Here is a 57,671-nt window from a genome sequence, read left to right as displayed (position 1 = left end):
GTAATAAGCGATTTGTTAAAAGCAGGAAATAAAGTTATTACAATAGTAGGTGCAAGAAACAAAGATTTGTTGTTATTGCAGGACGAGCTTAAAGCAAACTCAACGGAACTTTTAACCGCAACCGATGACGGTTCTTACGGAATAAAAGGTTTTGTTACCAACGTTTTGGCGGATGTAATAAAAAGAGAAAAAGTTAATATCGTTTATGCAATAGGACCTGTTCCCATGATGAAAGCGGTATCCAATATGACAAAAGAATATAATTTAAAAACTCTTGTGTCGTTAAACCCTATAATGGTGGACGGAACGGGAATGTGCGGTGCATGCAGAGTAAGTGTAGACAAAAAAATAAGATTTGCATGTGTTGACGGTCCTGAATTCGACGGACATTTAGTAGATTGGGACGAACTTACAAGTCGTTTAAAAGCATTTAAAGAAAACGAAAAAGCAGCTTTAGAAAAATATAAAGAAATTCTTAACATGGAGTGCAAATGCCACAAAGAATAAAGATGGTCGAAAGAGACCCAAATGTAAGAAATAAAGATTTTCAAGAAGTAAATTTAGGATATAGCGACGATCAAGCATTAACTGAAGCAAAAAGATGTTTGCATTGCAAAAATCCTATGTGTGTAACAGGTTGCCCTGTTGAAGTTAACATTCCCGAATTTATACACGAATTAGCAAACAATAATCCTGCCGGTGCAATAAAAGTTATTAAATCAAAAAGTAACTTGCCCGCCGTTTGCGGCAGAGTTTGTCCTCAGGAAAAACAATGTGAAAGCAAATGTATATTGGGAATAAAACAAGAACCTATTGCAATAGGTAATCTTGAAAGATATGCAGCGGATTGGGCAGCAAAAAATATCAAAGAAGAAAATTTTGATATAAAACCTAACGGAATTAAAGTTGCCGTTATAGGTTCCGGACCTGCAGGTCTTACTTGTGCCGGAGATTTAGCCAAGTTAGGCTACGATGTTACCATATTTGAATCTTTGCACGACAGCGGCGGAGTTTTAAGATACGGTATTCCCGAATTCAGATTACCCGTTGCGGTTTTGGATAAAGAAGTAGATTCATTAAAAAAGCTCGGAATAAAATTCGTATTTAATTATTTAATAGGCAGAACAAAAACCGTAGAAGATTTGTTTAACGAAGGTTTTAAAGCAATATTTGTGGGAACAGGTGCGGGATTGCCGACATTTCCGGGAGTTGAAGGCGAAAATCTTAACAACATTTATTCCGCTAACGAGTTTTTAGTCAGAATAAATTTAATGAACGCATTTCAGTTCCCTGAATATGATACTCCGGTACATAAAGGTAAAAATGTTGTTGTTATCGGCGGCGGAAACACCGCAATGGATTCGGTAAGAACGGCAAAAAGAATCGGCGCTCAATCGGTAAAATTGTTGTACAGAAGAACACAAAACGAAATGCCTGCAAGACTTGAAGAAAGAAAACATGCTTTGGAAGAAGGCATTGAGTTTATAGAATTAACGGCTCCTAAAAAATTCATTTCCGATGATAAAGGTTTTGTAAAAGCCGTAGAATGTGTAAAAATGCAATTAACGGAACCTGATGCTTCCGGAAGAAGAAAACCCGTAGAAATAGAAGGTTCTAATTTTGTAATAGAAACAGATTTGGTTATACTTGCATTGGGATTAAATCCCAACCCGATATTACCTTCATTAACAAAAGGTTTACAAACAGATAAAAAAGGTCATCTTATAGTTGATGATAAATTTATGACAACAAGAGAAGGCATTTTTGCAGGCGGTGATATAGCAGGCGGCAGCACGGTTATTCAAGCTATGGGAATGGGTAAACAAGCCGCAAAAAATATTCACGCTTATTTAACAAAATAAAAACAGTTAAAATAATAAAAAAGCAGGGAGAAAAATTTTTCTTTCCTGCTTTTTTATTTATATAAAATTTTTATTCTTTTCTTAAATGCCAATCTTCAATATCGCATTGATCGTAATAATTATTACCGCAAGTAAAAAATTTTCCATCTTTCGTTAAGCCGATAGTAAAATTCAAACCTGCGGCAATTTCTGTTACATCTTTCCACCAATTAACATCACATTGTCCGTATTCATTACTTCCGGTAGCAACAACAGTACCGTCTTCTCTTAATCCCACACTATGGTCTTCGGCAGCAGAAATTGCAACTATATTTTCTCTTCTTGCTATATTGCATTGCCAATTATCGTTATTACCTACAGCAACAATTGTTTTATTTCTCATTAAACCCAAAGTATGATACTCTCCGGCAGATATTGCAGAAATACCTCTCCACTCTCTAACATTACATTGCATATTTTTATTATAACCTGCAGCAACTACCGTTCCGTCTTTTTTCAAACCTACGGTATGATTTCCTCCGGCAGATATTGCAACAATATCTCTCCACTTACCAACATCACACTGACCAAATACATTATTTCCTATGGCAACAACCGTTCCATCCTCTTTCAATCCTACCGTGTGGTCTTTCCCGGCAGATATTGCAATAATATTTTCCCATTTCATTACATTACATTGTCCGTAATAATTATTACCGCAAGCAACAACCTTCCCGTCATTTTTTAATCCTATTGTATGACAATTACCGGCAGATATTGATACTATATCTTTCCAGTGTTCCACATTACATTGACCGTTATCGTTATTGCCAACAGCAAGAACAGTCCCATCTTCTTTTAATCCTATTGTATGATATCCCCCTGCGGAAATTGAACCATATCTTGTATTAATTATTTTATATACACATCTATACTTAGAAAGCTTGTTTATTCCTCTAAATTCGGATATTCCGGAAACATCCGCTATTTTTTCATTTTTCATTCCGTTATGTTTGATTTTAAATGCCGTTAATTCTTTCGTTAAGTTATTATTTAACGAAAATAAAGGTTCAATATCAAATTGATATTGAGTTTGATACATCAGTTCCACATTTGCCTTTCCAATGCCGGAAAAATCATACTCAACTAAATATTTTTTTTGTTTATATTCTATATTTAACAAAAAATCGCTTACATTGAATTCTTTTATTGATATAAGTGTTGCTTTATCATTGTCCTTATCGGAAAACTTTTCGGTATTAAAATACTTTAATATATCCATAAACGGATCCGTAAATTTTACTATGGTTTGCAGTATTTCATCTTCATTTATAAACAAATCTCTTTTTCTGTTCTCTTCCAAAATTTCTTTATTTCTTTGCACTCTTTTGTTATATTCATCTTCGGTTTCCCATTGCGTTTTTTTTATGCTGTTATAAGACATTTTTATTTGTTCGTTGTAAAAAGACATTATTCTATGTTTGTTTTTATTCAACAACTTTTCAAGTTCATCAACCAAAAATATTACATCTTGTTTTATTTTTGGAGCATCCGACATTACCTTTTGAATTGATACGTTACTATTATAATTATCAAAATTTTTTGTCTTTTCAAGAACAACTTCTTCCAATTTTTTTATTTCTATTTGTGTTTCCAAATCTATTTTTGTTATAGCATCTCTTTCTTGTGAAAGCTGTTCCTCTAACTTCAATATTTCCTGTTTATTGATTCCGGCAAAAAGATCTTGCTCAAAAGATATCAAACCAAACAACAACGCTGCAACCATTATAAAATTTATTTTTTTCATATATATTCCTAATACAATATCAAGATGTTTTATCTATATATTTACAATATAAACAGCATATTAAACAAACCATTAACATACCTAATGTATTATATAATAAACATTAAGCATATTTAAATCTTTTTATCGGAATTTTAACTATACATTTTTTAACTGTTTTATCGCAACACAAAGGTGCATGAGTATCTTCCGAAAAAAATATTGCAAATTCACCTTTTTTCAAATCTATAAAAGTCTCTGGAAGATTTGAATAAAAAGCTATATCCTTTTTTGGATTATATCTTTTTAATGTTTTAAAATCCTTATCAAAAAACTTCCACCCTATTTTTTCTTTACCGGAAATAACATACTGCAAATCTATATATTTTTTATGTCTTTCCAATACCTGTTCTTTTTTAGGTTTCGGTTGACAAGTTTGAACTATAGCATATATGTCTTTTGTTATATTATATTTTCCATCCAAAGTTTTATTATTGATATTTTTAACTATATAATCAAAAACTATATCTAACTGCGGAAAAAAGTTCAATATACTTTTATAACTCTTTATTGATGACACTAACAATTTTTCTCTCCTATATTTCTACTTTATAGTTTAGTCCAAAAACTACTGAAAAATATCTCTTTTCAAGTAAAAAACATTTTAATTTATAATTTATAATGTACAATGTATAATGTTGGTAAAATTTGCATAGCAAATTTTATTATTTTTTAGTTTTTTGACAAAACACAAACATATTTAATTATAAATTATACATTGTAAATTGTACATTGCCCTTAAAAGGCTTCCATCAAAGTAAAATATGTTCCTTGTGATTCATTTGAAAAAGCAAAATCTATTCTGAAATTCATTCTCGGATTGTCTTTTATCTTTATTCTTGCTCCGAACCCCGTGGCAGTCTTTATCTCTTTCAAATCCACATCTTCCAAATTATTATAAACATTACCCACACCGGTAAATAATGCCAACCAAATACTATTTGTTATTTTTATTTTAAGTTCCGGCTGAAAAGATAATAAAATATTGTCCGCAAATCTGTTGGCATAAAAGCCTCTTAACAAATTTGAACCGCCTAATGCAGGCAAAACTTGTATCGGTGCTTTTCCGTTTATAAATTCACCGTAGAACTGATAAGAAAACAGTAATTTTTTGCTATAAACATAAAAATAATTTCTAAAGTCAAAATTTGTTTTTGAATAATTATATTTACTGCCTAATTTGCTATTGTAAAGCATATAATCGGCTCTTATCCAAACACCTTTTGTAGGATATATATTATTATCTCTTGTATCAAAGTTTGCTTTAAAACCCGCTCCCGAAATGACGCCGTTTGTTTTACAATATTGAAGCTGACCGTCGTCATCGGTATTTTGTATGGTCATATCAGATAAATCATATTGCACGCCAAACATCAAATTATCTATTATTTTTCTTGAAAAGCCTACTCCGAAACCATGGGCTCTATTAACAAATTCTTCTTCATCGTCTTTTGAAGTATTATTTCCGGCACCATAAAATTTTCTTAAAAAATTTGTATAAATAAGTTTACCTTCCAACAAATAATTTTGATTATCAAAATAAATTGCGGGAGCAACTCCGAAAGTACACTGATTTTTTAATGTGTACAAGGCAAATAAATTTAATGCCGAAAAATGTTTTTGAGTGTCGGATTTAAAATGTAATATATCGGTAAAAACCAAACCTAAACTCGTTTCCGGAGCATAAAAAGGAAACAGAAAAAAAATATTTTTAGACTGGCTGTACGCTTGAGATACGGATAAAAATAAAATAAGTGATATTAATATAAAATTTTTTTTCATTTATTTTGTTTACTCTCTATTTCATTAAACGGCTCCAAATGAACCAATACATCTAAAATATCTTTGTTCGATTTCATAAGATTTAATTTTACTTCTTCGGATATATCATGACCTTCTTGAACAGAGATATTACCGTCAACCAATATATGCATATCAACAAAAAAAGTTTCACCGGCTTTTCTTGTTCTTATATCATGAACTTCTTTAACATCTTTTGTTTGCAATGCAATTTGCTCTATCTTTGATAAAGTTTCACTGTCAACACTTTCATCCAAAATACTCAATATAGATTTTTTAAATATTGTATATGCAGGATAAATAATAAACACCGATACCACAATTGCACCTATGGCATCAAGCCATATTAATTTAGGAAATATTGCCGCTATTACAATTACTATTGCTACAGGCAAAGAACTTATTGCATCGGATCTGTGATGCCAGGCATTTGCTTTTACCGCAGGAGATTTCAACATATTTGCTTTTTTTGCCGTATATCTGTAAAGCCACTCTTTTGATATTATAGACAACATCGCACCGATAAATGCCACCAAACTCGGCGACTGAATATTGTTTTGTTTCAATGCCAATATTGCTTTAGCAAAAATAGATATACCTACAAAAGCTAAAGCTATGGCAATAAAAATTGTAACCAATAACTCTATTTTTCTGTGTCCGTATTGATGCTCTTCATCTGCCGGAGCCAACCAATATTTTACACCGAAAATTATAGATAAATCCGTTGCCAAATCGGAAAAACTGTGAACACCGTCGGCTATTAAAGCCTGACTGTTTCCCAAATATCCTATAATAAGTTTTGTTATCGACAGGAATAAGTTTACTATTACTCCAACAACAGTAACATTCTTTATTTCTTTCTCTTTATTTTCCATTTAATTGTTTTGAAACCTCATATACGGCAATAGAACATGCAACCGCAGCATTTAAAGATTGAGATTTACCCCACATATCTATTTTTATTTTGTCATCAACAATATTCAAAACATCTTTGTTTATACCGTTGGATTCATTACCTATTATTATTGCAGTACTGTTTTTAAATTTAAACCTTGATAAAACATTGTCGGTATCCAACGAGAAAGCACAAGTGTTTATTTGTTTTTGTTTCATTTGCAACATCAAAGAAACTATATCACATTCTTGAACTATAGGTATATTAAATATTGCACCCATTGTCGAACGGACTACTTTATCGCCATAAACATCTGCGGAATTTTTCGATATAAATATTCCTTTACAACCGAAAGCTTCGGCTGTTCTGATAATTGTTCCGATATTTCCGGGATCCTGTAATGTATCTATTACAACAAAAATACCTTTGTTCGATAATACTGTTTCTTTATCGAACTTCTTCTTTTCAACAACAGCCAAAATTTCCTGAGGTGTTTTTGTATCGGAAATTTTCTTAAATATCTTTCCCGTCGTTATATATTTTTTATCTGAAACAAAATCTTTATATTTGTCCGTACATAAAACAAATTCGATTTTCCAATCTTTGGGAATTTCGGATACCTGTTTAAATCCTTCAACAACAAACAAAGATTTCTCATCTCTGTTTTTCTTTTCTTTTAAAGAAACAACCAATTTAATAATATCGTTATGAACACTTTCTATAAACATTTTGACCTTATATAAACTTTAATTCCTGCTTATCTTTTGCGGATTCTAATCTATCTATAATTTTGCTATAATCCGACTCAACTATAATATTACTCACATGTATTTGTTTCATAAAACCTTCGTCTACGGATTTCTGTAATAAATTTATGTAATTATCATAAAAATTATTTATATTCAAAATAGCAATCGGTTTATTATGAATATTAAGTTGCTTCCAAGTTATAATTTCGGTTATCTCTTCAAATGTACCTATTCCGCCTGGCAATGCAACAAAATAATCGGATATTTCATACATCGTTTTTTTTCTTACATGCATATCCGAAACAACTTTCATTTCGGTTAAATTTTTGTTTCCTAAATTCATATTATTTAAAAATTCAGGTATTACCCCTATAACCTCACCGCCGTTATCCATAATTTCTTTTGAAATTATTCCCATAATACCGACTTTGCCGCCGCCGTAAACAAGCGTCATATTATTTTTAACTATTTCTCTTGCAAATTGTTTGGCAACATTAGCATATATTTCATTATATCCGCTGTTCGAACCGCAAAACACACATATTTTTTTAGACATTATTTCTTTCCCCAAAAAAAGAAACTATCTTGTTTCCGTAATAAGATAGTTTCCTTTTCAAAATATCACAAATTTTTTACTTAACGTATTTTCTGTAAAGCATCACTTGCTATTTTTTTAATATCTTTATCCTGAGTCGTTTCTACTATTTTTTTCAACGGTGCTACTGCACCTGAAGCCGCTTTACCTAAATCACCGAGTTCATAAATAGCTCTTGAAACTATCTCATTATTATTATCCTGCAACAAATCAATAAGTGCGGGTATTGTTTCCGGAGCTGCTTTACCCACTTTGGTTAAAACGGCTCTTGTTTTTTGTTTAACATTTAAATCATCGTACTTCAAAAACATTAATATATACGGGACATATTCTTTTGCAGTATTATCATCTTTCGATGCCAAATCTTCAAACATATCTAAAAATTTTATTTTTATTTCATTCGGCTTATCTTTTAAGAAAGAATACATATTGGCAGCATTTTCTTTAGAAGGGACGCCAATTTGTCCGATAGCATTTAATGCTTGTTCTTTATTTAATTTATCGTTAACAGCTATACCTACAAGAACAGGTAAAGCTTTCTTTGCATATTTTTGCATATTTCCTAAACATTCTATTGCGGATGTTTTCAATATTTCATTATTTTGATTTAAATAACCCATTATTTTGTTAAAACATTCTTCATCATTGCAAGCATCTTCGGCTACTTTCGGTAAAATAAGCAAAGTTTTTTGTTTTATTACAATATTTTTACTATCTAATAAAGCCATTAAATTCGGTGCTATAGGAGAAAGATCTCTTTCAAATTGCAACATCATTTCAAGAGCATCTATAATTTTATTTTCATCATTTGAATTTAACACTTCCACCAATTTTTTAAATATAATATTTTGTGCTTTTTTATTCTTAATATTGGAAAGAGTCCGTGCAGCCAATTTTCTTACGGAGGCATCACCGAAAGAACCAAGTTTTATTGTCGTATCCATTGCTTCGGGAGAAACTGCTTCCATTGCTCTTTCATAACACGAAAAAGCATATTCAAATTGATCATGTAAAAAATAAATATCTCCGACATTTTTTTCGGAATCGGCTACGTGATCATTTTCATCAATTGCTCTATTATAAAAATCTATTGCTTTTTCATACTCACCGTCATTTTGATACGATACTGCTTTATCAAAATAATCTCCTTTGCATGAAATAACAATAGGCATACATGCCATCAAAAATAAAACTACAAATTTTTGTATCTTCATACCAAACTCCCAATATATTTGTAAAGGATAGTTTATAATTTTATCACAAAATTTACAACACACTATCAATTTATATAATTGATTTTTTTCAGAAACAAACCGACAGAAGGTTGAGGGACATATGTTTTGATATAACTTTCCACATAATTCCACATAATTTTATCGTCACTATTTTCAAATTCCTGCATTATATCCAACGAATCGCCGGAACAATTTGCAATTTTTTTTAAGTATAAAATATCTTCTTTTTTTATATTTGAATAATTTCTTTTCAAATAATCTACCATACTGTAACCTGATATTTTTAACAATCTCAAAGAAAAAGCCGTTAACACTCTTAAAGGAGCTTTTGAAGTTGCAAGCAAATCCCATGTCCTTGTTATAAGTTCGTATTTTTTTTTGCTCGGCAAATGCACAGGTGCAAATTTGTCACTTATCTCACAAACATAAAATGCCAACAAATTCCTGTGAAAGTCCTGTTTAACCAATGTGTTGTTATTTAAAATTCTTGCTCCCGTAACAGTAGGTCTTGAATATTGTGAAGTCTGATAAATTATTAACTCGCTTTCGGTAACAGGTTCCGTGGCAGCATTAAGTTTTGCAACTATTTTTTTTGCACTGGGAACAATAGCATAAATTTTACCCCACTTATCCGTATAAGCGGTAATAATTTTGTCTGCTTCCGAAGCGACTTTCGTATTTAATATTAATGCTTTTATGTTGTAATACATTTTTATTTTATCTTTAAAATAATTCTCTTAACTTTTTTTGGTTCTACACTTTCTATTTCAACTTCTAAATTATTCCATGTAAACTTTTCGTATCTTTTCGGAATATATCCGAAATGTTCCAATACCCAACCGTTTATAGTAGAAAAATGAGTTTCGGGTATATTTAATTTCAATTCATCGTTTACATCCGATATCGATTCATATCCGTTTATTAAATATTTGCCATCGGTTAACATCTTTATATTCCCGTCTTTTTCATCATACTCGTCCCACACTTCGCCCACGATTTCTTCAAGCAAATCTTCCATCGTCACAAGCCCTATCGTAGAACCGAACTCATCTACAACTATTGCCATATGATCCTTACCTTTTTTAAATTCCGTTAAAATCTGTTTTACATATGCGGTTTCGGGAACATAATATACAGGTCTTATTAAATCCTCTATTGCCAACACTTCTCCGTTTCTCCATGCCATAGCAATATCTTTTGCCGTTACTATTCCTATAATGTTATCTATCGAATCCCTGTATACAGGAATTCTGGAAAACTGCGTCGCTATAATTTCATTCATCAATTTCTCTCTCGGTTGTTCAATATTTACAGCAAAAATTTCAGATTTGGATATCATAACTTGTGTAATTTTAGTTTTTCTGAATTCTATAATTCTATTGATGATACTTCTTGATGTTTTTGATAACGGTGAAACCTTTTCATTGGACAACAAAAATTCCACTTCATCGGGTTGTATCAATTTCGGTTCTTGAGTTTTCCTTCCGACAACTTTAAGTATATCGTTGGAAATTGAAACCAAGAATATGTTTAAACCTCTTGTTATCGTTGTAAATTTTATTACTATCGGTAATGCCTTTATTGCAAATTTATCCGCTTTATATCTGCCGAAAGATTTGGGTATAAGATTCGTAAAGATTAATGTTATAACTATAGCTATTACCGGAATTATACTTATCCATAAAGCTTTATCCAATTGATATTTTTCTATAATATCAAGCCCCATTGAAGTTGTAGATACTCCTATAGCAACAACAGAAAGGTTCATCCACACTATCATTGTAGTAATAACATCATCGGGATACTGTTCCCAATAAGCTATATATCTGTACAATTTATTATATCTTTCTTTTATTCTTCTTATATTGGAACTTGTAAGACTGGTTATCGCCGTTTCAGCAGCGGAAAAAAATGCCGCCGAAAACATAAACACTAAAAAGATTAAAAATTTTATAATTATCTGTATCATTTTTTACCTAAACTTCATCATATTCGTCGAGTATTTCCCCGACAATTTCTTCAACTATATCTTCCAATGTTACCATGCCTATTATTTTATCTTTCTTATTTTTCACAAAAGCTATATGAGTCGTTCCTTCTTGTAACTCTTTTAACAATTCACTTATTTTTTTGTCGGGATTAATAAAGTATGCCGGTTTAATAGATTTTTTTATAAGATTTTCTTTCTTTTCTTTCCATAACCACAAAATATCATTAATATGAACATAACCTATAATATTTTCTTTCGTCCCTTTATAAACCGGTACTCTGCTTCTGGCCGTTTCAACAATCATGTCTATAAATTTTTCGTTATCGTCATCAATATTTACTGCTTCTATATCTTTAAACGGTGTCATTATTTTTACGGCAATCGTTTCGGTAAATCCTACCGATCTTTCGAGCATTGTACTTATGTTTTTATCAAAGATACCTTGCTTATCGGCTTCCGAAATCAAAGTCTCAACTTCCTCTCTTGTAAGAGCAGGGTATTCATCTTTTTCATCATCTTTACTGAACATTAAATCCAATATTTTCATTATCGGATAAAGAAAAGGTTTAGTAACATGTTCTATTTGCGAAAGTAACGGTACAGTAAGCAATGCCACTTTTTGAGAATTTGCCCTGCTGTAAATTTTCGGTGTAATTTCTCCGACAATTAAAACCGTAAATGTTGCAACTATCCATGTAATAACATCCAACACATTTCTGTTTACCATATAAAAAATTGTAACCGCTAAAGAACTAAACAAAAAGCTCACCATCATATCGGATAAAACATTTCCGGTCAAAATAACGGTAAGTAAATAATACGGACTGTTCAACCATCTTAATAACGGCTCTGCTATTGATTTCTTTAAGACTATAAGTTTTTTTACTCTGTATCTGGATAGACTGTTCAATGATATTTCGGATGCCGACCAAAAAGCAGACAGCATTAAGAAAAATATTAATAGAAGTATTTCTAAGAAAATATACATTTGAATATTTTATCCTGTTTTGAAAACATCTTCTTTTTGTTTTCAGGGGTATAATCCGTATATCCTTCCAAATGTAAGATTGAATGTATTACAAGATAACATAACTCTTGTTCATAAGTAAAGCCGTATTTCTTTGCATTTTTTTTAGGCCTGTTATCAGAGATATATATGTCACCCATGAAAAGGTCTTTATCTACGAGAAAAGAAATAACATCCGTTATTCTGTTAACTTTCCTGTATTTCCTGTTCATCTTTTTTATAGCAATATCACTTACCATTGTAAAACTGATATTGTATTGTTTTATCTTTTCATATTTTAAAGCAAACTCAGCCGTTTTTTTCATCAACGGAATTATTTTTTTATCAAATCCGGTAAATATCAATTCCTTATTTTTCATCTTTTTCCTTCTATTCTTCTAATCTTCACAAAAGTCGCTTAGCGGCTTTTGTATTCTATTCTGGCATGATATATTGAGCACAATGTATTTGTTACACTTTCGGATATTTCAAATAAATCTTTTAATGTTATAGGACAATCCGAAAATTGTCCGTCGGCAAATTTATTATTTATAACTTTTTCCACCATTTCTTTCAGTTTTCCGGCAGAAGTTTCTTTCAATGTTCTTGATATTGCTTCTACGGAATCGGATATCATAAGTATTGCCGCAATTTTTGTTGTAGGTTTCTGACCGGGATATCTGAAATCTTGTTCATTAACACTGCTGTCTTTTTCCAATGCTTTATAATAAAAATATTGTATTAACGATGTACCATGATGCTGATTTATTGCATCTACTATAATTTTATCTATTTTGTATTGTTTTGCTAAAGCAACACCGTCTTTAACATGAGAAACCAATACCAAACCGGACATTGAAGGTGAAATTTCATCGTGCGGATTCTTGGCACCGTTTTGATTTTCTATAAAATATTCCGGATTTTTTAGTTTACCTATATCGTGATAATATGCACAAACTCGTGCAAGTAATGCATTTTCCCCTATTGCTTCGGCAGCATTTCCGGCAATAGATGCCGTCATTAAACTGTGATGATATGTACCGGGAGCCTCTTCCATAAGTCTTTTTAATAACGGGCTGTTAAAGTCGGAAAGTTCTATAAGTTTTATATTCGTCGTTCTGGAAAATAAAGATTCAAAAATAGGAAGCAATGCCAATATCATCAAAACAGATAAAGCGGCATTCATTGCAACATAAGCAATATTTTCTATCGTTTCATCGAGACTTAAAATATTAAAAAAATAGAAAACTATTAACGGAACAAGCATTGCAAAAAATATATTTATTCCTACTCTGGTAAAACCTGTTCTGCTTCTTATTTTTCTTACATTTATTACCGATACCAACCCGCCGGCAATATGAAATAAAGGAACTATTATTGAAAAATCATTTATTAAAATAAAAAATATTACCATTGTAAAAGTGTACACAACACTTACTCTAACGGATACAAGTAATGCCATTAAAACGGTAAATGCCGATAAAGGGAAAGAAATTTGTGACATTAAACTCGTATAAATTTGAAAAGATAACAAAGAAACAACGGTGATAAAAGATATTATTAAAACCTTAACATTATCTAAATTTATTTTATTTGCTTCATATTTAAAATAAAAAATTTCAAAAGCAAATATAGATAAAAGGGCAACAAATACACCGACCATTTCCAAATAGTTTACCGTAGTTTGCATTATCAACATAAAATAAATACAAATAAAAGAAACTATCACGGTTAAGGGTATCGGAACACTTATATCTTTTTTTAATATATTATCGCTTGATAATCTTATTTTAGGAACAATAGGAACTTCATTATCCAATTGTTTTATTAGAAACAACAGGAATTTTTTTACTTTTGATTTTAACCAACTTCTTAAAGTCTTCACTATTTTTCTTCTGTGTTAACCTGTTTTTTTTGGTTTATTTTTATTCCCAACTCTCTTAATTGTTTTTCAGCAACTTCCGACGGAGCATTTGATAACGGGCATATAGCTTTTTGTGTTTTAGGAAATGCTATAACTTCTCTTATGGACTCTTCCCCTATTAACAATGCACATAACCTGTCAAAACCGATTGCAAGTCCGCCGTGCGGAGGAGCTCCGTAAGTTAATGCATCAAGTAAAAATCCGAACTTTTCTTTTGCGGATTCTTCGGTAATATTTAAAAGATTAAATACTTTTGATTGCATATCGGATTTATGTATTCTTATCGAACCTCCGCCGAGCTCGACTCCGTTTAAAATAACATCGTAAGCTCTTGCTTTGGCCTCGCCTGCTTTTTCCTGAGTAAGTTTATCAACATCTTCATCTTTTACTGCCGTAAACGGATGATGGTTTGCCACCCATCTTTTTTCTTCTTTATCCCAAGCAAATAACGGAAAATCCACTACCCATAAGAAATTAAATTTATCTTTATCTATAAGGCCTAACTGTTTACCCATCTTTAATCTCAATGCACCAAGACCTTGAGCAACAATATCAACTTCATCTGCCAAGAAAACCACCAAATCACCGTCTTTAGCTTCAAGTTTGTTTATTATTGTGTCTATTTCTTCTTTTGTGAAAAATTTAACAATATTGGATTCTGCACCGTTAGCGGTTATCTTCATCCAAGCAAGACCTTTTGCACCGAACTCACCTACAAATTTTGTAAGTCCGTCAATTTCGGATCTTGAAAATTTTGCACCGCCTGTTATACAAAGTCCTCTGACAACATTACCTTTTGCTATAACATTTTTGAATACTCCGAAACCGCAATTTGCAAGTTCTTTTGTAAAATCTTTTATTTCCATTGCAAATCTTGTATCGGGTTTATCGGAACCGAACCTTAACATTGCTTCATCGTAAGGCATTCTTAAGAACGGTGTTTGTATTTCTTTACCTAAAACATCTTTAAATATTTTGGCAAGCATTTGTTCAACTATAGTCATAATATCCTGTTCATCGATAAAAGACATTTCCATATCAACCTGAGTAAATTCAAGTTGTCTGTCTGCTCTTAAATCTTCATCTCTGAAACATCTTGCTATTTGATAATATTTATCAAAACCCGCAACCATCAATATTTGTTTAAATATCTGAGGTGATTGAGGCAAGGCATAAAAACATCCGTGTGCAAGTCTTGCAGGAACCAAAAAGTCTCTTGCTCCTTCAGGAGTAGATTTTGTTAAGAAAGGTGTCTCTATTTCCAAGAAACCTTCTTTGTTAAGATATTCTCTTATTGTTTGTGAAATTTTATGTCTTAAAATAAAATTCTTTTGGAAAGACGGTCTTCTTAAATCAAGGTATCTGTACTTTAATCTTATTTCTTCGGAAGTTTCTTTATAGTCGTCAACTTCCAACGGCAATACAGGGCTTGTATTGATTATTTCAAGTTCGTTTACAACTATTTCAACTTTACCTGTAAACATGTTCGGATTAACTGTTCCTTCAGGTCTGTTTCTGACCAAACCTTTTACGGATAAAACATACTCGCTTCTTAAATGTTCCGCCTGAGAAAATATTTCTTTTTTCTCGGGTTGAAAAACTATCTGAACAAGACCTTCTCTGTCTCTTAAATCAATAAAGATAACTCCGCCGTGATCTCTTCTTGAATGTACCCAACCGCTTACAACAATTTCTTTACCGATAAAACTTTCATCTACTTTACCGCAATAACAACTTCTTTTCATCTTAGTCCTCTATGTATAAAAATTAGTTTATTTATAGTCTTATATATTTTATAAAAAAACATAAATAATGACAATAAGAATATAAAAAAACATTGATTTTATATCAATATGCTATTATAATATTTATTACCAAAGACTATAAGGAGTTGTTATGAACAACAAAAAAGGTTTTACTATGCTTGAGATGCTGATAATAATTATAATTGTTTCAATATTAGCTATTGTCGGAAAGGGGTCTTACGATTATTCCGTAGAAAAGAGCATAGTTTCTGAAGTAGCTCCAATGATAACCGCAATATCATTTGCACAACAAGCGTACTATGTAGAACATCACCACTTTGCTGCCGGTATAGAAGAGTTAAATTTAGATGTTGAAGGAAATTTGGAATATTCCGATGCCCTTTATTTTGGAGATCCTCAGCAAGGAGCGAGATATTATTTACGGACAAAAAACTTTATTTATGGAACTTGGTGTTTAAATGGTAATTTACAATACGATCCTTATATAGCTTTTACACGAACAGGAAATCGCAGATCTTTTCCTCACCACACTTATTATGATATTGTTTTAAGACTTGGCAGAAGAGACCACGAGATACATTATCAAGGGGTGGGCTGGAATCAAGCCAATTATTATGATAACTACTTAAAGAAAAAAGTACTTGTTTACTTGATGAAGAAAATTTTACCTAGCAAAGATTACGAATCCATAATATTGAAGTAATTATTTTGTATATTTGCACACACACGTTTTAATAAATAAACAAAGCAGGAAGAAAATTTTTCTTCCTGCTTTTTTATAAAAGTTTTTATTTTTATTAAATTAAAATCTTACATCGATACCTGCAGTTCCCGTAATTCCCGGCATCGGATAACCATAACTTAATTGATATTTATCATCATTTGTTAAGTTGTTTCCCTTAACCCATAATGAAACGTATTTCATTATTTGATAATCTGCTCTTGCATTAACTATACAATAATCTTTTAAATAGTCTCCTGTTTCACACAATGTTGTGGTAACATAAGAAACATCAGCAGATATTTTTAAATCTTTTATAGGTTTAACGGTTATTACATAATTTAAATTATGCATAGGTTTATAAATTAAGTCGGTATGAGTTTTTGTATCTTCTGCTCTTAAATATGTGTAATTCAATTTATGTTTAATATCTTTTGTCATATTATAGTTTGCTTCAACTTCATAACCATACTGTCTTGCTTCGTCCACATTCTGTGCTATATATTTATAAGTTTCAAGATCATATATATTTTGTATTAAATCCTCACTGGTAATATAAAATCCAGTTACTCCAATACCTATGGTTCCATTATTATATTCAATACCAAAATCACTTGATATACCTTTTTCAGGTTTTAAATTAGGTGCCGGAGCATACCAAGTATCATCACCATAAATTTGACCGAATGTCGGAGCATTCCAAACTTTGCTTACATTACCTGAAACTTTTATTTCATCAGTTAATTTATAAACAGCAGAAAGTGCAGGTGTAAATACATCTTCATAGTCGGTATTTTTATCTCCTCTTACAACTGGAATTAAAGTTAAATCACCAAATTTTAATATTGCCTGTAAATACGCTGCAGCATTTTCTCTACTTCTATTTATTTTTTCAGTATCATATATTAAATCTTTTTGTTTGAATTCTGTTTTATCCCATTCCAAACCTAATGTTAACATTTCTTTGTATGTAACGTTTCCTTTAACTCCGGTATTTACAGTATTATATTCACTAAAATAAGCTCCCCAAGCATCATACATATCACCAGCTTTTCTTGTATAATTCGCATTGTATCCTGAAACTTGAACCTTAAAATCTTCTATTTTTGTATTGTAATCCAATTTTAAATAATTATTATCTTCAAATTGTTTTGCAGTTTCTGATGCATAAGTCAAAGAACCAGGATTTCCTAAATCGGCATTATATGCCTGTCCTGATAATATTATTTCGGAATTTTCTGTTAAATTTACACCGATTTTACCGAAAATATTTTTTGAATCATAAAATGAATTTTTCCTGTAACCATCTGAAGACAACATAGAAGGCGCAATCAATATAGATATAACATCATTTGCATAAGCCCCTGTTATACCTGCATTTATTGTGTTAAATGTTCCATAAGAAAAATACGGATTAACATTCGGTGTTAAAGGTGTAGCTTTTTTTGTTATAACATTGATAACACCACCGAAAGCTCCTGTTCCGTAAAGAGCGGCACCCGAACCTCTTATAATTTCAACTCTTTCTATCATACTTGCAGGAATTGCCGTAAAGTCTGCTCCACCACCTGTTCCTATATCGTTTACAGGTCTTCCATCAACTAAAACCAATACCTGACCTGCTGCGGAACCTCTCATGGAAATTGATTGTGCCTGCCCCAACGGGCCATAAGCTTTATAAGAAACACCTACTTCATCTTCAACTATTTCTCCCAAAGTTTTTGCACTTTTTTCTTTAATTTCTTCTTCCGTAATAATGGTTAAGTTTGTTGTTAAATCGCTTAACGGTTCTGCCGTTTTTGTTAAAGACAAAAAGACTTCTCCTTCGTTTTCATCTTCATCATAATCTGCTGCAATTACTGTTTGAGTAAATGCAGATACTGCCAAACTCAATACTGCCAATAAACTTATAAATTTTCTCATTTTATTTTTTCTCCATAAAAAAACTTATTTTTGTATAGCAAAAATTTTCTATACATCCGTCTTTCCATACATCCATACCTCAAAAATCGTATGGCGATTTTTTATCCGTCAATAATAAACGATTGTTTCATAATAACCTCCTCGGGGTTTATTTTGATTAACGGTCGGTCTCCTGACTTAGAGTTTTTACTGCAAATATTTCCTTCCCGATTTTTTGATAATCAGTGAAAATATTTAATTACCGCACTCAATACAGTAGCCGGACTGTAGCCGATTCTCACGGCTTTCCCGTACACCGTTATAACTGCAATTTATAATTTATAATGTACAATGTATAATTAGCTAAAAAATCTTTAAATTTTTCGTTTACAAGCATGATTAAAGCCGTCTATGAGCGCAGAAAAATTTAGAGCAAAAAGCTATAAATAAAAAAAGCTTTTTAGTGCGAACATGTTTGAAAAAAATCCGTTTCGTTAGGTTGTTAGGATTTTTTAAGTTGGAGCACGGCTTTAAATTTTTCAAACGAATGGCTTTTTTGCTTGTAAATGAGAAATTTTAAAAGAACTAAAAACGACAATTTATAATTTACAATTTATAACTAAATTTTTCAAATTATTTTTGTCGTTGTTGCTTTTCTAAACTTATAACCCTATAACCTAATAACCTGTCGTTATTTTAATTGTATACCGGTATAACTACAGGTTTTTTCGATATCGGATTAGTATGAACAACAACTTTTACATCATAAACTTTTTCTATATCTTTATAATTTAAAACTTTTTCGGCAGATCCGAAATTGATAACCTTTTTATCATCAAGAAAAACTATATCCGAACAAAATTCTCCTGCCAAATTCAAATCGTGAACGGTAGTAATAATTGTTTTATTATATTTTTCGTTTAACATTTTTAACAACTTAAATATTGTTGCCTGACTGCCGATATCAAGATGAGATGTCGGTTCATCGAGTGCAACAATATCGGTTTGTTGAACCAATGTCTGCGCCAACAAAACTTTTTGTCTTTCCCCGCCGGAAAGTTCGTTTATATTCCTTTCTTCTAATTCCGATGTTTCGGTAAGTTTCATTACATCTTCAACTGTTTTAAAATCTTCTGCACTTGCCATCTTGAACATGTTTGTGTAAGGATATCTCCCGAACATAATAAAATCTTTAACATTAAAAGAAAAGTCAAACTGCATCGTTTGCGGCATAAAAGAAATTTTCCTTGCCAAAATATTTTTTTTCATATCATAAACATTTTTATCATCAATGAAAATATTTCCTTTTACGGGTTTTAAAAGCCCTGCTATTGATTTTAGCAATGTACTTTTACCGGTTCCATTTTTACCGATAATTCCGATAAAAGATTTCTCTTTTAAGTTTAAAGTTATATCTTCAAGAACCGTTCTTTTATCGTAAGATAATGAAACTTTTTCTATTTTTATCATATAGATATCTTACCTGCTTTTCTTAAAAGTAAGAAAACAAAAAATAAACCGCCGATTATGCTTGTTATTACACCTATCGGAATTTCCACGGGAGCAATTACAGTTCTGCTTACCGTATCACATATCAACAAAAATATTGCTCCTACGACAGCGGAAAACGGCATCAATACTTTGTTATTATTTCCCACAAATTTTCTTGTAATGTGCGGTATCATAAGTCCTACAAAACCTATAACTCCGCAACAACTTACAATGCATGCCGTTATTAACGAGCTTAACAAGAAAATATATTTTACCGTTCTCGCCGTATTTATGCCTAACGAATTAGATTTTTCATTACCTAAACTTATTATATTTATAACATTACCCAAGCAACATAAAATTACAACACCTGCCATAACTAAAATTATTACCATAGGCAAAATTCGTTCATCAAAAAAAGCAAGATTTCCCATAAGCCACATAAAAGCGGAATACAATTGATCCGAAGACGATATTGAAAATACCAACATTACCGCAGAAGAGAAAATATAACTTGCAACCACACCGGAAAGTATCATGGTATTGGAATCAAACTCTTTTTTCATGTTAAGTATATAAACTAAACCTACCGATAACAATGCACCTAAAAATCCCAACAACGGTAAAAATATCCAAGAAAGTTTTGTTATTCCGAAAGCAAAACCGATTGAAGCACCAAATGCCGCACCGCCCGAAATTCCTAATGTGAAAGGATCTGCTAACGGATTTCTAAGTACACCTTGAAAAACACAACCGCTGCAGGCAAGACCTGCACCTGCAACTATAGCAATAATAACTCTGGGCAATCTTATTTGATTTATTATCGTGTAAGTATTACCCTCACCGGTTGAAAATAAAGATTTTAACATTTCCATAACGGATATATCACTTATACCGGATATCATCGCAATTATAAATGTTATAACCAATATTATAAGTAATAAAACGAACTTGAGAATTTTGTTCATTTTTTTATTATCAAATTATTTATTTCCTTATATTTTTCACGAATATGTTCTTGTTCTTTTTTAGACCTTATCTTCATATTCCTTTCTTCTCTTTCTTTTCTTGCAAATGCTTCTTCTTTTGCTCTCCTTATAGCTTCTTCCCTGGTCGTTTCTGCCAACATATCTGTCTTCACATCTATTTTTTTTTCACTTGCTTTTTTTATAGCTTCTTTCTTACTGTTTTCGGCCAATATATCTATATTCCTATCGGCAATTTTATTTTTTTCGTCCGCTTTTCTTATTGCTTCTATTCTACTGTTTTCAGCCAATATATCTATACTTATGGTAAAACCTCTATTTTTAGCTTTTTTATTTTTATTACCATTGTTACCTGCGACAAAGACATATACTATAAGCACAAAAAAAACAAAAGCAATAAGAGCGATAAAATAACTTTTTTTATTTTTTTCTAAGTCCCTTATTTTTTTTATTATTAACTCAAATTTATTCTTCTCTTTATCAGAAGTAACATCCTCAGTTTCATTGTTTTTACTGTTTAGCAAATTATCTAAACTATCAGAGATTTCCTTAAGTTTTTCTTTTTGTTTTATTTCTTTGCTGATAAAAGCAAGTATTGAGTCAGATGCTCTCTCACCTTTTTCATTATATCCTACACTTTTAATGTCCTTTTCCCCGTTTATACCGAATGTATGTGAACCGCCTGCTGATATTTTAACGATATTATCCAAACTGCCAACTTCACATTGACCTTTATCGTTATTTCCTGTCGCAACGACCGTTCTATCACTTCTTAAACCAACAGTATGATCTCTTTTTCCTGCCGATATTGCTATAATTCTGTTCCAATCCGAAACATTACACTGCCCTTTATCGTTATTTCCCACAGCGACAACCGTTCCATCTTTCTTTAAACCGATTGTAAAATCGTATCCTGCGGAAATTGCGGCAATATCTTTCCAATCTTGAACATTACATTGTCCCTTATCATTATTTCCTGTTGCAACAACACTTCCGTCACTCTTCAAACCTATTGTAAAATCGTATCCTGCGGAAATTGCAACAATATCTTTCCAATCCTGAACATCACATTGTCCAAAAAAAGTATTCCCTGCTGCAACAACGGTTCCATCGGATTTTAATCCTATTGTAAAATTGTATCCTACGGAAATTGCGGCAATATCTTTCCAATCTTGAACATCACATTGCCCGTCATTATTATCTCCGCAAGCGACAACCGTTCCGTTTTTCTTCAATCCGACCGTATGCATATATCCCGCAGCGACATCGGCAATAGAGTTCCACTTTCTAACATTACATGCTCCAAAGCCATTTTCTCCGACGACATACATTGTATTATTTTGATTTACCGCTACGATATAATTATCACCCGCAGACATAGATATCAAATCCACAGCTTCTATATTTTGGATAACACACAAACCTATAATAAATACTATAACTATGTTTACAAAAATAAACTTTATAAATCTGTTCATATATACTTTTAATCTCCTGCAGTATTGTTCAATTTGTTTTTCAAAACTTTTATTCCGTTCAAAAATCTTTTTGGAGTAGGTGTAAAAATATCGTTTGCTTCCAACAAATAAATTTTATTATTTTTTACCGCCGTTATGTTTTTATATTTGTTCCATTTGGCAATTTCCTGTTCGCTTACATCTCCCATATTTACAAGCATTATAATATCCGGATTTTTTTCTATAACAGATTCCACGCTTATGTTAGGATATCTCATATCTATATCTTCAAACACATTTATTCCGTTTACAAATTTGTTATATTCATTAACAAAACTTTGTTTACCTACGGTAAATATGGGATTTGCACCTACTTCCCAAAAAATTTTTTCTTTGTTAATATTTTTTGCATCATCGTCTAATTTAGAAATTTCATTTTTCACATTATTTATTATTTCTTTTGCCGTATCCGATTTATCCAAGTAGTCGGCAAGCTGTTGAAAATTGATACAAATATCTTCAAAGCTTGAATACGGTTCCATAACATATACTGTTAATTTTAATCTTATCAACTTATCAATAACGGTTTTATAATTTCCCTCTTTCGTAGCTATAATCAAATCGGGATTCAATGATATAATTTTTTCAATATTGGGTTCCGTTACTGTTCCGATTTTTTCTTTTTTAAAATTACCGTCGGAACAATAAACCGTGTTTGCAACCAATTCTTTATCAATATCCAACTCGTATAAGCTTTCGGTAGCAGACGGTGCCAACGAAATTATTCTGTTGTACTTTGCAAAAACGTTTGATGATAACAAAAATATTAACAATAATAAAATTTTAAAAATGCTTTTCATTTCTAATTGCTAATTTCTAATTACTAATTACTAATTGTATTAAAATTCTATTCCTTCCTGTGCCGGAACACCCTTATTGTAAGGATGTTTTATTTCTTTTACTTCACTTACCAAATCGGCAACATCTATAAGTTTTTGACTTGCGCCTCTTCCGGTGACAACAATATTAGATTTTTCGTTCAATTGTTTTATAATATCTATCAATAAATCTTCTTCTATAAAATTATCTCTTATTGCAATATTAAATTCTTCCAATACTATCAAATTATATTTATTATTCTTTATAATTTCTTTTAATTTATCTATTGCCTGTTTACATTCTTCTACTGTTTGTTCTTTTGTTATATCTCTAAAGCAAAACGGATGTTTTGTGGCAAAAGAAAAGAAATCCAACCCTTCGAGTTTGGTCAAAATTTTTTGTTCTCCGTAAAAATCTTCACCTTTAAAAAGTTGAACCAAACAAACTTTTTGATTATGTCCCAAAGCTCTGACTATTTGACCTATTGAAGATGTGGTTTTTCCTTTTCCGTTTCCTGTTATTACTATTATCATATTTTCTATACCACTTATAACGATTTGTAATTTTGGCTTACAACTTTGTGTTTTCAAAAATCATGTACCCATTCACTTCGCTATATTTTTAGTACACTTCATTTTGAAAACACTTCGTTTCAACTCAAACTTACAAATCTAAATATGTAAAATCGCTAAGCGATTTTTATTATTTTGCTATAAAATAAAAAAAACCGGTTTCTAATAAGAAATCGGTTACTCAAAACTACAAAAACAATCTCCTTTCTCATAGAAAAGAAACGGTTTAAACTAATAAGTAATAAAGATCTTCAACTTTATTTGGGCCTGGTAGGACTTGAACCTACGACCATTCGATTATGAGTCGAGTGCTCTAACCAACTGAGCTACAGGCCCTTCAAAAAAAACAACACAAGTATTATACTTAAAACTTTTTTTTTAGTCAATACTTGAAAAAATACTCAATAATATGATATAAATATTGGCTATGAATACAAATGCGTCATTAGCTCAATTGGTAGAGCAAACGGCTCTTAACCGTTAGGTTATAGGTTCGATTCCTATATGACGCATTTTTTTTATTTTATCAAGAAAACTATTGACAAATCAGTCAATAAATACTTAAATATATTAACGAGCCGATAAACGGTTCGTATTAAAAAAGTCCTGATCGGACTATAAATAAGGAGTAGACGTAAATGGCACAAGGTAAAGTAAAATGGTTTAATGACCAAAAAGGTTATGGATTCATTTCCAACGATGATGGTTCAGGCGATGTATTCGCACATTATTCAGCTGTTCAAGCAGAAGGTTTTAAATCTCTTGCTGAAGGCGACAAAGTTGAATTTGATGTTGTTGAATCAGAAAAAGGTCCTAAAGCAGCTAACATAAGAAAAATATAATTTTTTTGCTAGCATAATAAAAAACACTCTGTCGAAAGGCAGAGTGTTTTTTTTATTTGATTAAATTTATTTACTGAAATATTCCAAAGCTAAAAGATATCCCTGAATTCCAAGACCTGCTATTTGTCCTATAACAACAGGTGCAATTAAAGAGTTATGTCTGAATTCTTCTCTGGAATAAACATTTGAAATATGAACTTCTATTGCGGGTATATCAACAGCGGCAAAAGCATCTCTTATTGCAACCGATGTATGAGTATATGCCGCGGGATTTATTATAACAGCATCAAAATTTCCTTTCGCTCCGCAAATTTTATCAACTATTTCACCTTCGTGATTTGATTGAAAAAATTCAACTTCAACCTTTAATTGTTCTGCTCTGTTTTTTATTTCGTTTTCGATATCTTTCAAAGTTGTTTTACCGTAAATTTCAGGTTCTCTTGTACCTAACAAATTTAAATTGGGCCCGTTAATTATCAATATTTTTTTCATTTTATAAAATCCTTTATTGTATTTAAAATTATTTTATTATCAATTTCTATACCTGTTTTGGCTTTACCGATTTTTTCGGGTAAAACAAATCTTACTTTTCGAGAAACTGATTTTTTATCTTTTTTCATTATGTTTAATAAATCAATAGGATTAACTTTTAAATTAACTTTATCGCTAAATCCGGAACTGATAATCATATCCTTTATTTTTTGTTTTGTTACGTTGTCACAAAATTTAACTCTGTTAGAAAGTTCGGCAACAAATAACATTCCGATTGCAACAGCTTCACCGTGCAAATATTTTTTATATTTTGTTACGGTTTCCAATGCATGTCCGAAAGTGTGTCCGAAATTCAACAACTCTCTCACACCTTTTCTTTCTTTTTCATCTTCTTCTACAACTTTTGCTTTAAACTTACAACACTCATAAATAATTTTGTCGAAATCTTTTTTATTTATAACAGATTTGTTTAATATTACATTTAATTCATCAAAAAATTTAGAGCTGAAAGTAATTGCATATTTAATTACTTCCGCCATACCGTTTTTTATATGTTCGGGACTTAATGTTTCTATGAAATTTGAATTTATATAAACAAATTTCGGTTGATAAAATGTACCTACAACATTTTTACCCATTTCCAAATCTATGCCGGTTTTTCCTCCGATAGAAGAATCAACCATAGCAAGCAACGATGTAGGAATTTGTACAAGGTCTAAGCCTCTCATATATGTAGATGCAAACAGTCCGGAAATATCTCCTGCTACACCGCCACCCAAAGCAACTACAGTAAACTTTCTGTCAACACCTACTTTCAAAGCATAATTATATATATCAACCAAAGTATTTATGTTTTTTGATTGTTCCCCGGCTTTAAAAGTAAAACTTTCTAATATAAAATTCTCTTTTTTAAGTAATGAAATAAACTCTTTTAAATACAATTTTGAAACATTTGTATCACTAATAAAAAATATCTTCCTGTCAGGAAGATATTTTTTTAAACTTGCTAATAAATTCTTATTATTATCTGAAAATATTATCGGATATGGATTTTGTTTCAACTTCACATTTATAACTTTCATCGAAGGTTACCACTCTATATCTTTTTTTATTATTCCGTTACTGTTTTCTAATCCGTATCTCGTATTCCAATCTTGTTCTTGATCAGAAGATTTCGGTTTCTTAACACTTTTCTTATTTCTGTCAATAACTATCTTTTCTACAACATAAAAATTTTGATTCTTCATGTTACCTGACAAATTCTTATATGTCCTTGATTTAGGAGATATATTTAATATCTCTTTACCTGAAAGAACAGTTATCAAATAATTCCCGCCTTTTTCCAAACCGGCAATTTTATAATAGCCGTTCTTATCCGTTAAATAAATTTTCTCTTCACTTGCCAACAATAAACGAACTTGAACACCTTTCACACCAAACTTAGATTTTAAAACTCTACCTTCTATGTAGAATGTTTCCTTCTTTATATCTTTTGAAATCTCTTCTTTTTCTACTTTCTTTATTTTTGCTTCTTCGGCTGCTCTTATTTTTTCTTCTTTTGCAAGTCTTGCCGCTTCTTCTTTTTCTGCTTTTATTCTTTCTTTTTCCGCTTTTGCTTCTTCTTCAAGTCTTAATTTTTCTTCCTTTGCTATTCTTGCTGCTTCTTCTTTTTCTGCTTTTATTCTTTCCGCCTCAGCTTTTGCCTCTTCCTCGGCTTTCTGCTTTTCTTCTAATGCCAATCTTTCCGCTTCTTCTTTTTCCGCTTTGATTCTTTCTGCCTCAGCTTTTGCCTCTTCCTCGGCTTTCTGTTTTTCTTCTAATGCCAATCTTTCTGCTTCTTCTTTTTCCGCTTTGATTCTTTCGGCTTCAAGTCTTGCTTCTTCTTCGGCTTTTTGTTTTTCTTCCAATGCCAATCTTTCCGCTTCTTCTTTTTCTGCTTTTATTCTTTCTTTTTCTAATCTTGCTTCTTCTTCTATCCTTAATTTTTCTTCTTTGGCTAATCTTTCAGCTTCTTCTTTTTCCGCTTTGATTCTTTCTTTCTCGGCTTTTTCCGCTTCTATTCTTGCCTGTTTTTCCTCTTCGGCTCTTTGTTTCTCTTCCAATATAAGTCTCTGCTTTTCTTCTTCCTCTAATTTTTTCAATTCAGCTTCTAAACGAGCCTGCTCTTCGGCTTCCTGTTTTGCTCTTATCTTTTCTTCTTTTGCTATTCTTTCAGCCTCTTCCTTTTCCGCTTTTATTCTTTCGGCTTCGGCTTTTGCTTCTTCGGCTGCTCTTATTTTTTCTTCTCTTGCTAATCTTTCAGCTTCTTCTTTTTCGGCTTTGATTCTTTCTTTCTCGGCTTTTTCCGCTTCTATTCTTGCCTGTTTTTCCTCTTCGGCTCTTTGTTTCTCTTCCAGTATAAGTCTCTGCTTTTCTTCTTCCTCTAATCTTTTAATCTCAGCATCCAAACGAGCCTGTTCTTCAGCTTCCTGTTTTGCTCTTATCTTTTCTTCTTTTGCGAGTCTTGCCGCTTCTTCTTTTTCCGCTTTAATTCTTTCTTTTTCCGCTTTTGCTTCTTCGGCTGCTCTTATTTTTTCTTCTTCTGCCAATCTCTTTTCTTCCAAAGCAGCTCTCATCTTCTCTTCTGCTTCAAGTTTTCTTATTTCGGCATTTAAACGAGCCTGTTCTTCAGCTTCCTGTTTTGCTCTTTCTTTTTCTTCTTTTTCTAATCTTATTGCCTCAGCTTTTTCGGCTTTAATTCTTTCTTTTTCTATTCTGGCTTCTTCTATTGCTCTTTCTTTTTCTTCTTTGGCTAACCTTGCCGCCTCAGCTTTTTCGGCTTTAATTCTTTCTTTTTCCGCTTTTGCTTCTTCGGCTGCTCTTATTTTTTCTTCTTTTGCAAGCCTTGCAGCTTCTTCTTTTTCCGCTTTGATTCTTTCTTTTTCCGCTTTTGCTTCTTCTATTTTTAATCTTTTTTCTTCAGCTGCTCTGACTTTTTTATCAAATGCCTCTCTCTGTTTTTCTTCAGCTTCCATTTTCTTCATTTCGGCATTCAAGCGAGCCTGCTCTTCGGCTTCTTCTTTTGCTCTTATCTTTTCTTCTTTAGCCAATCTTATTGCTTCTTCTTTTTCCGCTTTGATTCTTTCTTTTTCCGCTTTTGCTTCTTCGGCTGCTCTTATTTTTTCTTCTTTTGCAAGTCTTGCCGCTTCTTCTTTTTCTGCCTTTATTCTTTCTTTCTCTGCTTTTGCTTCTTCTATTTTAGCCTGTTTTTCTTCTTCGGCTCTTTGTTTTTCTTCCAATGCGACCCTCATTTTCTCTTCCGCTTCAAGTTTTCTCATCTCGGCTTCCATACGAGCCTGCTCTTCGGCTTCTTCTTTTGCTCTTATCTTTTCTTCTTTAGCCAATCTTATTGCTTCTTCTTTTTCTGCTTTAATTCTTTCTTTTTCCGCTTTTTCCGCTTCTATTCTTGCCTGTTTTTCCTCTTCGGCTCTTTGTTTTTCTTCCAATGCGGCCCTCATTTTCTCTTCCGCTTCAAGTTTTCTCATCTCGGCTTCCATACGAGCCTGTTCTTCAGCCTCTTCTTTTGCTCTTATCTTTTCTTCTTTTGCTATTCTTTCAGCCTCAGCTTTCTCCGCCTTAATTCTTTCGGCTTCGGCTTTTGCTTCTTCGGCTGCTCTTATTTTTTCTTCTTTTGCAAGTCTTGCCGCTTCTTCTTTTTCTGCTTTTATTCTTTCTTTTTCCGCTTTTTCGTCTTTAACAACTTCAACGGAAATTTTTTCTTTTTCCGTTTCAGGTTCTTCTTCATCCGACAAAACCGCAAAATTGATATTTTCCAAATCGTCCGATAAATTCGAAATTTCTATTTCCTGTTTCGTAAATATAAAACTGTCACTTGAAACTCTTATAACATAATCTTCATGCGGTGCTAAATTTTTCAATGTATATCTACCGTTTATGTCGGTCTTTGCCGATTTGTCATTGCATAATACAACAGCATCTTTTAATGGTCTTACACCATTCAAAACTTTACCGGAAACATTTAATGCTCCTTCAAAAGAAACAGTTTCATCCTGTTGTAATCTGTCTATAATTTGTTTTGGTTTGGCAAATTCTATTCCGTTTTTACTTGCAGTTATTATGTATTTACTGCCGCCTTCCACTCCCTTTATCGTACATAATCCGCTCTTATCTGTTTTATATACGGCATTATCCAACTTTATATCTACTTTCTCTAAAGGAACGCTTCCGCGAACGGCCTTAACTGTTATATTAAATTTTTCATTTTCGGCTTTAAATGCTTGATAATTGGGTTCTTTCATTAAGGAATTTATTATTTTTTCTTTAGGATCAAAAGAGTATCCTTTACTTGATACAGAAATTATATACTGTTTGTTTAATCCCAAATTAGGAATTTTAAACATACCTTGTGCATCCGATTTAAATTCTTCGTCAATATCACTTACTTTAACTACAACATTCTTAAGCGGTTTCCCGTTATATGTAACTTTTCCTACAAACTGACCTACTATTTCAAAATCGAGATTATCTTTATCACTTGTTACTCTTGTTACAGGTATTGATTTCGGTGATGAATCATATTTATTATCAGCTACTTTTATAACATAGTCTCCGTTTGTAACAGCGGACTCTACTTTATAGTATCCGTCTTCATCGGTTTTATATCTTACACCGTTTATATCTATGTCTATACCTGCAAGACCTTCTCCCGAAGATGTAACCCTTCCGGCAAGAGTAATATCTTTTTTGAAGTCATGTACAACATTTTTTTCCAAATAATCCGTTTTGTATGGACTAAAAATATATTTATCGGACACAACTCTTACTTCATATGGCCCGTTATAATCCAAGTTATCTATAACATATTCACCCTCTTCATCGGTATAATATTTAATCGGTCTGTTGCTAATCATAACAATAACGCCCTTTGCAGGTTTTCCGCCGACAATGACTTTTCCTCTTATGGAATATTTTGCACTTGAAGCAACAAAATCCTGATTGATTTTACTTTCATCCAAATTTTTGAAAACTTTTGTGTCAGGTGTGAATACGTATCCGGGTTTTGAAATTTTTAATGTATAAGTACCGCCTTTTTCAAGACCGGCAATTATATAGTTTCCCGTTCTGCCCGTTTTTACTTTTAAGTTTTTTGTACCGGTAACATCTATAGTAATATCGTTAAGTGCTAACCCCGAAGAGGACGAAAACTGAGTAACTGCACCGCTTATAGACACGGTTTCCGCATAGGAATACATGCACATAAGTAATCCGGCAAAAACGAATATGCAAGTTGCAAAAAGTTTTTTCATGTTTTCTCCTAATTTAGTTTATAACACATTTCCTAATATTTTAACCTTTTTTATTTTATTTTTCAATTATTTTTTCAATTTTTTATTATTGTTAAATTAGCAAACTTTGCCAACAACTTTTTCCATTGCCCGTTTGAAAACAGTACTACCAACTTTAAATTGTCTCCCGAACCGCTCTTTTCTATTATCTTTCCGTTACCGAAAGCCTGATGAGAAACAAGTGTCCCTATTTGGTACGGACTATCATCTGCTCTTTCCAAAGGTTCGTAAGTTATCTCTTCTTTATATTTAGATTCAAACGGAATAGTATTTGTTACAACATTTCTTGCTGCTCTGTTGGAAAGCTGCTCCGTAAAACCGGCTTCCAACAAAAATCTTGACGGCATATTCCATTTTGTTTTACCGAACACCGTTCTTTCGGTTGCCCAAGTCATATACAAATTTTCTTTGGCTCTTGTCATACCGACATACATTAACCTTCTTTCTTCTTCCAATTCCTGTTCATCATAAGCGGATTCACCTATAGGAAAAAGACCTTCTTCCAAACCTACTATGAACACATTTTTAAACTCCAATCCTTTTGCCAAATGGAGTGTCATAAGTGTAACTTTATCTTCACTATCCTGCCAAGAATCTATATCGGTAACAAGGGCTACTTGCGATAAGTACCCGGCAAGTGATCTGTCCGGTGATCTTCTTTCAAAATCTTCAACTGCGGAAACAAATTCTTGTATATTTTCTATTCTGCTTTTGTTTTCCGGACTATCGGTAAGTTCAAGTTCTCTTATATAACCGGAATCTTCTATTACCGTTTCCACTATTTCTTTTACGGTTTTATCATATTTCGTAAGAACATTTTTTTCTATTATTTGTCTGAACGAGTTCATTGCGGCAAGCGAACTTCTCGGGATAATGTCTGTTCCTGCAAACTTTAATGCTTCATATAACGAAATACCTTTGGATGTGGCAAAAGCTTCCAATTTATCCATAGAAGATTTTCCCACCCCTCTTCTCGGGACATTTACTACTCTTCTAAAACTTACATTATCGTTTGGATTATGTATAAGTTTTAAGTATGCCATAATATCTTTAATTTCGGCTCTTTCGTAAAACTTTAATGTTCCGACAATATTATAAGGTATTCCTTGTCTTCTTAAAGCATCTTCCAATGCTCTGGACTGTGCATTTGTTCTGTAAAAAACCGCAAAGTCGGAAAGCTTATAACCGCTTTCCCTGTTTATAAGTATCATATCCACAACTCTGGCAGCTTCATCATTTTCGTTCATATTTTGGAAAACATTTATGTTACCTTTATCTTCGTTACTTGTCCAAAGTTGTTTAGGTACTCTGCCGGTATTATTTTTAACCACATTCCATGCTCTTTGAAGTATCTTTGGCGTAGAACGATAATTTTCTTCAAGTTTTACCGTGGTACAACCGGGATAATCTTTTTCAAAATCAAGAATATTTGTTATATCCGCTCCTCGCCAAGAATAAATACTTTGATCATCGTCACCTACTACACATATATTCTTATATTTTTCCGCTAACATCTTCGTTAAAACATATTGTGCATGGTTGGTATCCTGATACTCGTCCACCAATATGTATTGAAATTTGTCTTGATATTTTGAAAGAATGTCTGGATTTGCCTGTAAATTTAAAACTGTTTGCATTATCAAATCACCGAAATCAAAAGCGTTATAAGTTTTTAATTTCTTTTGATAAAGTTCGTATATTGCCGATACCGTTTTACCGTAAAAGTCACCTTTTGCCTGGCAATCATCGTTCATATCCTGCGGGCTGTCCAAATCGTCTTTTGCTCTGCTTATTCTGTTTGCCACCCATGTAGGTTTAAACTTTTTATCGTCAAGATTTAATTCTTTTATACATTCTTTTACAACATTCACCTGCTCGCCCATATCGTATATAAGAAAGTTCGGATCTATACCGAAATTTTTTGCTTCGCAGGATAAAAGGTACAAACAGAACGAATGGAATGTGGAAACTCTGACATCAAAAGCCATGTTGTCGGTTAACTCGTTAACCCTTTTTCTCATTTCGTTTGCGGCTTTATTTGTAAATGTAACTGCCAAGATGTTGTAAGGTTTTACACCCTGTTCCAACAAATATGCAATTCTATATGTAATAACTCTTGTTTTGCCTGTTCCGGCACCTGCAAAAATTATTAACGGACCGTCTGTATGTAAGACGGCCTCTTTTTGTGAATTATTTAAATTGTCTAATGATATGGTCATAATTTGTGTATTATACCATATATAAAAAATAATACTCAAATAATTGTTTTATAAATAAAATATATGTAAAATATTAAAGTTATTTTATTTATCATATATGCAAAGGAGCATGTAATGAACACTCAACAACAAGAAAATAAATATTTAATGAAGACATACAAAAGATATAATGTTTCCGTTAAAAAATCTAAAGGGCAATATGTTTGGGACGAAAACGGTAAAAAATATTTGGACTTTTTTTCCGGTATAAGTGTTTGCAGTTTCGGACACGGTAACCCTGCAGTAATTTCCGCAATAAAAAAGCAGTTGGATTTGTTTGTACACTGTTCCAACGTTTATTATTCCAAACCGCAAGTTGAAGTTGCAAAAGCTTTGCTTGATAAATCTTTTAAAAACGGCAGGGTATTCCTTGCAAATACCGGTGCGGAAGCCAACGAAGGTGCAATAAAAATTGCAAGAAAGTGGGGCAGCGATCATCCTTTAAAAGACGGAACCAAAAGATACGAAATAATTGCATTTAAAAACTCTTTTCACGGAAGAACACTTGCAACTCTTGCTGCAACAGGTCAGGAAAAGTTTCATGTTTCTTTTAAACCGTTACAACAAAAATTTGTGTTTGCCGAATTTAACAATATAGATTCAGTAAAAAAGTTAATAAACAAAAATACTGTAGCAGTAATGATTGAGTTGGTACAAGGTGAAGGCGGAATAAATATTGCCGATAAAAAGTTCGTTAAAGATTTAAGAAAACTTTGTGACGATAAAAATCTTCTTTTGATATGCGATGAAATTCAGTGCGGTTTGGCAAGAACAGGTAAAACTTTTGCTTGGCAACATTACGGAATAAAGCCGGACATCTTTACATTAGCAAAAGCAATAGCTAACGGTCTTCCGTTAGGTGCTGTTGTTGCAGATAAAAAAGTTGCCGAGGTATTTAATTACGGTGATCACGGTTCAACTTTCGGCGGTAACCCCGTATCTTGTGCTGCAGCTGTTGCAACATTAAAATTAATTACTCCGAAACTTTTGAAAGATGTTACCGACAAATCAAAATATTTCGTTAAAAAGTTGAACGAATTAAAGAAAAAGTTTTCCTGCATTAAAGAAGTTAGAAGTTTAGGTCTTTTGGTAGGTGTGGAGCTTGATTTTGCCGGTAAAGATATAGTAGAATTTTGCATTGAAAAAGGTCTTCTTATAAACTGTACTCAAGGTAATGTTTTAAGATTTTTACCGCCTTTTGTAATAACTAAAAAAGATATAGATAAAGCAATTAAAATATTGGAGGATGCACTAAAATGGCAGACATTAAAAAAGTAGTTGTAGCCTATTCGGGCGGACTTGACACATCCATCATTTTATCTTGGATAAAGGAAACATATAATGCAGAAGTTATCGCATGTTGTGTAAATGTAGGTCAAGACAAAGAAGTTATCGGACTTAAAGAAAAAGCTAAAAGAACAGGTGCTTCAAAATGTTATGTTATAGATGCTAAAAAAGAGTTTGTAACAGACTACATTTTCCCTGCAATAAAAGCTAATGCTCTTTATGAAAACAGATACTTGTTGGGAACATCACTCGCAAGACCTGTAATTGCAAAGAAAATTGTTGAAATAGCAAAGAAAGAAAAAGCAGATGCAATTTGTCACGGTGCGACAGGTAAAGGTAACGACCAGGTAAGATTTGAACTCGGCTTTAAAGCTTTAATGCCTGAAGCAAAAATAATTGCTCCTTGGAGAATTTGGGACATTAAATCAAGAAACGATGCAATAGATTATGCTAAAAAAAGAGGAATTCCGGTTCCTGTAACAAAAGCAAAGCCTTATTCTTCAGATGCAAACCTTTGGCACATTTCTTATGAAGGCGGAGTATTGGAAGATACCGAAAATGAATGGGATGAAGATATGTTCCAAATGACAGTATCCGCAAAAGATGCTCCTAACAAAGCAACTTATGTAAAAATAGATTTCGTTAAAGGTGTTCCTGTAGCAATTAACGGAAAAACATTTGATCCTGTATCTTTGGTTCAAAAACTTAACGATGTTGCAGGTGCAAACGGTATCGGCAGAATAGATATAATTGAAAACAGACTTGTAGGTATGAAATCAAGAGGAGTTTATGAAGCTCCTGCTGCAACACTCTTATACTTTGCACACAACGAACTTGAATCTATGACAATAGACAGAGATACGGCACACTATAAAGAATTGATAGCACACAAATATGCAGAACTTGCATATAACGGATTATGGTTCAATCCTTTAAGAGAAGCTCTTGATGCTTTTATAGATGTAACTCAGAAATATGTTACAGGTTCGGTAACAGTAAAACTTTATAAAGGAAATATGCAGGTTGTTTCAAGAAAAGCAAAAAATCCTTTATATTGGGAAGAGCTTGCAACATTTGATAAAGACGAAATTTATAACCAAAAAGATGCAGAAGGATTTATCAATTTGTTTGGATTACCGACGAAAGTTCAGGCTTTGATGAGGAAGAATAAATAAAGGCTAAGTTCTTTGACGATAAAAATTTAAACTTTTAGTTACAACTTCATATTTTTAAAGCTTATGTACCGCTTCGCTTATGTACACCGCACTTTAAAAATATTTCGTTTCGCTAACAAATTTTAAATTTTTCTCTTATCTCTTAAATTTATATACTAAGCTAAATTATAAAAAAGGAATTGAAAAGAGCAGAAGATTTTTTTCTTCTGCTCTTTTTTTATGGTATAATTAAATAGTAGTTTAAAACTTAATATTAAATGTTTTTGGAGTCCGAAAGGACAGACTTTTGTTTATGCAAAAGGCATTCTAAACCAAAAACAGACCGTATAGGAATAAGATATTGAAGCTCGCTACTTTGATATCTTATTTCCGAGTGTTTGATGCCCTGTCAAAGGGCATTGAACCACGGCTGTTTATTTTGTGTCTTTAGAATGCCACGAAATAACACAGCCGTTTTTATTTTGCCTACCAAAAATCTTTCCTTTCGAAATTCCAAAAAATGAGATTTAAAAAGGAGGTGAATTTATTGTTTGTAATAAATAATAGTTTATAAGTAATATATCCTTATGTTGTAGAAATTTAATTAGGAGAGCTTTATGAAAAAAAAGTTATTTGTTGCTATAGTATTGTTATTATGTTTTTGTGCATACAATATGCCATTATTTGCAGCCACCAGTGCTGAAATAAAAAAAGAAATAAAAAAAGATGCAAAAAACAGCGCATTTACATTTGTTACCTCTAATGATGATGATTGCTTTTTATATAAAGATAGTAAAGGAAATTTTTATTTATATTACGGAAATTGGTTGTTTGATTATGTAGTTCTTTATGGAAAAAGTGAACTTGTTTCAAAAGAAGAAGTTGCGACAAACATGAAGAAATCATCAGAATCAGAAAAAATAGTTGAGGGAGAATATACTATTTATAAAGTAGATATGGGCTTTCTTAATGATACATTTTATTATGTAAGAACACCCAAAGGCAATTTCTATTCTGTTTCCAAAAAAATCAAAACAATAAAAATAAATGGAGCAGATGATTTGATTAACGATTTATAAGCAATATAAATTTAATAATAAAAAGGAGTTTTTATGAAAAAAATTTTAGTATGTTGTTTGCTGCTTTTTTGTATTTTATTAGTTGCTTGTGATAGCCCGAAAAAGTGTTGGGATAATGCGATTGAAAAATTAAATAATAAAGCTTATGTTGAGGCGGAAACAATTTTGAATAGCTTAATTGAGAAATATCCTACGAGTGAATTTGCAGAAAAAGCAAAAGAAAAAACAGCAGAAATTTATTGGAATAGAGCAACTGATAAATTTAATAATAAAGATTATGAAGAAAGTGAAAAAATTTTAAATGATATTATTGAAAAATATTCTACGAGTGAATTCGCAGAGAAAGCAAAAGAAAAAATAGCAGAAATAAATTTAACCAAAAATAAAATTAAAGCTCAAAGTGTGGTCGATGCAATAAAAAGTAATAAAGTTAAAATAATGAATGGAACAACAACAATGTTACAGGTAGTAATTGATGCTATAGGAGAACCGGTCAAAAGTTTTGATGACAATTCTCATAACATTTTGTTATATGGAGAGGAAGCAAAGGAAGTATCAAAAGATAATTTGACAATAGTTCCTTTTATAGTGAAAGTTCCTATACTTGGTGCTAAAACAATTAAAAGTATGTCTTCAACATTTGAAAACGGTAAAAAAATAAATAAAGGTATAGGTAAAGTAATATGTGCAGAATTAAATAAAATAGAACAAGAAACAAGTGCCGAATTCAGTAATGCAATGTATAGATTATCAAGAGGTTATGGGTATTATAATGATGCAGATGCTTATCAAATGGGAGCAAATATTGCTAACAAAATGGCAGCAAAAATGGAAAAAGTAATCTCTTGCGAACATATATTTAATATACAATTTGAAAGATTACAGATATATAGCTTTGATAAAAAGTTAGTATAAAAAAGGAGAAGTTTATGAAAAAAGTTTTGGCATGTTTTGTCGTTTTTTTTTGTATTTTATTTGTTTCTTGCAGTAGTTCTAACAAGTATGCAGGAAATAAAATATCAGCAGGTGACAAATATACTGTAGTCCTAAAGGAAAACGGGGAAGTAGTTGCTACGGGTAATAACGAATATGGTCAATGCGATGTTAGTGATTGGAAAAATATAGTAGCTGTATCGGCAGGTGTATATCATACAGTAGGATTAAAAAAAGATGGAACTGTAATTTCTAATATAAATGAAGGAATGCATATTGTTGAAAACTGGGAAAATATAATAGCAATCTCAGCTGGTGGTAGGCATACAATAGGTTTAAAGAAAAATGGGACTGTTGTTGCTGTTGGTAACAATGAAGAAGGACAATGCAATGTTAGTAATTGGGAAAATATAGTAGCAATCTCAGCTGGTGGTAGGCATACAATAGGTTTAAAGAAAAATGGGACTGTTGTTGCTGTTGGTAACAATGAAGAAGGACAATGCAATGTTAGTGATTGGAAAAATATAATAGCAATCTCAGCCGGTGTTAAACATACTGTCGGTCTAAAAAAAGACGGAACTGTTGTTGCTGTTGGTCGCAATAAAGAAGGACAATGCAATGTTAGTAATTGGGAAAATATAGTAGCAATCTCAGCTGGTGGTATTGTCACGGTTGGTCTAAAAAAAGATGGAAATGTAATTATTGCTACTAATTTTTTGGATGACTTTGATGATGTTAAAGATTGGAAAAATATAATAGCCATATCTGCAGGTTTATTTCATATAGTGGGATTAAAACAAAATGGTAAAGTAGTTGCTACAGGAGATAATGAGGAAGGCCAATGTAATACTCAAAATTTTGAGTTGAACAATTAAAATAATATAAAAGGATAGTTGTTATGAAAAAACTTATATTATCATTAACAGTAATATTTTTGTTTAGCGGTTTAAGTTTTGCAAAAACAAATTCAAATAATTCTGTTGCTCGTTACAAATCCGGTAGTTATAAAGTAACTACCGGAAACAGAAGTAATACCTACGATAAATACGGTAAGAAAAAGAGTTCAAAAGTAAAAGATTCTTCCGGTAATACGACTATTACAAAATATGATAAAAAAGATAATAAAACTAAAACAACTATAAAAAAGCCTAACGGCTCAAGTAAAACTTATGACGAAAGCGGAAAGTTAATTAAGAAAACAGATGTTACAAATTATTAGAGAAAAAAATAAATGAAAAAGAATACTAAAAAAATTATATTAACTATTGTCGGTATACTTGTTTTTGCTTGTATATGTTATGCGTTATTTTCAAAACCATACAGAATTGAGAGAATAAAAGTTTTTGTAAATGATACGATTTCAAATTTTACAAGCAATGATTAAAAACTTATAAAAGTATAAAATTTTTTCGATTATAAATTAAAAACCATAATTTATATTTTTATCCCTTTCTTTCCTTTACACTTCACCTTAATTATTATAAAATAGATAGGTTAAAAAGGTAAAAAAATTGCGAAGCAATTTTAGAGACTAAAAGATTTGTCAGCGAGACGAAGATTTTTTCTAACCTAAGTGTATGTCTTACAATACATGAGGTTAAAAAAATCAAAGTCGCAGCTCAAAGCTTTTAGCCGATATAAAGGACGGGAAAAATGAAAAATTTTCAACAATTCATCGGTTCATTTTCTTTCGATCAAAGATTGGCGGAAGTTGATATTGAAGGTTCAATCGCACATGTGCAAATGTTAATAAAAACAAAAATTATACCTGCTTCCGACGGTAAAAAAATTATTGCAGGATTAAATTCCATACTTAAAGATTTGTCTAAAGGGTGGACTCTTCCTATGGAAGAAGATATCCATTTTGCAATAGAAAAAGAACTTATAAGAAGAATCGGTGCCATCGGCGGTAAAATGCATACGGCAAGAAGCAGAAATGATCAGGTAGCTACCGATTTAAGACTTTATATAAGAAAAGAAATTTTGACAATATTCGACATGTTAAATGCTTTTCAAAAAGTGCTTGTACAAAAAGCAGAAAAAAATATTGATGTTATAATGCCGGGCTATACTCACTTACAACCCGCACAACCTATAATTGCTTCTCATCATTTACTTGCTTATGCTTGGATGATACAAAGAGATAAAGAAAGAATTATAGATTGTTTAAAAAGAGTAAATGTTATGCCGTTGGGAAGTGCCGCACTTGCTGGAACTTCTTTTAAAATAGACAGAAACTATACAGCAAAATTGTTGGAATTTTTCAGACCTTGCGAAAATTCTTTGGACGGTGTAAGCGACAGAGATTTCTGTGCGGAATTTATTTTTGATTTATCTTTAATTTCCGTTCACTTATCAAAACTTGCGGAAGAAATTATTACTTGGTCTTCAGTGGAATTTAATTTTATACATATAGATGATATGTTTACTTCAGGTTCGTCTATTATGCCGCAAAAAAGGAACCCGGATACAGCCGAAGTTATCAGAGGTAAAGCAGGCAGAGTGTTCGGTGATTTAACGGCAATGCTTACAATAATGAAAGGACTTCCTATAGCATACAACAGAGATTTGCAGGAAGATAAACCGCCTGTATTTGATGCAACGGATACCGTAAAATTGTGTTTGGAAGTTATTACCGATATTATGGCATCACTCGAATTTAAAAAAGGCAGAACTTTAAAAAGCACCGAAAAAGGATTTTTACAGGCAACTGAAATTGCAGACTATTTGGCAAGAAAAAATATTCCTTTCAGAACGGCACACGGTATAGTTCAAAAAATTGTTCATTATTGTATAGATAATAACAAAACGTTGGATAAACTTTCTATTGAAGAATATAAAAAGTTTTCAAAAGAAATTGAGTCGGACTTATATAAATTCATAGATGTTAAAAATATTGTTAATGCTAAAACTTCTTACGGCGGAACATCGAAAAAATCAATATTGAAACAAATATCGGATTTAAAAAAATTGGTTAGGGTAAAGTAATGAAAAAACATTTTATTTTATTGTTGTTGTTTTTAGTATCACCGATATTTGCACAAGGTGTTGAAAGAGTGTTAACTTTAGATGAGTGTACCAGGCTTGCTTTAAACATCAATCAAGATATTTTGATTGCCAACGAGACTGTTTCATATGCCGAACAAAGAGTAAGAGAATCTAAATCTTTGTTTTTCCCGAAATTGGATTTAAATTTCAACTTATCAAGATTCAGTAACGATGTTTCAACATTAATAAATTCACATTATTTACCTGCAACAATTTTGTTACCTTACGGAAGCAGAGATTATTTCTATTCAACGAAATTAGCATTATGGCAACCTATTTATAACGGCGGAAAAACCGTAGCTACAAACAAGCTGGCGAAAATAAATTATGAAAAGGCTAAAACAAATTCTGAAATAAAAAAGAATGAAATTGTTGCAAATGTAAAGATGCAATTTTATAAAAATATAGCATTAAAAGAAAAAATAAAAATTTATAAAGATTATTTATCTAAAAAGAAAGACATAACTTTACAAAATCAACTTGATATATTGGAACACGAATACGAACTTGAAACATGGGAATTATTGTCTTTAATTGGGTTGGAACTGGATACGGTAATTGATATTGAAGGTACTATTGATGTCGAAAATTTGGACTTAAATTTACAACAGTGCCTTTTATGGGCATACCAGTTCAGACCTGAAATAAAAACAACTCAATATCAGGAAAGCATGGACAATATCGGAGTAAATTTAATAACGATGGAAAAACTCCCGACAATAATGTTGGGTGCCGCTTATGATTGGTTGGGAGATAATGAAGAAAACTGGGAAAGAGATTGGTATGTAACTTTAAACATTAACTTACCTCTATTTGAAGGCGGTGCACTTTTTTCAAGATTGAAACAGAAAAAAATTCAAGCAAGACAAGCATCAATAGAAAGAGCAAAAATCGAAGACAAAATCAAATTGGAAGTAAGAAAAGCTTTCAGCGAATATAACTTTTGGTATACCAAACTCATAAAAGCTGAAGAGTCAAATATTAAAAGTGTGGAACACGAAATCTTAAAAGAGGATATAAGATACAACTATATTAAAAGTTTAACGGAATTGTGGAAAGTAATGGGAAAACAATAACAACAATTAGAAATTAGAAATTAGTAATTATAAATTAGTAATTGATATTTTTTTTGCGAAGCAAAAAATCTAAAAATAAAAATACCGAAATTACTAATTACTCATTGCTAATTAATAATTGTAGAATTGTATATTGAATAAAAATTTTATTAATAAACCTATGAATGTTAAATTTATAAAAATTATAATATGTTTGATTGTGGTATTATTTTTTGGTAATACTGCTTTTTGTTTTGATCAGGAAGGATTTTTAGTAGACCACTTGTATTACAAAACATTAAACCTTCCTAAAGAAAAAAGGCCTAAAGTTATTTTAGTTTTAGGCGGCGGCGGAGCAAGAGGTTTTGCTCATGTAGGAGCTTTAAAAGCATTAAGAGAAGCTAATGTTCCTATAGATATGGTTGTCGGGACAAGTATGGGAGCTTTGATAGGCTCTTTATATTGTTCCGGAATGAAAATAGAGGATATAGAAAAAATAGCCGAAGATATTAAATGGGCGAATATCAGTAATTTAGGTATACCTTCTTTAATAACAATGGTTACTTCCGAGAAATTATTATCTACGGAAAAAATGGAAAAATATATAAACAATTTAATTGGGGACAAATATTTTTTTCAGCTCAATATTCCGTTTGCATGTGTAGCAACAGATATAAAAACAGGTGAAAAAATTATTTTTAAAGAAGGGCCCGTAGCACCTGCTGCAAGAGCAAGTGCAAACATTCCGGGACTATTTGCACCGGTTGAATACAGACAGAGATTTTTAGTTGATGGCGGACTCGTGGAAAATATTCCGGTATCGGTTGCAAAACTCTTTGATCCCGATATCATAATAACCGTTGCCGTAAGTGCAGACATTACAAAAAATTCCTATGACAATGTTTTCTTTACACTGTTTCAAACAATTTACATACAAGGACAACAAAGCGATAGAGAAAATTTAGCAATGTCCGATATTATAATTGCACCTAAAGTAAGTGACATTTCAGCAATAGAATTGGACAAAGCCGGTGAATGTATAGATGCAGGATTTATTGCAGCTAAAAAGAATTTAAGAAAAATAAAACAACTTATTATAGATAAAACTTATGAAAAAAATGTGTTACAGAAAAATTAAAATTTTATTATTACTCTTAATATCCTTTTTCATATTCCAACAAGTTTCCTTTTGTGATCAAACGGAAGAAAGAGCTTTAATTGATGTTTTGGCATCAGCGAAAAACAAGAAACAAGAAAAGAAGGCAAACTTTAAACTTTTTCAATATTATATTGATAACAAAGATTATGAAAGTGCAATTACCATAGGTAACGAACTTTTAAATTTTCAATTATCTAAAAAACAAAAATATAATGTTTATTATAACTTAGCGACATCATATTTGCTTTTGTCAAAAGCGGAAAAAGCTTTGGAAGTAGGCAGGGAAGCTCAATATTTGTATCCCAAAAAAATAGAAACTAAATTATTGTTGGGGAATATTTATATAAATAACAGTTTAAACGAACTTGCAATAGTAAAATTTAAAGAATGTTTAGAAATAGATGACGATAATCTTGAAGCATTAACAAACTTGGGAAACATTTATAATTTCCAGGAAAATTATACAGCATCGTTAAATTATTTCGAACAAGCAGAAAGAGAAGCCGTTCACGATAACAAAGAGTTATCCATAGATGACTATATAAACATGGCAATATCTGCTAAAGAAATAGGCAGGAGAGAACAGGCTCAAGCAATTTTAGAAAATATTAAGAAAAAAAATAAAAAGTCTTCTCTTTTGCTCGTAGATATTTATAGAAGTAAGAAAGAGTATGATAAAGCAATAAAGACATTAATGCCTTTTGTTTACCAAAAAGATACCGACCTTGAAATTTATTGTAATTTGGCACAAATGTATTTGCTTTCCGGCAAATTTAATGAAGCAAAAGACTTATTACTATATTTTAAATCGAGAAATGAAGAAGATAATGAAGTTGTAGATATGTTATTGATAGAATCATACCATAATATATATCATGACCAAGAAAGAGTGTTAATCGAATTGAGAAAGCTATATAACTATACATCTTTGGATTATATAAAAAAGATTATCGGCAGAGTAATAGCTTTCGAAAAAACACTATAAAATATGCCTATAGCTCAATCGGATAGAGCATCAGTTTCCGGAACTGATTATTCCGGTTCAACTCCGGATAGGCATACACATTTTTTAACCGGCTTTAAGCATATCGGATATGCTCGGTATTTCGGATTGTCTCATTTCCGCTTCAAAATCCAAAACATTTCTACTGAATATTCTTGATTTTAGTTCCTGCGCAACTTGTGCGGGTTCATATTCGGAATCCGTAGCAATCGCATCTATATTTTCTTCAATTATGGATAAAATCATTCTTTGAACGGAAATATTTCTCTTGATATTTCCGTCGACTGTCATAGTTTTGTCAAAACCTTCAAGTTGGCTTAGCGAAATAAAAGTTCCTTCAAACGGTTTTCCGTTTGTACTTATAACAACCATATCTTGATTACCTTTTTCTTGTTGCAAAATATATATAGGATAATCTACCCCGCCTATATTAAATTCGTCTCCGGTATAAATAACATCACTTGCCAATACTCCGCTATTTAATGCCTGCCTTAAAGGAATATATTTGTTTATACCTTTTTTATAAACACTGATGGTTGTTTGCCCTGTAGATATAATTTCAAGATCGGGATATTTTTTCTGTATTATTTGTTTATAATATTTGGCAACCTGTTCTCTCACAAGTGTAGGTCTAAAAGCGGTAACAACGCATCTTACCAAACTTTCAACATTTGTATTAAGATCTTCCCCGCTTTCAACAGCTTCGATGGCTTGTCTTATTCCTACCGATTCTTTTTGGTCGTTTTCATCTTTAGAAAAATACAGCCTTGCAATTTCAAGTAAAGACATCGTTTTCATTACTTCCTTAAATCTTTCTATATCTGTTCCTTTTTGTATTGCCGTTTGATAAATTCTGTTTAGTTCAACTTGAGCTTGGTGCCTTGTTAAGCTGCCCCAAACTTTTGCAACGGAATCAATCTCCTTAAAATCCGGTCTTTGTTTTAACAAAGTATTCATAAAATCTTCATAAGTTGCATCAGATTGTTTTCTTAATTGTTTTGTTTGTTCTATAAAAAGTACAAAATTATCGTACCATTCCTGCTGCAAATTGCCGAAAAGATTTTTTAAATAATCCATAACTTCCGGTTCCAATACGGATTTTGCTATATCCGTCATATAAGATTGATTATTCGTGTAAATTCCATCTTTAACCGTAAACTGCATAGCCGCATTTTCCACATATATTTCCGGCAATAAATCCATTATTTGTATTCCTAAAGGATTTAATCTTTTTTCTGTTAATTTCAAAGTGTTTCCCGTTATCGGTATAGGTTGTCCTATTCCATACAAGGTTAATGTTGAAAAAACAGCTTGCATATCTCTACCGAAAGGAGTGTTCCTTAATGCTAAGTTATCGTCAATATCGGCAAAATTCATAACTTTTGCAAGTTTGCCCATTTTATATGAATAATTTTTTGACATTACAAATTTTCCGGCAACATTAATATAAAAATCCATTTTCTTATTTTCTTTATTATAAAAAACAATGTTTCCGTTTTCTATCTTAATATAACATTTGTTTTTTATTACATATATTATGCTTGCTCTTTTAACTACATCTTCATAAGCATCCAACTGTTTTAAAGTATCGATAAGTTTATCCAATGCTTCGGGATTTGTCTGTAAATCGTTCCAATCTATCTTCTGTTGTAACTCTAAAAATGCATACTTTAAATCTAAAATTTTTGTTTCGGAAAAAGATATATTTGCTATTAAATAGTTAAGCATTTTATCGGTTTTTCTATAAAAATTAGAGAAAAATCTTCTGACAGATTGTATACCGGAAGCTATTTTTGTTCTAAACATGGATAAGTTCATAAAACGATAATTTACTATTCTTTCATCACATTGTTTTAACAATATTCCGTCAACAACTTTTATACCGGCATTAAGCACGGTATTTATACTCTTATGACTCTTATTAACCGAATATGAGCCGTAAACAAGTTTATCTATCCCCAATGCCGCCATAGTTTTGGAACATTTGTTGCAAGGTGCCAATGTACAATACAATGTAGCACTTGCAAGAGGATTTCCTAACTGCATACTTACAAACTTCAATACGGCATTTGATTCCGTAAACACCATATCTATATCTCTTTTTTGAGAATAATCGATTTGTATACCTAAATTTTCTAACAGAGCAGGTCTGTTTTGAAAAATTTTATTATTTATATTTTCACCGTTAATTCTTGCAAGTTCCAAAAGTTCCGTTAAGAATTCACCTTTTTCCGTAAGTTCCCCGGAAAGAGTTTTTTCGTATTCCTGTATATAATTTTTTAAAAAGTCTATAAATGTTAATGTTTCGGCATGAAGAACACTGTTTGTGTTATTATAGTTTCTTCCGGTAATTCCTTCGGCATTTACCAAAAAAGCTCCTATGGGCGGCTGAACGAAAGATGTTAAAAAACCTCTCGTTTGTCTTGCAATTGTCGCCTGTTTCAAAGCTTGAGCCATATTCCTTTCATCTTCGGTTCTAAGTTCGTCTTCACCGAGTTCTCTTATATTTTCCGCTTTTCTATAGTTATTAACGCTTGCTTTTAATGTGTTTATTGCTCGTTTTAAATTTGATTTAATTGTAAACGACAACGATGGCTTTATATCTTTTAAATTTCTTGTTACATTGTATATTTCCTGTAAATCTTCATAATTGTTACTTACAAAAGATATGAAAGAATCCGTATCAGCAATTTCCGATGATAAGTAATAAAATAATTTTACGGAAGGCTGTATTAAATACGGATTTGTATATAATGCGCTAAGAAATTTTCTGTTAACGAAAACAACCGGTTTTTCATCTATTATTTCAAAATTCATCGCAATCATATTATCCAACAAACTGTCATCATCGGAAATTTTAACTTCCACATCTTGTCCGAATAAATAATGTTGTTTTGCAACTTTAAGTATGTCATCTGTTACTATTGTTTGCTGTTTTTTTGAAAGGATAGTTTCTTCGCCGACGGTCTTATCTGCAATAAATGTTTGCGAAATGGTAACATTTCCGTAAGATACGGACATTATATTTTCTTTTGAATCTATTGTTACAAGCAACTTGTTTTTTAACTCCTCGCTGTTTTCTATCCATTTGTTTATCTCGTTTTGAAAATCTTGTGAATTCGTAAAGAATATTTTCCATGATGATATTATAGACATAAGGTTTTTAGCAATCTGTTCATCTGTTCCGTATTTTAATGTAGTTGAGAACAAATTATTAAAAGCATTCGCTATGTTTATGTTCGGAGTCAAAACCATATACGATATATTCAACTCTCTCAGTTTCTTTGTTATATCGGAATGAAAACCGCCCGCAACAACTATCTTATTAGAATCTTTCTTTTGCAATTTTTCAACGAAAATTTCATTTCTGTTTATATTCGTATCAAAAAATTTAAAGAAATCATCGTTATTTAACAAATGTAACGCAAACACCAACAAATCTTTAGACAAATATTTTTTCAACAAAGTTGAAAAATATCTTTTATTTTCTTTTAACGATAAATAATGTGACGGTAAAATGCTTGCGTTTATTAAATCTTTGAGATCTTTGGCAAAATTACCCAAATCTATCAACTCTCTTTCTCTTTGATCTAAAGACTCGTTGTCCAACAATTGTTTTACAAAAGATTCGTTTTCATATAACAAATTTACAGAATTGATTTCGGAAAGTATTTTATTTGCTTGAAGGTAATTCATAAATTCTTTATTATTCTTAGACATTTCCGGCATTTTTGCATTTATATAATCGTATATTTGTGCATATCCGTAATCGGATTTCGTCTTTAACATATTATATAAATCAAAATTATCCTTAGCCTGTTTTGTAAAAGATTTAAATTGTGAATTTAATTTTTTTGTATCTATTTCCGACAATTTTTTTGAAACGGTTTGATATTTTTGCAGATTAGGAAACTGATTGGGAACATCTAAGTCGTTCAATTTCGCTATTTGTAAAGACAATACTCTTTCAACAACATTTTGTTGTTTCAAATTATCTATTTGTTTTATTATGTTATCTGCGATATAATTGTTGAATGTTTTACTGTTATCGATTTTATCGAGTATCGACAAATTTTCTAAATATTCTTTTTTATTTTCAATTCCGTTAACATGATTTTTTTTGTCCGTCAAAACAAAATATTCACAAGCACTTAAAACCGAAGACTTAAATAAATTATCGATTGTTTCTTTTCTTATTTTTTCATTGGGAATAGAATCTAAAATTGAAACGTCTAACGAATTATCTACAACACCTTCTCCGTAAATTTCAAAATAAGATTTATTCGATAAATTTTCCAATACATTATATATTTTTTCCTGAGTTACAAAATCGTTATGTAAATCTTGTATCCATACAACAAAATTTTTGCTCCCTGCTTTATAAGAATCGGTTACTTTAAAAGAACTTAAAATTTTCTTATCCAACACATTTCCAAAAGCATTCCCGTTTTTTTCTATAGACGAAAAAGACGGAACAACACTACCTAAAACCAGTAGTGTTGAAATTAATAAAGAAAAAAATTTTTTAGATACGGTGTTCATAGTAATAAGTATAGTACAATTTATTGAAAAATCAAATATTTTTTTACAATTCCTGCAACCAACCGTTGTATAGTCCGGCATTATCAAAATCTTCCAAAACTTTATCATATTCTTCCTGAGTGACTTTTCTGTTGAGTTCTTCGATTGTATGTGATATATTTGCAGTATGATATTGTGCCATAACGCTCATATAAGTATCTGTTGATATTTCGTTTGCTACAAATTCAAATGTTTCTTTTGAACCTGCAATATTGTTCGGCAAAACAAGATGTCTTATTAAAATACCTTCGGTTGCTAAGCCGTTATCATCAAATTTTAAAATTCCTTTTTGCCTGTACATTTCTTTAATTGCAATTCTGTTGTTTTCCACATAATTATTAATTTTAGAATATTTTTTTGCATTCTCGTTTGAAGAATATTTCATGTCGGGCATATATATATCTATAAAAGGTTCCATAAGTTCCAAAACTTCTTTGCTTTCATATCCGCCGCAATTTGAAAGTATCGGAATTTTTAATCCTTTTTGTTTTGCTATAAAAATTGTTTCTGCAACCATAGGATAAACATGTGTAGGTGTAACCAAATTTATATTGTTAGCACCTTTATTTTGTAAATCTACCATTTTATCGGCAAGTTGTTCCGTTGAGATAGAATTTCCGTTACCGAGCTGACTTATCGGATAATTTTGGCAAAATACACATGCTAAATTACAGTTTGTAAAAAAAATTGTTCCGGAACCTTTTTCCCCGGAAACAGGAGGCTCTTCTCCATAATGTAAGTTTATACTCGCAACTTTAAAATCTTTGCCGGTTCTGCATGCACCGATTTCACCTTTTAGTCTGTTTACTCCGCAATTTCTCGGGCACAAAGAACATTTTTCCATTAACTGATAAAGTTTTTTTATATTATTATTCATTGTTTTGTTATTATGAGATTTTAAGAGAAGTTAATAAATCTGTTAAGAAATAATCTGAAATCAACATTAAAACCATAGTAACCATAACCGAACTTGTTGTTGCTTTACCTACACCTTCGGCACCGCCGGAACATTGAAATCCTTTATGACATGCCACGGTAACGAGAATACCGGCAAAAAAGAAAGATTTTATGAAGCCGTGTAAAAATGTTTGAACGGTCATAACATCCAAAATATCGCCGATATAAACGGTTGAAGGAATATCCCAAGTTAAAGATGATACTAACAAACCGCCGTAAATACCCACGATATTTGATATTGCCACAAGTAAAGGCAACATTAATATACAAGCAATAAATCTCGGAACGGCTAAATATCTTACAGGATTTGTTCCTAAAGTATAAAGAGCATCAATTTGTTCGGTAACTTTCATTGTTCCTATTTCCGCCGTTATTGCCGCCCCTATTCTGCCTGTAATAACCACAGAAGTTAATACCGGTCCTAATTCTTTAACCAAAGAATAACCGGTAATCATACCGATATAAACCGGTTCATTAAATAGGTTAGCCGTAGCAGAACCTACCTGCAACGCCAGCACCATACCGACGAAAAAAGATGTCAGAAGCACGATAGGAAACGACATATATCCCACTTCCACCATCTGAATTATTGTATTCTTGACATTTATTTGACCTTTTATTATACAGATAAAAGTATCAATCACTAATTGAGAAGCAATACCAAGCCCTTTTATATTATCTTTTAATTTTCTTAATGGTGAAACTTTTAATATTTGTTCTTTCATATTTTTGTTAAACTATTATTCTCGGAACTCTCGGAGATATTGAACAGGTTACTTCATAACTTATTGTATTTTGTAATTTCGCCAATTCTTCGGCTTTTATTGTTTCTTTACCTTGTGTTCCCAGCAACACGACTTCATCACCTATACTTACACCTTTAACATCGGTAACATCTATCATCATCATATCCATCGTTATTCTTCCCGCAACGGGACATTTTTTGCCTCTAACCAAAACATCGGCTTTGTTGGATAATACTCTGCTGTAACCGTCGGCATAACCAACGGGAACCGTTGCTATAACGGAATTTTTGTTTGTAACAAATGTTCTGCCGTAACTTACACAAAATCCCGAAGGAACTTTTTTCAAATAGATGATTTTTGTTTTCCATGTTAAAACAGGTTTCAATTTAAGTTTTTGTACATTATGTTCAAACGGAGAAAGTCCGTACAAACCTATTCCCGGTCTAACCATATCAAGATGAGTTTTTTTACTGCTGAGCAATGCTGCGGTGTTTGCCGCATGTGCAATAAATTTCAGTCCTAAACTTTTTGCATATTTTATAACTTCATTAAACTTTTTCAACTGATTTTCGGTATATGTCGGGTTTGTATCGGCAACGGCAAAATGAGTATACATTCCGGACATTTTTATTTCCGGCATATTAGCTATTTTCTGCAATATAACATTTGTATTTTCACCGGCAATAACACCGACTCTTCCCATACCCGTATCAACTTTTAAATGAAACTCTAATTTTTTTTGAAATTTTTTTGCAAGGTTTGATAATTCATGTAATCCCTGCAAACTTGATATTGTAGGTATTAAATCCCAAAATGTCGCTACAGACAAATATTCCAGCGGATATCCGCTGCCGAACACTAAAATTTTTGCTTTAATACCTGCTTTTCTAAAAGAAATACCTTCTTCAATTGAAGAAACGCCTATACCATATATCCCGGCCTTTACGGCTTCTTTTGCAAGTTCTATTCCGCCATGCCCGTAAGCATTGGATTTTATAACCGCAAGAACCTTTGTATCTTTTTTTAAATACTCTTTTATCTTCTTTAAATTAAACAAGAAATCACTCTTATCTATTTCTACCCATGTTGGTCTGAAAAAAGATGATGATGGTTGTTCCTTCATTGACTTTCCTCCATAGAAGCTAGTGCTTTATTAAAAAATTTTGTATATTCTCCTTCAAAAAGCAATTCTACCGTTCCTACCGGACCGTTTCTTTGTTTTGAAATAATAATTTCTGCTGTCTTATCATCTTGTGTTGCAGGATCCATATCTTGAGATTTTTCTTTACTCTTATAATAACCTTCTCTGTGAACAAATGCTACAACATCGGCATCTTGTTCGATTGCTCCGGAATCTCTTAAATCCGAAAGCATAGGTCTTTTATCCTTTCCTCTTTGCTCGGTTTGTCTGGATAACTGAGAAAGAGCAATTACGGGAACTTTCAAATCTTTAGCTAACGCTTTTAACGATCTTGAAATTTCAGCCGTTTCTATTTGTTTTGATTCATATTTTTTTCCGTTACCGGTTCCTCTGATAAGCTGTAAATAATCTATTATTATTAACGATAACGGTTTACCTTGTTTCTCAAGTTTTGTGGCAAGTTTTTTTGCCGTTGCTCTTATTTCTATTGAACTCATATCCGCATCACAAATATAAAGCGGTGCTTTACCTATTTTAGCTATTGCCGTAGTAAGTTTAGGCCAATCGGAACTTTTAAATTTTCCTTTTCTTAAATCCTGTCCGCTTACTTGCGCAACGGAAGCCAAGAATCTCATCATTAGAGATTCTTTAGACATTTCCAAAGAAAACACTGCTACAGAATGAGGTTCTTTGGAATTTACGGCAACATTTTCGGCAATATTTAATGCAAATGCGGTTTTACCCATAGAAGGTCTTCCGGCAACAATTATAAGTTCGGAAGGTTGAAGTCCAGCTGTCATTTTATCAAGATCCGAAAATCCTGTTCTAAGGCCGGGAACATCGTTTCTGTCTTTAAACAAATTTTCAAGTTTGGAAACAACGGAAGGAACCAAATCTTCCGGTGTAAAAAAATCGTTGGAACTGTTTTGTTTTGATATATTAAATAACACAGTTTGAGCATCATCCAAAATCGTTTCCGAAGGTGAATCTTCCGAAAAAGCATCGGTAACCATATTGGAACCTACTGTAATTATTTGTCTTAAAATAGATTTATCTTTTACGATATTTGCGTAATATTCAACATTAGCCGCAGTCTGCGCGGCATCAATTAAACTGAACAAATATTTTATTCCGCCGGCATCATTAAAAAGTTTATTTGTTTTTAAACGGTTTGATACGGTAACCGGTTCGGCAACTTCTCTGTCACTTAATTCTCTTATCGCACCAAAAATAAGTTTATGTACTTCTTTATAGAAATCTTCTTCCTTAACTAACTCCATTGCCTTTATTATCGCATCTTTTTCTATAAGCATTGCACCCAATAAAGCCATTTCCGCATCTATCGATTGCGGTGGAGTTTTTCTATCTAAATCTTTTGGCATTAAAACTTCTCCTTGCTACTATATCATAGTCGGAAACTACGAATTTTGATATTTTTGTGTAGACAAAAATTATAGTCAATAATTAACAAAAAATCAAGAAAAAATAAAAAAACGGAAAGATATAAAAATCTTTCCGTTTTATATTAATAAAAATTGAATTTTTATTATTTCTTTTCTTCAATTACATCAACATTAACTTTAGCAATAACTTCAGGATGTAATCTTACATTTACCGTTACTTTACCTACTTCTTTTATAGGTGCAGGTAACAATATATCGTGTTTGTTTATTTGGAAATCTTGTTCTGCAAACAATTTTGCCAAATGTGCGGTTGTTATAGAACCGAAAATCTTACCGTTTTCACCGAGTTTAACTTTAACTGAAAATTCGGCTTTTTCGATTTTTTCCGCAACAGCTTTAGCATTAGCAATAATTTCTTCTCTGACTTTTTCAAGTCTTGTTTTTTCTCTTTCCCAAATTTTTAAGTTTTGAGGAGTTGCTTCCATAACAAGTTTTTTAGGTAACAAATAGTTTCTTGCAAAACCTGCTGCAACTTCTTTTATTTCACCTTGTCTTCCTACATTTGTTATATCTGATCTTAAAATAACTTTCATTTATTTCCTCCGATTAATTTGCCGAAAACGGTAACAAAGCTAACATTCTTGCTCTTTTAACGGCTTTACATAATTCTCTCTGATGTTTTGCACAGGTACCTGTAACGTTACCGGAAAGAATTTTTCCGCTTTCTGTAACAAAAGTTCTCAAAAGACTAACATTTTTATAGTCTATTTCTATTTTATCCGTACAAAAACGGCAAACTTTTCTTTTCATCATTCCACCCTTTCTGAATTTACCGGCTGGTTTTGTTCCGGCAGGGTGTGTATTTTTTTTCTCTATTGACATTTTTTATTCCTCCAAAATTTTAAAACGGAACTTCTTCATCGTCCATAACATCGTTATCGGAAACATATTCTGTTTCTGCTCCCTCAACATTTTTTGCTTGTTGAGCGGATGCATCAATTCTTACCAAAAATTGAACTCTTGATGCAACAACTTCAAGCCTTGACCTTTTTGTTCCGTCTGCGGCTTGCCAACTGTTACTTCTGAGTCTTCCTTCAACATATACAGGCATACCTTTTTTTAATCTGTCGTTACATCTGTCTGCCTGATCTCCCCATACGATTATGGGAACATATGTAGGATCGGAATCTCTCCATTCACCCGTTACCTGATCTTTTATTCTGGAACTCATTGCTATATCAAATCTGCAAACGGATTTTGAAGTGGTTGTCCTTTTTAATTCAGGATCTCTTGTTAATCTACCTACCAAAATAACACTATTTTGTTGTGGTATCTGATATATTTGATTCTGCATTTACTGTTTCCTCTTCTTTCTTTTCTTCAACGGGAGCTTCCGTTGCTGCTACAGTTTCCTGTTTTTTTTCAACAGCTTTAGTTTTTTTTACAACTTTTTTCTTAGGTTCAACTTTTACCGTTAAAAATCTGATAACATCATCGTTAACCTTAAAAAAGTTTTCCAAAGAAAGAACTACAGAACCGTTAGATTCGAAATCAACATAAACATAATTTCCTTCACGAAATTTCTTGATGTTGTAAGCGAGTTTTTTCTTTCCCAACTGCTGAAGATTTTTGATTGTTCCGCCGGAAGTTTCAATTATTTTTGAAACTTTTGCAACCATTTCTTCTACTTTTGTAGAATCGAGTTCCGGAGAACAAATGAAAGTACATTCGTAACTCATTGATACTACCCCCCTTTTTGGATTTCTGTTACTTTAGTAACAGCTTAGCCCCTTACGGAGCAAAGTTTGATTTATAAGTATATATTTTTTTAATACTTTTTTCAAACTATTTTATTAAATAAATTATAGCGGCTTTATGAATATGTAATCTGTTTTCCGCTTCTTCAAAAATATTATCTTCCTGTTTAGCCATAACTTCCGCGGTTATTTCTTCGCCTCTTACCGCGGGAAGACAATGCAACACTATACAATTTTTATTTGCTTTTGCAAGCAACTTATCGTTTACTTGATACTTCACAAAAGCTTTATGTCTTTCAACGGATTCTTTTTCTTCACCCATCGAAATCCATACGTCGGTATAAATAACATCCGAACCTTTTATATCTTCTACATCACTGCTTATCTTTATATTAGCTTTTGTTGTTTCACCAATCTTTAACGCTTTTTCCAACAACTCTTTTTTCGGTGCATATTTTTTAGGCCCCAACAATAAAAAGTTAAGTCCTAAAACAGCTGAAACCGCAAGCCATGAATTCGCAACATTGTTTGCATCGCCGACAAAAGAAATTTTTAGTTTTTGTAATTCTTTCAAACTTTTTATTTTATACTTTTCTATTATCGTCATTAAGTCTGCTAATATTTGTAACGGATGTTCCGCATCGGTTAAAGCGTTTATAACAGGTACAGAAGAATATTTTGCAAACTCTTCCAAATAACTGTGTTTAAATGCTCTTATAACTATTGCATCCAAATATCTCGATAAAACATGTGCCGTATCGTAAACGGATTCGCCTCTTGTGGTTTGCAATTTTTTTACATCAAGGTTCAAAGGTGTTCCGTCTTCCTGGCACATTGCCGCGGAAAAAGAAACCATTGTTCTTGTAGAAGGCTTTTCAAATATAAGACCTATAACTTTACCTTTCAATTGAAACTTTGATTTTTTTTGTTTTTTTAGTTTTATTGCCGATTGGATAATTGTCCAAATTTCTTTTGAGGTTAAATCGTATATCGATAATATATGTTTTAAATTTTTCATAATACACACTCTTACTTTTTTACTGCTTTTCTTTTAAAACATAAAAACAAGAAGACGAATTTTGATGTCTTCTTGTTTTTATAATTTTAAATTTTATAAAAACTACATCTTTGAGTTTTGATCTATATATATTCCGGGACCCATTGTTGAAGAAACCGAAATACTCTTAACATATTGACCTTTTGCTGCCGAAGGTTTTGCTTTCAAAACAGCACTTACCAAAGTCTTTATGTTTTCTACCAATTTATCTTTTTCGAAAGAAGCTTTACCTACGGAACAATGAACTATTCCGAAAGAATCGTTTTTATAAGCAACTTTACCTTTTTTCAATTCTTGAACTGTTTTACCGATATCAAATGTAACTGTTCCGGATTTCGGGTTTGGCATCAAACCTTTAGGACCTAATATTTTTGCAACTTTACTTAAATCTTTCATACAATCGGGTGTTGCAACCAAAACGTCAAAATTTAAGTCACCTTTTGCGATATCTTCTATTAAGTCTGTTGAACCTACTTTATCTGCACCGGCTTTTTCAGCTTCGGTTTGTTTTTCGCCTTTAGCTACAACAAAAACCGTTCTTGTTTTACCGATACCGTTAGGTAACAAAACTGTTCCTCTGACTATTTGATCACTCTGTTTAGGATCTATTCCCAAACGAATATGAACTTCTACCGATTCGTCAAATTTTGCTTTTGCTGTTTGTTTTACTAAATCTGCTGCTTCTTCAACAGAATAAAGTTTGTTTGCGTCTACTAATTTTGATAATTCTTTCAATCTTTTTGCCATTTTAATTCTCCTGTGGTTCTTTCGCCGTTTTAATAACAGCTCCCACTTTTATTTCAATTGCCTTAAGCAATTTTTATTTCTGTTTTACTTCAATTCCCATACTTCTTGCCGTACCTTCAATCATCAATTTTGCACCTTCCAAATCGATAGCATTTAAGTCAGGCATTTTTTGTTTTGCAATTTCTTCAACTTGAGCTTTTGTAATAGAACCAACTTTAGTTTTATTAGGAACTCCGGAAGCTTTTGCAACTTTTGCAGCTTTCTTTATTAATGCAGGAACCGGAGGCATCTTTGTTATGAATGTAAATGATCTGTCTTCATATACGGTAATAACAACAGGTGTTGCCATACCTTGTTCCATTTTTTTTGTTCTTTCATTGAACTGTTTACAAAAATCCATTATATTTACACCCTGTTGACCTAATGCAGGACCAACCGGTGGTGCAGGATTTGCTGCGCCTGCAGGTATTTGTAATTTAATTTGTGTTTTTACTTTCTTTGGTGGCATTTTAAATCTCCCTTAAAACTGCAACTATATTTTCTTGAGCATTGAAAATATAATTTTTTACTTTATTTTAACCGTGCTGCCGTAACATACAGCATTCGTTTATTAAACTTTTTCTACTTGTAAGAAATCCAATTCAACAGGAGTAGGTCTTCCGAATATCGTAACCATAACTTTCAACTTGCCTTTTTCTTGGTTTACTTCTTCAACTACACCGATAAAGTGGTTGAAAGGACCTTCCGTTATTCTTACATTTTCATCTTTTTCAAATGAAATTGCCGGTCTCGGTTTTGCATCCTCGGGATTTGTAACGGCTTTTATAAGATTTGCTACTTCCGACTCTGCCATAGGTGCGGGTTTTACTCCGCCCAAGAAACCTGTTACTCCCGTAGTATTTCTAACCAACCAATATGTTTCATTGTTTATTATCATTTCGATGAAAACATATCCCGGGTAAAATTTTTTCTTTCTTATTTTTTTCTTATTATTCTTAACGGAAACAACTTCTTCCGTAGGAACAAGAACTTGAGAAATAAAGTTTTGCATACCGAGATTTTCAACTGTTCTCTCGATACTGTTTTTTACTTTATCTTCATGTCCCGAATATGTGTGAACGACATACCATTGTTTAGCCATTTCTTACCTCAAATTTAATATTATACCTAATGAGCCAGAAAGAATCATATCTACCAAGCCAACAAATAGCGCCATTATTATAACAAAAACTATCACAACAACAGTCGTCGCTACAACTTCTTTTTTACTTAACCATGTAACTTTTGTTAATTCATAATAAGCATCTTTAAAAAATTGTATTGCTTTACCCATAAAACTGTCTCACCTTAAAATAAAATCTTCAGTCTCTACTAAAACCGGGGGCAGATGGATTTGAACCACCAAAGCTGGTTTTGGAGACCAGAAGTTTACCGTTAGCCTATGCCCCCAGGCTTTATAAGCTACTTCGTTTCTTTATGCAAAACATGTTTTCCGCATGTCTTACAATATTTTTTTACTTCTAATTTTCCTTCTTGTTTCTTGCCTCTTGCAAAATAGTAATTTCTGTTTTTGCATTCGGTGCAAGCCATCGTTATAATTACTCTGTCTCCCATTTTCCTAACTCTCCAAAAATATTTACTGCAAATTATTCAATAATCTTAGTAACAACGCCTGATCCTACTGTTCTTCCACCTTCTCTGATTGCAAATCTCAATTGTTCATCCATTGCTACCGGCATTATCAATTCTACTTCCATTTCTACGTTATCACCTGGCATTACCATTTCGGTTCCTGCCGGTAAATGTGCTACTCCGGTTACATCGGTCGTTCTAAAATAAAACTGTGGTCTGTATCCGTTAAAGAATGGTGTATGTCTTCCGCCTTCTTCTTTCTTCAATATATATACTTGACCTTTGAATTTCTTGTGTGGGTGTATTGTTCCCGGAGCTGCTAATACTTGTCCTCTTTCTA

General features: G+C 32.0%; 53 protein-coding genes, 4 tRNA genes, 1 pseudogene and 1 riboswitch (1 of these 59 running past the window's edge). Of the genes and pseudogenes, 17 read left to right on the top strand and 41 right to left on the bottom strand.

What is annotated here, in order from left to right; all coding sequences use genetic code 11:
* A protein-coding gene (locus tag B2Y85_RS02780; RefSeq protein WP_372518950.1) for a sulfide/dihydroorotate dehydrogenase-like FAD/NAD-binding protein crosses the window boundary here: on the top strand, positions 1-507 show its 3' portion. Its footprint begins 483 nt before the window's first position; the window shows 507 of its 990 coding nt (coding positions 484-990); its start codon lies off the left edge, out of view; the stop codon is at positions 505-507.
* Positions 492-1,862, top strand: a complete 1,371-nt coding sequence (gene gltA / locus B2Y85_RS02775; protein WP_372518949.1) for an NADPH-dependent glutamate synthase — start codon at positions 492-494, stop codon at positions 1,860-1,862. Before B2Y85_RS02780 ends, gltA begins: the two co-directional genes overlap by 16 nt.
* 70 nt (positions 1,863-1,932) lie before the next feature.
* Here gltA and B2Y85_RS02770 read toward each other — a convergent pair whose 3' ends face one another.
* The 13 genes from B2Y85_RS02770 to aspS all read right to left on the bottom strand — a co-directional run bounded on the left by B2Y85_RS02770 (position 1,933) and on the right by aspS (position 15,626).
* Positions 1,933-2,793 (bottom strand): RCC1 domain-containing protein, encoded by an 861-nt coding sequence (locus tag B2Y85_RS02770; protein ID WP_372518978.1) that lies wholly within the window; start codon positions 2,791-2,793, stop codon positions 1,933-1,935.
* Between the two features lie 958 nt (positions 2,794-3,751).
* The gene (locus tag B2Y85_RS02765; protein ID WP_372518977.1) at positions 3,752-4,207 is read right to left on the bottom strand and encodes a YhcH/YjgK/YiaL family protein; all 456 of its coding nucleotides are present in this window, start codon (positions 4,205-4,207) and stop codon (positions 3,752-3,754) included.
* A 218-nt stretch (positions 4,208-4,425) separates the two neighbouring features.
* On the bottom strand, positions 4,426-5,469 hold the full coding sequence (locus B2Y85_RS02760) for a BamA/TamA family outer membrane protein (protein ID WP_372518948.1): 1,044 nt from the start codon (positions 5,467-5,469) through the stop codon (positions 4,426-4,428).
* On the bottom strand, positions 5,466-6,362 hold the full coding sequence (locus tag B2Y85_RS02755; protein ID WP_372518947.1) for a cation diffusion facilitator family transporter: 897 nt from the start codon (positions 6,360-6,362) through the stop codon (positions 5,466-5,468). The genes B2Y85_RS02760 and B2Y85_RS02755 overlap by 4 nt, the downstream gene beginning before the upstream one ends.
* Positions 6,352-7,110 (bottom strand): TrmH family RNA methyltransferase, encoded by a 759-nt coding sequence (locus tag B2Y85_RS02750; protein ID WP_372518946.1) that lies wholly within the window; start codon positions 7,108-7,110, stop codon positions 6,352-6,354. The genes B2Y85_RS02755 and B2Y85_RS02750 overlap by 11 nt, the downstream gene beginning before the upstream one ends.
* A gap of 7 nt (positions 7,111-7,117) precedes the next feature.
* Entirely contained in the window at positions 7,118-7,687 is a 570-nt protein-coding gene (locus B2Y85_RS02745; RefSeq protein ID WP_372518945.1) for a TIGR00730 family Rossman fold protein, read from the bottom strand.
* A gap of 80 nt (positions 7,688-7,767) precedes the next feature.
* A complete protein-coding gene (locus B2Y85_RS02740) occupies positions 7,768-8,940 on the bottom strand; it encodes a HEAT repeat domain-containing protein (RefSeq protein ID WP_372518944.1) in 1,173 nt (390 codons plus the stop codon).
* Positions 8,941-9,005: 65 nt separating this feature from the next.
* Positions 9,006-9,671, bottom strand: coding sequence for a DNA repair protein RecO (gene recO, locus B2Y85_RS02735; protein WP_372518943.1), 666 nt, complete (start codon positions 9,669-9,671; stop codon positions 9,006-9,008).
* 2 nt (positions 9,672-9,673) lie between these two features.
* On the bottom strand, positions 9,674-10,930 hold the full coding sequence (locus tag B2Y85_RS02730) for a hemolysin family protein (RefSeq protein WP_372518942.1): 1,257 nt from the start codon (positions 10,928-10,930) through the stop codon (positions 9,674-9,676).
* Positions 10,931-10,937: 7 nt separating this feature from the next.
* Complete coding sequence (locus B2Y85_RS02725) at positions 10,938-11,939, bottom strand: hemolysin family protein (protein WP_372518941.1); 1,002 nt, start codon at positions 11,937-11,939, stop codon at positions 10,938-10,940.
* Positions 11,924-12,337: an rRNA maturation RNase YbeY gene (gene ybeY / locus B2Y85_RS02720; RefSeq protein ID WP_372518940.1), complete on the bottom strand. Its 414-nt coding sequence runs from the start codon at positions 12,335-12,337 to the stop codon at positions 11,924-11,926. Before ybeY ends, B2Y85_RS02725 begins: the two co-directional genes overlap by 16 nt.
* A 38-nt stretch (positions 12,338-12,375) precedes the next feature.
* Positions 12,376-13,842: an HD family phosphohydrolase gene (locus B2Y85_RS02715; RefSeq protein ID WP_372518939.1), complete on the bottom strand. Its 1,467-nt coding sequence runs from the start codon at positions 13,840-13,842 to the stop codon at positions 12,376-12,378.
* Positions 13,842-15,626, bottom strand: a complete 1,785-nt coding sequence (aspS, locus tag B2Y85_RS02710; RefSeq protein ID WP_372518938.1) for an aspartate--tRNA ligase — start codon at positions 15,624-15,626, stop codon at positions 13,842-13,844. Before aspS ends, B2Y85_RS02715 begins: the two co-directional genes overlap by 1 nt.
* A gap of 151 nt (positions 15,627-15,777) precedes the next feature.
* Here aspS and B2Y85_RS02705 point away from each other — a divergent pair, with 151 nt between their 5' ends.
* On the top strand, positions 15,778-16,350 hold the full coding sequence (locus B2Y85_RS02705) for a prepilin-type N-terminal cleavage/methylation domain-containing protein (protein WP_372518937.1): 573 nt from the start codon (positions 15,778-15,780) through the stop codon (positions 16,348-16,350).
* Between the two features lie 99 nt (positions 16,351-16,449).
* Here B2Y85_RS02705 and B2Y85_RS02700 read toward each other — a convergent pair whose 3' ends face one another.
* From B2Y85_RS02700 to B2Y85_RS02670, 7 genes are all read right to left on the bottom strand, one after another.
* Positions 16,450-18,291: a TonB-dependent receptor plug domain-containing protein gene (locus B2Y85_RS02700; RefSeq protein WP_372518936.1), complete on the bottom strand. Its 1,842-nt coding sequence runs from the start codon at positions 18,289-18,291 to the stop codon at positions 16,450-16,452.
* Between the two features lie 145 nt (positions 18,292-18,436).
* Positions 18,437-18,606: riboswitch (cobalamin riboswitch) on the bottom strand.
* Positions 18,607-18,966: 360 nt separating this feature from the next.
* Complete coding sequence (locus B2Y85_RS02695) at positions 18,967-19,740, bottom strand: ABC transporter ATP-binding protein (protein WP_372518935.1); 774 nt, start codon at positions 19,738-19,740, stop codon at positions 18,967-18,969.
* Positions 19,737-20,729: a FecCD family ABC transporter permease gene (locus B2Y85_RS02690; protein WP_372518934.1), complete on the bottom strand. Its 993-nt coding sequence runs from the start codon at positions 20,727-20,729 to the stop codon at positions 19,737-19,739. The genes B2Y85_RS02695 and B2Y85_RS02690 overlap by 4 nt, the downstream gene beginning before the upstream one ends.
* Complete coding sequence (locus B2Y85_RS02685) at positions 20,726-22,225, bottom strand: RCC1 domain-containing protein (protein WP_372518933.1); 1,500 nt, start codon at positions 22,223-22,225, stop codon at positions 20,726-20,728. Before B2Y85_RS02685 ends, B2Y85_RS02690 begins: the two co-directional genes overlap by 4 nt.
* Positions 22,226-22,233: 8 nt before the next feature.
* A complete protein-coding gene (locus tag B2Y85_RS02680) occupies positions 22,234-23,064 on the bottom strand; it encodes an ABC transporter substrate-binding protein (RefSeq protein ID WP_372518932.1) in 831 nt (276 codons plus the stop codon).
* 39 nt (positions 23,065-23,103) lie between these two features.
* Positions 23,104-23,616, bottom strand: coding sequence for a cob(I)yrinic acid a,c-diamide adenosyltransferase (locus tag B2Y85_RS02675; protein WP_372518931.1), 513 nt, complete (start codon positions 23,614-23,616; stop codon positions 23,104-23,106).
* A gap of 301 nt (positions 23,617-23,917) precedes the next feature.
* A tRNA-Ile gene (locus tag B2Y85_RS02670) sits at positions 23,918-23,991 on the bottom strand.
* 103 nt (positions 23,992-24,094) lie between these two features.
* Between B2Y85_RS02670 and B2Y85_RS02665 the strand changes: the two genes are divergently transcribed.
* Both B2Y85_RS02665 and B2Y85_RS02660 read left to right on the top strand, forming a co-directional pair.
* Positions 24,095-24,167: transfer RNA gene (locus tag B2Y85_RS02665), tRNA-Lys, on the top strand.
* 126 nt (positions 24,168-24,293) lie between these two features.
* Complete coding sequence (locus tag B2Y85_RS02660; protein ID WP_372518930.1) at positions 24,294-24,497, top strand: cold-shock protein; 204 nt, start codon at positions 24,294-24,296, stop codon at positions 24,495-24,497.
* Positions 24,498-24,563: 66 nt separating this feature from the next.
* Here the strand turns inward: B2Y85_RS02660 and aroQ are convergent, their stop codons facing one another.
* From aroQ to B2Y85_RS02640, 4 genes are all read right to left on the bottom strand, one after another.
* Positions 24,564-24,989 (bottom strand): type II 3-dehydroquinate dehydratase, encoded by a 426-nt coding sequence (gene aroQ, locus B2Y85_RS02655; RefSeq protein ID WP_372518929.1) that lies wholly within the window; start codon positions 24,987-24,989, stop codon positions 24,564-24,566.
* Positions 24,986-26,071 (bottom strand): 3-dehydroquinate synthase, encoded by a 1,086-nt coding sequence (gene aroB, locus B2Y85_RS02650; RefSeq protein WP_372518928.1) that lies wholly within the window; start codon positions 26,069-26,071, stop codon positions 24,986-24,988. Before aroB ends, aroQ begins: the two co-directional genes overlap by 4 nt.
* A 6-nt stretch (positions 26,072-26,077) precedes the next feature.
* Positions 26,078-30,295 carry a hypothetical protein gene (locus B2Y85_RS02645; RefSeq protein ID WP_372518927.1) on the bottom strand — a complete coding sequence of 1,406 codons (4,218 nt, stop codon included), beginning with the start codon at positions 30,293-30,295 and terminating at the stop codon, positions 26,078-26,080.
* A gap of 74 nt (positions 30,296-30,369) precedes the next feature.
* The gene (locus B2Y85_RS02640; protein ID WP_372518926.1) at positions 30,370-32,553 is read right to left on the bottom strand and encodes an ATP-dependent helicase; all 2,184 of its coding nucleotides are present in this window, start codon (positions 32,551-32,553) and stop codon (positions 30,370-30,372) included.
* Positions 32,554-32,667: 114 nt separating this feature from the next.
* Here B2Y85_RS02640 and B2Y85_RS02635 point away from each other — a divergent pair, with 114 nt between their 5' ends.
* From B2Y85_RS02635 to B2Y85_RS02580, 12 genes are all read left to right on the top strand, one after another.
* Positions 32,668-33,870, top strand: a complete 1,203-nt coding sequence (locus B2Y85_RS02635) for an aspartate aminotransferase family protein (RefSeq protein ID WP_372518925.1) — start codon at positions 32,668-32,670, stop codon at positions 33,868-33,870.
* A complete protein-coding gene (locus B2Y85_RS02630; protein WP_372518924.1) occupies positions 33,849-35,054 on the top strand; it encodes an argininosuccinate synthase in 1,206 nt (401 codons plus the stop codon). The genes B2Y85_RS02635 and B2Y85_RS02630 overlap by 22 nt, the downstream gene beginning before the upstream one ends.
* A 596-nt stretch (positions 35,055-35,650) precedes the next feature.
* Positions 35,651-36,112, top strand: a complete 462-nt coding sequence (locus B2Y85_RS02625) for a hypothetical protein (RefSeq protein WP_372518923.1) — start codon at positions 35,651-35,653, stop codon at positions 36,110-36,112.
* A gap of 33 nt (positions 36,113-36,145) precedes the next feature.
* Positions 36,146-37,027 (top strand): tetratricopeptide repeat protein, encoded by an 882-nt coding sequence (locus tag B2Y85_RS02620; RefSeq protein ID WP_372518922.1) that lies wholly within the window; start codon positions 36,146-36,148, stop codon positions 37,025-37,027.
* Positions 37,028-37,041: 14 nt separating this feature from the next.
* Entirely contained in the window at positions 37,042-37,920 is an 879-nt protein-coding gene (locus B2Y85_RS02615) for an RCC1 domain-containing protein (RefSeq protein WP_372518921.1), read from the top strand.
* Positions 37,921-37,943: 23 nt separating this feature from the next.
* On the top strand, positions 37,944-38,264 hold the full coding sequence (locus B2Y85_RS02610; RefSeq protein WP_372518920.1) for a hypothetical protein: 321 nt from the start codon (positions 37,944-37,946) through the stop codon (positions 38,262-38,264).
* 12 nt (positions 38,265-38,276) lie between these two features.
* Entirely contained in the window at positions 38,277-38,429 is a 153-nt protein-coding gene (locus B2Y85_RS02605; protein ID WP_372518919.1) for a hypothetical protein, read from the top strand.
* A gap of 269 nt (positions 38,430-38,698) precedes the next feature.
* The gene (argH, locus tag B2Y85_RS02600; protein WP_372518918.1) at positions 38,699-40,033 is read left to right on the top strand and encodes an argininosuccinate lyase; all 1,335 of its coding nucleotides are present in this window, start codon (positions 38,699-38,701) and stop codon (positions 40,031-40,033) included.
* A complete protein-coding gene (locus B2Y85_RS02595) occupies positions 40,033-41,169 on the top strand; it encodes a TolC family protein (protein WP_372518917.1) in 1,137 nt (378 codons plus the stop codon). Before argH ends, B2Y85_RS02595 begins: the two co-directional genes overlap by 1 nt.
* Positions 41,170-41,302: 133 nt before the next feature.
* Positions 41,303-42,286 carry a patatin-like phospholipase family protein gene (locus B2Y85_RS02590; RefSeq protein ID WP_372518916.1) on the top strand — a complete coding sequence of 328 codons (984 nt, stop codon included), beginning with the start codon at positions 41,303-41,305 and terminating at the stop codon, positions 42,284-42,286.
* Positions 42,258-43,292, top strand: coding sequence for a tetratricopeptide repeat protein (locus B2Y85_RS02585; RefSeq protein WP_372518915.1), 1,035 nt, complete (start codon positions 42,258-42,260; stop codon positions 43,290-43,292). Before B2Y85_RS02590 ends, B2Y85_RS02585 begins: the two co-directional genes overlap by 29 nt.
* Positions 43,293-43,295: 3 nt before the next feature.
* Positions 43,296-43,368, top strand: a tRNA-Arg gene (locus B2Y85_RS02580).
* 8 nt (positions 43,369-43,376) lie between these two features.
* Here B2Y85_RS02580 and B2Y85_RS02575 read toward each other — a convergent pair.
* The 17 genes and pseudogenes from B2Y85_RS02575 to tuf all read right to left on the bottom strand — a co-directional run.
* The gene (locus tag B2Y85_RS02575) at positions 43,377-47,960 is read right to left on the bottom strand and encodes a hypothetical protein (protein ID WP_372518914.1); all 4,584 of its coding nucleotides are present in this window, start codon (positions 47,958-47,960) and stop codon (positions 43,377-43,379) included.
* Positions 47,896-48,768 carry a radical SAM protein gene (locus B2Y85_RS02570; RefSeq protein ID WP_372518913.1) on the bottom strand — a complete coding sequence of 291 codons (873 nt, stop codon included), beginning with the start codon at positions 48,766-48,768 and terminating at the stop codon, positions 47,896-47,898. Before B2Y85_RS02570 ends, B2Y85_RS02575 begins: the two co-directional genes overlap by 65 nt.
* A gap of 10 nt (positions 48,769-48,778) precedes the next feature.
* Positions 48,779-49,573, bottom strand: a complete 795-nt coding sequence (locus B2Y85_RS02565) for an MlaE family ABC transporter permease (RefSeq protein ID WP_372518912.1) — start codon at positions 49,571-49,573, stop codon at positions 48,779-48,781.
* 7 nt (positions 49,574-49,580) lie between these two features.
* Entirely contained in the window at positions 49,581-50,717 is a 1,137-nt protein-coding gene (gene alr, locus B2Y85_RS02560) for an alanine racemase (RefSeq protein ID WP_372518911.1), read from the bottom strand.
* Complete coding sequence (gene dnaB / locus B2Y85_RS02555; protein WP_372518910.1) at positions 50,714-52,117, bottom strand: replicative DNA helicase; 1,404 nt, start codon at positions 52,115-52,117, stop codon at positions 50,714-50,716. The genes alr and dnaB overlap by 4 nt, the downstream gene beginning before the upstream one ends.
* Before the next feature lie 164 nt (positions 52,118-52,281).
* On the bottom strand, positions 52,282-52,731 hold the full coding sequence (rplI, locus tag B2Y85_RS02550; RefSeq protein WP_372518909.1) for a 50S ribosomal protein L9: 450 nt from the start codon (positions 52,729-52,731) through the stop codon (positions 52,282-52,284).
* A 13-nt stretch (positions 52,732-52,744) separates the two neighbouring features.
* On the bottom strand, positions 52,745-53,020 hold the full coding sequence (rpsR, locus tag B2Y85_RS02545; protein ID WP_372518908.1) for a 30S ribosomal protein S18: 276 nt from the start codon (positions 53,018-53,020) through the stop codon (positions 52,745-52,747).
* Between the two features lie 19 nt (positions 53,021-53,039).
* Positions 53,040-53,492: a single-stranded DNA-binding protein gene (locus tag B2Y85_RS02540; protein WP_372518907.1), complete on the bottom strand. Its 453-nt coding sequence runs from the start codon at positions 53,490-53,492 to the stop codon at positions 53,040-53,042.
* Complete coding sequence (rpsF, locus tag B2Y85_RS02535) at positions 53,455-53,877, bottom strand: 30S ribosomal protein S6 (RefSeq protein ID WP_372518906.1); 423 nt, start codon at positions 53,875-53,877, stop codon at positions 53,455-53,457. Before rpsF ends, B2Y85_RS02540 begins: the two co-directional genes overlap by 38 nt.
* Before the next feature lie 106 nt (positions 53,878-53,983).
* Positions 53,984-54,913 carry an ornithine carbamoyltransferase gene (argF, locus tag B2Y85_RS02530; protein WP_372518905.1) on the bottom strand — a complete coding sequence of 310 codons (930 nt, stop codon included), beginning with the start codon at positions 54,911-54,913 and terminating at the stop codon, positions 53,984-53,986.
* Positions 54,914-55,015: 102 nt separating this feature from the next.
* Positions 55,016-55,699 carry a 50S ribosomal protein L1 gene (gene rplA, locus B2Y85_RS02525; protein ID WP_372518904.1) on the bottom strand — a complete coding sequence of 228 codons (684 nt, stop codon included), beginning with the start codon at positions 55,697-55,699 and terminating at the stop codon, positions 55,016-55,018.
* A gap of 73 nt (positions 55,700-55,772) precedes the next feature.
* On the bottom strand, positions 55,773-56,207 hold the full coding sequence (gene rplK / locus B2Y85_RS02520; protein WP_372518903.1) for a 50S ribosomal protein L11: 435 nt from the start codon (positions 56,205-56,207) through the stop codon (positions 55,773-55,775).
* 102 nt (positions 56,208-56,309) lie between these two features.
* Positions 56,310-56,840, bottom strand: coding sequence for a transcription termination/antitermination protein NusG (gene nusG, locus B2Y85_RS02515; RefSeq protein ID WP_372518902.1), 531 nt, complete (start codon positions 56,838-56,840; stop codon positions 56,310-56,312).
* Between the two features lie 3 nt (positions 56,841-56,843).
* Positions 56,844-57,032 (bottom strand): preprotein translocase subunit SecE, encoded by a 189-nt coding sequence (gene secE / locus B2Y85_RS02510; RefSeq protein ID WP_372518901.1) that lies wholly within the window; start codon positions 57,030-57,032, stop codon positions 56,844-56,846.
* A 45-nt stretch (positions 57,033-57,077) separates the two neighbouring features.
* Positions 57,078-57,148 (bottom strand) — tRNA-Trp (locus tag B2Y85_RS02505).
* A 12-nt stretch (positions 57,149-57,160) separates the two neighbouring features.
* The gene (rpmG, locus tag B2Y85_RS02500; RefSeq protein ID WP_372518900.1) at positions 57,161-57,313 is read right to left on the bottom strand and encodes a 50S ribosomal protein L33; all 153 of its coding nucleotides are present in this window, start codon (positions 57,311-57,313) and stop codon (positions 57,161-57,163) included.
* A gap of 32 nt (positions 57,314-57,345) precedes the next feature.
* A pseudogene (gene tuf, locus B2Y85_RS02495) lies at positions 57,346-57,671 on the bottom strand (elongation factor Tu); the annotation flags it as partial.

The organism is Candidatus Ruminimicrobiellum ovillum, from assembly GCF_002392975.1.
Classification (GTDB): Bacteria; Elusimicrobiota; Endomicrobiia; order Endomicrobiales; family Endomicrobiaceae; genus Ruminimicrobiellum; species Ruminimicrobiellum ovillum.
Note: the sequence above shows the minus strand (reverse complement) of the source record. Positions and strands in the feature narration are given on the sequence as shown.

Bases quoted from the DNA above. Each gene is read 5' to 3' on its own strand.
- gltA (WP_372518949.1), top strand. From the start codon at position 492: ATGCCACAAAGAATAAAGATGGTCGAAAGAGACCCAAATGTAAGAAAT.
- B2Y85_RS02760 (WP_372518948.1), bottom strand. From the start codon at position 5,469: ATGAAAAAAAATTTTATATTAATATCACTTATTTTATTTTTATCCGTA.
- B2Y85_RS02755 (WP_372518947.1), bottom strand. From the start codon at position 6,362: ATGGAAAATAAAGAGAAAGAAATAAAGAATGTTACTGTTGTTGGAGTA.
- B2Y85_RS02750 (WP_372518946.1), bottom strand. From the start codon at position 7,110: ATGTTTATAGAAAGTGTTCATAACGATATTATTAAATTGGTTGTTTCT.
- B2Y85_RS02745 (WP_372518945.1), bottom strand. From the start codon at position 7,687: ATGTCTAAAAAAATATGTGTGTTTTGCGGTTCGAACAGCGGATATAAT.
- B2Y85_RS02740 (WP_372518944.1), bottom strand. From the start codon at position 8,940: ATGAAGATACAAAAATTTGTAGTTTTATTTTTGATGGCATGTATGCCT.
- recO (WP_372518943.1), bottom strand. From the start codon at position 9,671: ATGTATTACAACATAAAAGCATTAATATTAAATACGAAAGTCGCTTCG.
- B2Y85_RS02730 (WP_372518942.1), bottom strand. From the start codon at position 10,930: ATGATACAGATAATTATAAAATTTTTAATCTTTTTAGTGTTTATGTTT.
- B2Y85_RS02725 (WP_372518941.1), bottom strand. From the start codon at position 11,939: ATGTATATTTTCTTAGAAATACTTCTATTAATATTTTTCTTAATGCTG.
- ybeY (WP_372518940.1), bottom strand. From the start codon at position 12,337: ATGAAAAATAAGGAATTGATATTTACCGGATTTGATAAAAAAATAATT.
- aspS (WP_372518938.1), bottom strand. From the start codon at position 15,626: ATGAAAAGAAGTTGTTATTGCGGTAAAGTAGATGAAAGTTTTATCGGT.
- B2Y85_RS02705 (WP_372518937.1), top strand. From the start codon at position 15,778: ATGAACAACAAAAAAGGTTTTACTATGCTTGAGATGCTGATAATAATT.
- B2Y85_RS02700 (WP_372518936.1), bottom strand. From the start codon at position 18,291: ATGAGAAAATTTATAAGTTTATTGGCAGTATTGAGTTTGGCAGTATCT.
- B2Y85_RS02695 (WP_372518935.1), bottom strand. From the start codon at position 19,740: ATGATAAAAATAGAAAAAGTTTCATTATCTTACGATAAAAGAACGGTT.
- B2Y85_RS02690 (WP_372518934.1), bottom strand. From the start codon at position 20,729: ATGAACAAAATTCTCAAGTTCGTTTTATTACTTATAATATTGGTTATA.
- B2Y85_RS02685 (WP_372518933.1), bottom strand. From the start codon at position 22,225: ATGAACAGATTTATAAAGTTTATTTTTGTAAACATAGTTATAGTATTT.
- B2Y85_RS02680 (WP_372518932.1), bottom strand. From the start codon at position 23,064: ATGAAAAGCATTTTTAAAATTTTATTATTGTTAATATTTTTGTTATCA.
- B2Y85_RS02675 (WP_372518931.1), bottom strand. From the start codon at position 23,616: ATGATAATAGTAATAACAGGAAACGGAAAAGGAAAAACCACATCTTCA.
- B2Y85_RS02660 (WP_372518930.1), top strand. From the start codon at position 24,294: ATGGCACAAGGTAAAGTAAAATGGTTTAATGACCAAAAAGGTTATGGA.
- aroQ (WP_372518929.1), bottom strand. From the start codon at position 24,989: ATGAAAAAAATATTGATAATTAACGGGCCCAATTTAAATTTGTTAGGT.
- aroB (WP_372518928.1), bottom strand. From the start codon at position 26,071: ATGAAAGTTATAAATGTGAAGTTGAAACAAAATCCATATCCGATAATA.
- B2Y85_RS02645 (WP_372518927.1), bottom strand. From the start codon at position 30,295: ATGAAAAAACTTTTTGCAACTTGCATATTCGTTTTTGCCGGATTACTT.
- B2Y85_RS02640 (WP_372518926.1), bottom strand. From the start codon at position 32,553: ATGACCATATCATTAGACAATTTAAATAATTCACAAAAAGAGGCCGTC.
- B2Y85_RS02635 (WP_372518925.1), top strand. From the start codon at position 32,668: ATGAACACTCAACAACAAGAAAATAAATATTTAATGAAGACATACAAA.
- B2Y85_RS02630 (WP_372518924.1), top strand. From the start codon at position 33,849: ATGGCAGACATTAAAAAAGTAGTTGTAGCCTATTCGGGCGGACTTGAC.
- B2Y85_RS02625 (WP_372518923.1), top strand. From the start codon at position 35,651: ATGAAAAAAAAGTTATTTGTTGCTATAGTATTGTTATTATGTTTTTGT.
- B2Y85_RS02620 (WP_372518922.1), top strand. From the start codon at position 36,146: ATGAAAAAAATTTTAGTATGTTGTTTGCTGCTTTTTTGTATTTTATTA.
- B2Y85_RS02615 (WP_372518921.1), top strand. From the start codon at position 37,042: ATGAAAAAAGTTTTGGCATGTTTTGTCGTTTTTTTTTGTATTTTATTT.
- B2Y85_RS02610 (WP_372518920.1), top strand. From the start codon at position 37,944: ATGAAAAAACTTATATTATCATTAACAGTAATATTTTTGTTTAGCGGT.
- B2Y85_RS02605 (WP_372518919.1), top strand. From the start codon at position 38,277: ATGAAAAAGAATACTAAAAAAATTATATTAACTATTGTCGGTATACTT.
- argH (WP_372518918.1), top strand. From the start codon at position 38,699: ATGAAAAATTTTCAACAATTCATCGGTTCATTTTCTTTCGATCAAAGA.
- B2Y85_RS02595 (WP_372518917.1), top strand. From the start codon at position 40,033: ATGAAAAAACATTTTATTTTATTGTTGTTGTTTTTAGTATCACCGATA.
- B2Y85_RS02585 (WP_372518915.1), top strand. From the start codon at position 42,258: ATGAAAAAAATGTGTTACAGAAAAATTAAAATTTTATTATTACTCTTA.
- B2Y85_RS02575 (WP_372518914.1), bottom strand. From the start codon at position 47,960: ATGATAAAGTTTTGGAAGATTTTGATAATGCCGGACTATACAACGGTT.
- B2Y85_RS02570 (WP_372518913.1), bottom strand. From the start codon at position 48,768: ATGAATAATAATATAAAAAAACTTTATCAGTTAATGGAAAAATGTTCT.
- B2Y85_RS02565 (WP_372518912.1), bottom strand. From the start codon at position 49,573: ATGAAAGAACAAATATTAAAAGTTTCACCATTAAGAAAATTAAAAGAT.
- alr (WP_372518911.1), bottom strand. From the start codon at position 50,717: ATGAAGGAACAACCATCATCATCTTTTTTCAGACCAACATGGGTAGAA.
- dnaB (WP_372518910.1), bottom strand. From the start codon at position 52,117: ATGCCAAAAGATTTAGATAGAAAAACTCCACCGCAATCGATAGATGCG.
- rplI (WP_372518909.1), bottom strand. From the start codon at position 52,731: ATGAAAGTTATTTTAAGATCAGATATAACAAATGTAGGAAGACAAGGT.
- rpsR (WP_372518908.1), bottom strand. From the start codon at position 53,020: ATGTCAATAGAGAAAAAAAATACACACCCTGCCGGAACAAAACCAGCC.
- B2Y85_RS02540 (WP_372518907.1), bottom strand. From the start codon at position 53,492: ATGCAGAATCAAATATATCAGATACCACAACAAAATAGTGTTATTTTG.
- rpsF (WP_372518906.1), bottom strand. From the start codon at position 53,877: ATGAGTTACGAATGTACTTTCATTTGTTCTCCGGAACTCGATTCTACA.
- argF (WP_372518905.1), bottom strand. From the start codon at position 54,913: ATGAAAAATTTAAAACATATATTATCGATATACGATTTAACCTCAAAA.
- rplA (WP_372518904.1), bottom strand. From the start codon at position 55,699: ATGGCAAAAAGATTGAAAGAATTATCAAAATTAGTAGACGCAAACAAA.
- rplK (WP_372518903.1), bottom strand. From the start codon at position 56,207: ATGCCACCAAAGAAAGTAAAAACACAAATTAAATTACAAATACCTGCA.
- nusG (WP_372518902.1), bottom strand. From the start codon at position 56,840: ATGGCTAAACAATGGTATGTCGTTCACACATATTCGGGACATGAAGAT.
- secE (WP_372518901.1), bottom strand. From the start codon at position 57,032: ATGGGTAAAGCAATACAATTTTTTAAAGATGCTTATTATGAATTAACA.
- rpmG (WP_372518900.1), bottom strand. From the start codon at position 57,313: ATGGGAGACAGAGTAATTATAACGATGGCTTGCACCGAATGCAAAAAC.